The organism is Bradyrhizobium sp. I71, from assembly GCF_022354745.1.
GTDB classification, from domain to species: Bacteria; Pseudomonadota; Alphaproteobacteria; order Rhizobiales; family Xanthobacteraceae; genus Bradyrhizobium; species Bradyrhizobium liaoningense.
The window spans coordinates 949708-1003868 of the sequence record NZ_CP059398.1 but is presented as its reverse complement, the minus strand read 5'-3'; the positions used below and the strand labels follow the sequence as shown (position 1 = coordinate 1003868).

At 65.0% G+C, this 54161-nt stretch carries 59 protein-coding genes and 1 riboswitch (1 of these 60 running past the window's edge); of the genes, 27 read left to right on the top strand and 32 right to left on the bottom strand.

The annotated features are described in order from the left end of the window. From fliE to FJV43_RS05040, 7 genes are all read left to right on the top strand, one after another. Positions 1 to 163, top strand: partial view of a flagellar hook-basal body complex protein FliE gene (fliE, locus tag FJV43_RS05070; RefSeq protein ID WP_028180905.1) — the 3' portion only. The gene continues 146 nt to the left of window position 1, outside the view; 163 of the gene's 309 nt are visible here — the last part of the coding sequence; its start codon lies beyond the left edge, outside the window; it ends in the stop codon at positions 161 to 163. Positions 164 to 337: 174 nt separating this feature from the next. Beyond that, positions 338 to 601 carry a flagellar biosynthesis protein FliQ gene (gene fliQ, locus FJV43_RS05065; RefSeq protein WP_028180904.1) on the top strand — a complete coding sequence of 88 codons (264 nt, stop codon included), beginning with the start codon at positions 338 to 340 and terminating at the stop codon, positions 599 to 601. Between the two features lie 17 nt (positions 602 to 618). Next, entirely contained in the window at positions 619 to 1389 is a 771-nt protein-coding gene (gene fliR, locus FJV43_RS05060) for a flagellar biosynthetic protein FliR (protein WP_194393047.1), read from the top strand. 12 nt (positions 1390 to 1401) lie between these two features. After that, positions 1402 to 2481, top strand: coding sequence for a flagellar biosynthesis protein FlhB (flhB, locus tag FJV43_RS05055; RefSeq protein WP_239625087.1), 1080 nt, complete (start codon positions 1402 to 1404; stop codon positions 2479 to 2481). 154 nt (positions 2482 to 2635) lie between these two features. Continuing rightward, positions 2636 to 5215 (top strand): PAS domain-containing protein, encoded by a 2580-nt coding sequence (locus tag FJV43_RS05050; protein ID WP_239625086.1) that lies wholly within the window; start codon positions 2636 to 2638, stop codon positions 5213 to 5215. A 284-nt stretch (positions 5216 to 5499) separates the two neighbouring features. Further along, complete coding sequence (locus tag FJV43_RS05045; RefSeq protein ID WP_239625084.1) at positions 5500 to 6507, top strand: Tim44 domain-containing protein; 1008 nt, start codon at positions 5500 to 5502, stop codon at positions 6505 to 6507. Positions 6508 to 6757: 250 nt separating this feature from the next. Continuing rightward, positions 6758 to 7465 (top strand): glutathione S-transferase, encoded by a 708-nt coding sequence (locus tag FJV43_RS05040; protein ID WP_239625082.1) that lies wholly within the window; start codon positions 6758 to 6760, stop codon positions 7463 to 7465. A gap of 28 nt (positions 7466 to 7493) precedes the next feature. Here FJV43_RS05040 and FJV43_RS05035 read toward each other — a convergent pair whose 3' ends face one another. From FJV43_RS05035 to FJV43_RS05025, 3 genes are all read right to left on the bottom strand, one after another. After that, positions 7494 to 8168: an isoprenylcysteine carboxylmethyltransferase family protein gene (locus FJV43_RS05035; protein WP_239625080.1), complete on the bottom strand. Its 675-nt coding sequence runs from the start codon at positions 8166 to 8168 to the stop codon at positions 7494 to 7496. 115 nt (positions 8169 to 8283) lie between these two features. Beyond that, entirely contained in the window at positions 8284 to 8457 is a 174-nt protein-coding gene (locus FJV43_RS05030; protein ID WP_194393053.1) for a hypothetical protein, read from the bottom strand. Between the two features lie 340 nt (positions 8458 to 8797). Next, complete coding sequence (locus FJV43_RS05025) at positions 8798 to 9271, bottom strand: hypothetical protein (RefSeq protein ID WP_239625078.1); 474 nt, start codon at positions 9269 to 9271, stop codon at positions 8798 to 8800. Positions 9272 to 9482: 211 nt separating this feature from the next. Here FJV43_RS05025 and FJV43_RS05020 point away from each other — a divergent pair, with 211 nt between their 5' ends. After that, positions 9483 to 11138 (top strand): fumarate hydratase, encoded by a 1656-nt coding sequence (locus FJV43_RS05020; RefSeq protein WP_239625077.1) that lies wholly within the window; start codon positions 9483 to 9485, stop codon positions 11136 to 11138. Positions 11139 to 11296: 158 nt separating this feature from the next. On the opposite strand, the gene FJV43_RS05015 is transcribed toward FJV43_RS05020, so the two are convergent. The 6 genes from FJV43_RS05015 to FJV43_RS04990 all read right to left on the bottom strand — a co-directional run bounded on the left by FJV43_RS05015 (position 11297) and on the right by FJV43_RS04990 (position 15788). After that, on the bottom strand, positions 11297 to 12220 hold the full coding sequence (locus tag FJV43_RS05015) for an SH3 domain-containing protein (protein WP_239625075.1): 924 nt from the start codon (positions 12218 to 12220) through the stop codon (positions 11297 to 11299). Between the two features lie 17 nt (positions 12221 to 12237). Further along, a complete protein-coding gene (locus tag FJV43_RS05010) occupies positions 12238 to 12534 on the bottom strand; it encodes a hypothetical protein (protein WP_028181202.1) in 297 nt (98 codons plus the stop codon). Positions 12535 to 12741: 207 nt separating this feature from the next. Then, positions 12742 to 13296 (bottom strand): septation protein IspZ, encoded by a 555-nt coding sequence (locus FJV43_RS05005; RefSeq protein ID WP_239625073.1) that lies wholly within the window; start codon positions 13294 to 13296, stop codon positions 12742 to 12744. Between the two features lie 12 nt (positions 13297 to 13308). Then, the gene (locus FJV43_RS05000) at positions 13309 to 13884 is read right to left on the bottom strand and encodes a hypothetical protein (RefSeq protein WP_239625071.1); all 576 of its coding nucleotides are present in this window, start codon (positions 13882 to 13884) and stop codon (positions 13309 to 13311) included. A 77-nt stretch (positions 13885 to 13961) separates the two neighbouring features. Beyond that, positions 13962 to 14225, bottom strand: coding sequence for a hypothetical protein (locus tag FJV43_RS04995; RefSeq protein ID WP_239625070.1), 264 nt, complete (start codon positions 14223 to 14225; stop codon positions 13962 to 13964). A 171-nt stretch (positions 14226 to 14396) separates the two neighbouring features. Then, positions 14397 to 15788, bottom strand: coding sequence for a carotenoid oxygenase family protein (locus tag FJV43_RS04990; protein ID WP_239625068.1), 1392 nt, complete (start codon positions 15786 to 15788; stop codon positions 14397 to 14399). Between the two features lie 106 nt (positions 15789 to 15894). On the opposite strand from FJV43_RS04990, the gene FJV43_RS04985 reads away from it, so the two are divergent. Next, a complete protein-coding gene (locus FJV43_RS04985) occupies positions 15895 to 16620 on the top strand; it encodes a TetR-like C-terminal domain-containing protein (protein ID WP_239625066.1) in 726 nt (241 codons plus the stop codon). Positions 16621 to 16675: 55 nt separating this feature from the next. Here FJV43_RS04985 and FJV43_RS04980 read toward each other — a convergent pair whose 3' ends face one another. Next, the gene (locus FJV43_RS04980; RefSeq protein ID WP_239625064.1) at positions 16676 to 17281 is read right to left on the bottom strand and encodes a hypothetical protein; all 606 of its coding nucleotides are present in this window, start codon (positions 17279 to 17281) and stop codon (positions 16676 to 16678) included. Between the two features lie 163 nt (positions 17282 to 17444). On the opposite strand from FJV43_RS04980, the gene FJV43_RS04975 reads away from it, so the two are divergent. Continuing rightward, a complete protein-coding gene (locus FJV43_RS04975; RefSeq protein ID WP_239629317.1) occupies positions 17445 to 18011 on the top strand; it encodes an SET domain-containing protein in 567 nt (188 codons plus the stop codon). A 141-nt stretch (positions 18012 to 18152) separates the two neighbouring features. Here FJV43_RS04975 and FJV43_RS04970 read toward each other — a convergent pair whose 3' ends face one another. Beyond that, complete coding sequence (locus FJV43_RS04970; protein WP_239625062.1) at positions 18153 to 18551, bottom strand: hypothetical protein; 399 nt, start codon at positions 18549 to 18551, stop codon at positions 18153 to 18155. Positions 18552 to 18588: 37 nt separating this feature from the next. Next, the gene (locus tag FJV43_RS04965; protein ID WP_239625060.1) at positions 18589 to 18819 is read right to left on the bottom strand and encodes a hypothetical protein; all 231 of its coding nucleotides are present in this window, start codon (positions 18817 to 18819) and stop codon (positions 18589 to 18591) included. A 101-nt stretch (positions 18820 to 18920) separates the two neighbouring features. Between FJV43_RS04965 and FJV43_RS04960 the strand changes: the two genes are divergently transcribed. Then, the gene (locus tag FJV43_RS04960) at positions 18921 to 19742 is read left to right on the top strand and encodes a helix-turn-helix transcriptional regulator (RefSeq protein ID WP_239625058.1); all 822 of its coding nucleotides are present in this window, start codon (positions 18921 to 18923) and stop codon (positions 19740 to 19742) included. A 299-nt stretch (positions 19743 to 20041) separates the two neighbouring features. Next, a complete protein-coding gene (locus FJV43_RS04955; RefSeq protein WP_239625056.1) occupies positions 20042 to 20707 on the top strand; it encodes a DsbA family oxidoreductase in 666 nt (221 codons plus the stop codon). 5 nt (positions 20708 to 20712) lie between these two features. Here FJV43_RS04955 and FJV43_RS04950 read toward each other — a convergent pair whose 3' ends face one another. Both FJV43_RS04950 and FJV43_RS04945 read right to left on the bottom strand, forming a co-directional pair. Beyond that, positions 20713 to 21882 carry a GNAT family N-acetyltransferase gene (locus tag FJV43_RS04950; RefSeq protein ID WP_239625054.1) on the bottom strand — a complete coding sequence of 390 codons (1170 nt, stop codon included), beginning with the start codon at positions 21880 to 21882 and terminating at the stop codon, positions 20713 to 20715. Positions 21883 to 21989: 107 nt separating this feature from the next. After that, a complete protein-coding gene (locus FJV43_RS04945) occupies positions 21990 to 22928 on the bottom strand; it encodes a transglutaminase family protein (protein WP_239625051.1) in 939 nt (312 codons plus the stop codon). Between the two features lie 179 nt (positions 22929 to 23107). On the opposite strand from FJV43_RS04945, the gene FJV43_RS04940 reads away from it, so the two are divergent. Then, positions 23108 to 23971, top strand: a complete 864-nt coding sequence (locus FJV43_RS04940) for a transglutaminase family protein (protein ID WP_239625049.1) — start codon at positions 23108 to 23110, stop codon at positions 23969 to 23971. An 81-nt stretch (positions 23972 to 24052) separates the two neighbouring features. Here the strand turns inward: FJV43_RS04940 and ccoG are convergent, their stop codons facing one another. From ccoG to FJV43_RS04920, 4 genes are read right to left on the bottom strand one after another with little or no spacing between them, the layout of a single operon-like run. Then, the gene (gene ccoG, locus FJV43_RS04935) at positions 24053 to 25492 is read right to left on the bottom strand and encodes a cytochrome c oxidase accessory protein CcoG (protein ID WP_239625047.1); all 1440 of its coding nucleotides are present in this window, start codon (positions 25490 to 25492) and stop codon (positions 24053 to 24055) included. Positions 25493 to 25528: 36 nt separating this feature from the next. Then, complete coding sequence (locus FJV43_RS04930) at positions 25529 to 25732, bottom strand: DUF2892 domain-containing protein (RefSeq protein ID WP_028181089.1); 204 nt, start codon at positions 25730 to 25732, stop codon at positions 25529 to 25531. Between the two features lie 25 nt (positions 25733 to 25757). Further along, positions 25758 to 26201 carry a thioredoxin TrxC gene (gene trxC / locus FJV43_RS04925; protein WP_239625045.1) on the bottom strand — a complete coding sequence of 148 codons (444 nt, stop codon included), beginning with the start codon at positions 26199 to 26201 and terminating at the stop codon, positions 25758 to 25760. Then, entirely contained in the window at positions 26198 to 27484 is a 1287-nt protein-coding gene (locus FJV43_RS04920; RefSeq protein ID WP_239625043.1) for an FAD/NAD(P)-binding oxidoreductase, read from the bottom strand. The genes trxC and FJV43_RS04920 overlap by 4 nt, the downstream gene beginning before the upstream one ends. Before the next feature lie 94 nt (positions 27485 to 27578). Here FJV43_RS04920 and FJV43_RS04915 point away from each other — a divergent pair, with 94 nt between their 5' ends. The 4 genes from FJV43_RS04915 to FJV43_RS04900 all read left to right on the top strand — a co-directional run bounded on the left by FJV43_RS04915 (position 27579) and on the right by FJV43_RS04900 (position 32611). Beyond that, positions 27579 to 27899: a metalloregulator ArsR/SmtB family transcription factor gene (locus FJV43_RS04915; protein ID WP_239625041.1), complete on the top strand. Its 321-nt coding sequence runs from the start codon at positions 27579 to 27581 to the stop codon at positions 27897 to 27899. 131 nt (positions 27900 to 28030) lie between these two features. Further along, positions 28031 to 29023: an efflux RND transporter periplasmic adaptor subunit gene (locus FJV43_RS04910; protein WP_239629315.1), complete on the top strand. Its 993-nt coding sequence runs from the start codon at positions 28031 to 28033 to the stop codon at positions 29021 to 29023. Continuing rightward, positions 29020 to 32244: an efflux RND transporter permease subunit gene (locus FJV43_RS04905; RefSeq protein WP_239625039.1), complete on the top strand. Its 3225-nt coding sequence runs from the start codon at positions 29020 to 29022 to the stop codon at positions 32242 to 32244. The genes FJV43_RS04910 and FJV43_RS04905 overlap by 4 nt, the downstream gene beginning before the upstream one ends. Positions 32245 to 32254: 10 nt before the next feature. Then, complete coding sequence (locus FJV43_RS04900; RefSeq protein ID WP_239625037.1) at positions 32255 to 32611, top strand: carboxymuconolactone decarboxylase family protein; 357 nt, start codon at positions 32255 to 32257, stop codon at positions 32609 to 32611. A 74-nt stretch (positions 32612 to 32685) separates the two neighbouring features. Here FJV43_RS04900 and FJV43_RS04895 read toward each other — a convergent pair whose 3' ends face one another. Then, positions 32686 to 33027, bottom strand: coding sequence for a hypothetical protein (locus tag FJV43_RS04895; protein ID WP_239625035.1), 342 nt, complete (start codon positions 33025 to 33027; stop codon positions 32686 to 32688). 104 nt (positions 33028 to 33131) lie between these two features. Next, on the bottom strand, positions 33132 to 33536 hold the full coding sequence (locus tag FJV43_RS04890; RefSeq protein WP_239625033.1) for a hypothetical protein: 405 nt from the start codon (positions 33534 to 33536) through the stop codon (positions 33132 to 33134). A 152-nt stretch (positions 33537 to 33688) separates the two neighbouring features. Between FJV43_RS04890 and FJV43_RS04885 the strand changes: the two genes are divergently transcribed. Then, complete coding sequence (locus FJV43_RS04885) at positions 33689 to 33913, top strand: hypothetical protein (RefSeq protein ID WP_239625032.1); 225 nt, start codon at positions 33689 to 33691, stop codon at positions 33911 to 33913. A 229-nt stretch (positions 33914 to 34142) separates the two neighbouring features. Here FJV43_RS04885 and FJV43_RS04880 read toward each other — a convergent pair whose 3' ends face one another. Further along, entirely contained in the window at positions 34143 to 34382 is a 240-nt protein-coding gene (locus tag FJV43_RS04880) for a PilZ domain-containing protein (protein WP_061882991.1), read from the bottom strand. A gap of 122 nt (positions 34383 to 34504) precedes the next feature. Then, complete coding sequence (locus FJV43_RS04875) at positions 34505 to 34969, bottom strand: PaaI family thioesterase (RefSeq protein WP_028181100.1); 465 nt, start codon at positions 34967 to 34969, stop codon at positions 34505 to 34507. 382 nt (positions 34970 to 35351) lie between these two features. Here FJV43_RS04875 and FJV43_RS04870 point away from each other — a divergent pair, with 382 nt between their 5' ends. Then, on the top strand, positions 35352 to 35648 hold the full coding sequence (locus tag FJV43_RS04870) for a hypothetical protein (protein WP_239625030.1): 297 nt from the start codon (positions 35352 to 35354) through the stop codon (positions 35646 to 35648). Positions 35649 to 35755: 107 nt separating this feature from the next. Beyond that, entirely contained in the window at positions 35756 to 36010 is a 255-nt protein-coding gene (locus FJV43_RS04865) for a hypothetical protein (RefSeq protein WP_028181102.1), read from the top strand. Positions 36011 to 36034: 24 nt separating this feature from the next. Here the strand turns inward: FJV43_RS04865 and FJV43_RS04860 are convergent, their stop codons facing one another. Then, entirely contained in the window at positions 36035 to 36268 is a 234-nt protein-coding gene (locus tag FJV43_RS04860; RefSeq protein WP_061882989.1) for a hypothetical protein, read from the bottom strand. A gap of 316 nt (positions 36269 to 36584) precedes the next feature. Here FJV43_RS04860 and FJV43_RS04855 point away from each other — a divergent pair, with 316 nt between their 5' ends. Next, positions 36585 to 36842 (top strand): DUF2798 domain-containing protein, encoded by a 258-nt coding sequence (locus FJV43_RS04855; RefSeq protein WP_239625028.1) that lies wholly within the window; start codon positions 36585 to 36587, stop codon positions 36840 to 36842. Between the two features lie 564 nt (positions 36843 to 37406). On the opposite strand, the gene FJV43_RS04850 is transcribed toward FJV43_RS04855, so the two are convergent. The 3 genes from FJV43_RS04850 to FJV43_RS04840 form a co-directional block, all read right to left on the bottom strand. Beyond that, positions 37407 to 37577, bottom strand: a complete 171-nt coding sequence (locus tag FJV43_RS04850) for a hypothetical protein (RefSeq protein WP_239625026.1) — start codon at positions 37575 to 37577, stop codon at positions 37407 to 37409. 156 nt (positions 37578 to 37733) lie between these two features. Then, complete coding sequence (locus FJV43_RS04845) at positions 37734 to 37934, bottom strand: hypothetical protein (protein ID WP_061882986.1); 201 nt, start codon at positions 37932 to 37934, stop codon at positions 37734 to 37736. 192 nt (positions 37935 to 38126) lie between these two features. Further along, on the bottom strand, positions 38127 to 38465 hold the full coding sequence (locus FJV43_RS04840; RefSeq protein ID WP_239625024.1) for a hypothetical protein: 339 nt from the start codon (positions 38463 to 38465) through the stop codon (positions 38127 to 38129). 861 nt (positions 38466 to 39326) lie between these two features. Between FJV43_RS04840 and FJV43_RS04835 the strand changes: the two genes are divergently transcribed. Then, positions 39327 to 40427 carry a choloylglycine hydrolase family protein gene (locus FJV43_RS04835; protein WP_239625022.1) on the top strand — a complete coding sequence of 367 codons (1101 nt, stop codon included), beginning with the start codon at positions 39327 to 39329 and terminating at the stop codon, positions 40425 to 40427. A gap of 162 nt (positions 40428 to 40589) precedes the next feature. On the opposite strand, the gene FJV43_RS04830 is transcribed toward FJV43_RS04835, so the two are convergent. Next, positions 40590 to 41564 carry a transporter gene (locus FJV43_RS04830; protein WP_239625020.1) on the bottom strand — a complete coding sequence of 325 codons (975 nt, stop codon included), beginning with the start codon at positions 41562 to 41564 and terminating at the stop codon, positions 40590 to 40592. Positions 41565 to 41744: 180 nt separating this feature from the next. On the opposite strand from FJV43_RS04830, the gene FJV43_RS37140 reads away from it, so the two are divergent. The 3 genes from FJV43_RS37140 (at position 41745) to FJV43_RS04820 (ending at position 44402) form a co-directional block, all read left to right on the top strand. Beyond that, positions 41745 to 41876 carry a hypothetical protein gene (locus FJV43_RS37140; protein ID WP_256456923.1) on the top strand — a complete coding sequence of 44 codons (132 nt, stop codon included), beginning with the start codon at positions 41745 to 41747 and terminating at the stop codon, positions 41874 to 41876. A gap of 339 nt (positions 41877 to 42215) precedes the next feature. Then, positions 42216 to 43304 carry a recombinase RecA gene (recA, locus tag FJV43_RS04825; RefSeq protein ID WP_061882979.1) on the top strand — a complete coding sequence of 363 codons (1089 nt, stop codon included), beginning with the start codon at positions 42216 to 42218 and terminating at the stop codon, positions 43302 to 43304. A 105-nt stretch (positions 43305 to 43409) separates the two neighbouring features. After that, entirely contained in the window at positions 43410 to 44402 is a 993-nt protein-coding gene (locus tag FJV43_RS04820) for a hypothetical protein (RefSeq protein ID WP_239625018.1), read from the top strand. Positions 44403 to 44538: 136 nt separating this feature from the next. On the opposite strand, the gene gcvP is transcribed toward FJV43_RS04820, so the two are convergent. From gcvP to gcvT, 3 genes are read right to left on the bottom strand one after another with little or no spacing between them, the layout of a single operon-like run. Further along, on the bottom strand, positions 44539 to 47406 hold the full coding sequence (gene gcvP / locus FJV43_RS04815) for an aminomethyl-transferring glycine dehydrogenase (RefSeq protein WP_239625017.1): 2868 nt from the start codon (positions 47404 to 47406) through the stop codon (positions 44539 to 44541). A gap of 17 nt (positions 47407 to 47423) precedes the next feature. Continuing rightward, on the bottom strand, positions 47424 to 47792 hold the full coding sequence (gcvH, locus tag FJV43_RS04810; protein ID WP_061882977.1) for a glycine cleavage system protein GcvH: 369 nt from the start codon (positions 47790 to 47792) through the stop codon (positions 47424 to 47426). Positions 47793 to 47802: 10 nt separating this feature from the next. Further along, positions 47803 to 48951 carry a glycine cleavage system aminomethyltransferase GcvT gene (gene gcvT / locus FJV43_RS04805; RefSeq protein ID WP_239625016.1) on the bottom strand — a complete coding sequence of 383 codons (1149 nt, stop codon included), beginning with the start codon at positions 48949 to 48951 and terminating at the stop codon, positions 47803 to 47805. 146 nt (positions 48952 to 49097) lie between these two features. After that, positions 49098 to 49186: riboswitch (glycine riboswitch) on the bottom strand. Between the two features lie 223 nt (positions 49187 to 49409). Here gcvT and alaS point away from each other — a divergent pair. Continuing rightward, a complete protein-coding gene (alaS, locus tag FJV43_RS04800; RefSeq protein ID WP_239625015.1) occupies positions 49410 to 52088 on the top strand; it encodes an alanine--tRNA ligase in 2679 nt (892 codons plus the stop codon). A gap of 6 nt (positions 52089 to 52094) precedes the next feature. Then, on the top strand, positions 52095 to 53324 hold the full coding sequence (locus FJV43_RS04795) for a cyclic nucleotide-gated ion channel (protein WP_239625014.1): 1230 nt from the start codon (positions 52095 to 52097) through the stop codon (positions 53322 to 53324). A 3-nt stretch (positions 53325 to 53327) separates the two neighbouring features. Here the strand turns inward: FJV43_RS04795 and FJV43_RS04790 are convergent, their stop codons facing one another. Both FJV43_RS04790 and FJV43_RS04785 read right to left on the bottom strand, forming a co-directional pair. Then, entirely contained in the window at positions 53328 to 53612 is a 285-nt protein-coding gene (locus FJV43_RS04790; protein ID WP_239625013.1) for a DUF3303 family protein, read from the bottom strand. A gap of 5 nt (positions 53613 to 53617) precedes the next feature. Next, positions 53618 to 54118 carry a DUF3455 domain-containing protein gene (locus FJV43_RS04785; RefSeq protein ID WP_239625012.1) on the bottom strand — a complete coding sequence of 167 codons (501 nt, stop codon included), beginning with the start codon at positions 54116 to 54118 and terminating at the stop codon, positions 53618 to 53620. Between the last annotated feature and the right edge of the window lie 43 nt (positions 54119 to 54161).

Below are 54161 nucleotides of genomic sequence, written 5' to 3'. Positions count from 1 at the left end.
CCGCAAGTCCGATGCGCAGACGGTGGCGATGGCCGCCGGCAAGGCCAACGTGATGGACGTGGTGACGGCGGTCGCGGACACCGACGTCGCGGTATCCACGCTGGTCTCGGTCCGCGATCGCGTGATCGCGGCCTATGAAGACATCATGAAGATGCCGATTTGAATTGGGGGCAGGGTGCCCGCCAAGCGTCATTGCGAGCGCAGCGAAGCAATCCAGAATCTTTCCGTTGCACCACTCTGGATTGCTTCGTCGCAAGGGCTCCTCGCAATGACGGGGAGGGGCCGGACAATCCTCTCCGGGATGGTGGGGATGAAACTTGAATAAGGAATTCAGCAAATGACCGGACCCGAGACCCTCGACGTCGCACGCGATGCGATCTGGACCATCGTGATCGTGTCATCGCCGCTGATGGTGGTCGGCCTCGTGGTCGGCGTCATCGTGTCGCTGTTCCAGGCGCTGACGCAGATCCAGGAGCAGACGCTGATCTACGTGCCGAAGATCCTGGCCATCTTCGCCACGATGCTATTGGCGCTGCCGTTCATGGCCGACTCGCTCCACGCCCACATGATGCGTATATCGTCGCGAATCATCGGCGGCTGAGGCAAGATGCGTGAATTATGCGCATCGACGTCTCGCTGTTGCCGGCGCTCGCCGCTTCCTTCATGCTCGCCTTCGCCCGGGTCGGCGCGATGGTGATGCTGCTGCCAGGGCTCGGCGAGACCAACATCCCGACGCGGATAAAGCTGTCGATCGCGCTGATGCTCACGCTGATCATCCTGCCGCTGCATCGAAACGCCTACCAGGTCGACATGGGCTCGCTCGCGCCGCTGCTGGTCCTGATGCTGCATGAGATCGCGATCGGTATCGTGCTGGGCGCGACAGCGCGCGTGACGCTGTCGGCGCTCCAGGTTGCGGGATCCGTGATCGCGCAGCAGATGGGGCTTGGCTTCGTCACCTCGGTCGATCCGACGCAGGGACAGCAGGGCGTGCTGGTCGGCAACTTCCTGACCATTCTCGGCGTGACGCTGCTGTTTGCCACCGACAGCCACCATCTGGTGATCGCCGCGCTGAACGACAGCTATACGATCTTCTCGCCGGGCGAGACCGTATCGAGCGGCGATGTCGCCTCGCTGGCGACGCGCGCCTTCACCGCCGCGTTCCGCCTGGGCTTGCAGCTCTCGGGACCGTTCCTGGTGTTCGGCCTCGTCTTCAACATCGGGCTCGGCGTGCTGGCGCGGTTGATGCCGCAGATGCAGGTCTATTTCGTCGGCGTACCGCTGTCGATCTTCGCAGGCTTCCTGGTGCTCGCCGTGGTGCTGACCGCGATGATGGGCACGTTTCTAGATTATTTCATCGGTGTCATGCACCAGATGATGCCGCTCAAGTGACGGGGGCGATCGATGGCGGAAGACAACGATCCCGAAAGTCAAACAGAAGACCCGACGCAAAAGCGCCTGGACGATGCGCTCGAACGCGGCGACGTCGCCAAGAGCCAGGAGATCAATACCTGGTTCATGATGGCGGGCGGCACGCTGGTGGTCTCGACCTTCTCGGGCTCGGTCGGCAGCGGGCTGCTGACGCCGATGCGCAACCTGCTCGCCAATTCCTGGATGATCAAGACCGACGGCAAGGCTCTGCTCGCGCTGATGCAGCAGATCGAATTCGTCGTGCTCGCGGCCGTCGGCGTGCCGCTCCTGATGCTGATGCTGGCGGCGATTGCCGGCAACATGCTCCAGCACCGCCTGGTGTGGTCGGCCGAATCCCTGAAACCCAAATTCAACAAGATTTCGCCCGGCGCCGGCTTCAAGCGCATCTTCGGCAAGCAGGCGGCCGCCAATTTTCTCAAAGGCATCGGCAAGCTGGTCTTGCTCGGCGCGGTCATGACCATGATCCTGTGGCCGGAGCGGCACCGCATGGAGGCAATGGTCCGGCTCGATCCGGCCGCCATGCTCGGCGCGACCACCAGCATGACCATTCATCTGCTCGGAGCGGTGGTCGCGGCGCTCGCGATCGTCGCCATCGCCGATTATTTCTTCCAGTACCGAAGCTGGTTCCAGCGGCAGAAGATGTCGCTTCAGGAGATCAAGGAAGAATTCAAGCAATCCGAAGGTGACCCGCACATCAAGGGCAAGATCAGGCAGTTGCGGCAGCAGCGCGCCAAGAAGCGCATGATGGCGGCGGTTCCCAAGGCCTCCGTGATCATCACCAACCCGACCCACTATTCGGTGGCGCTGTCCTACGAGCGGGGCATGTCGGCGCCGATCTGCGTCGCCAAGGGCGTCGACAACCTCGCCTTCAAGATCCGGGAGATCGCGCGCGAGCACGACATCCCGATCGTGGAGAACGTTCCGCTGGCCCGGGCGCTCTACGCCACGGTCGACATCGACCAGGAAATCCCGACGGAGCACTATCATGCGGTTGCCGAAGTCATCGGCTACGTCATGCGGCTGAAGCGCGGATTCAGCGCCGGGCGGGGATAAAACACCCGAAAAATACCGGAAATGGCCGTAATCTGGGAATCAGCGTACCTTTCGCCGTTGCTGCCCTTGCACCTTTGGGTCCGATTCAGGCAGGGAGGACCCCACGCGCCCCGTAACGCGTTGATTCTCTGCCGACAGGCTGCGCCAGCTCGATATGACTGCTGAGACCGACCACGACCTCACACGCGAGCCCGTTGCGGCGCACGAGCCGTCGCCGCGCTCGGGCAGCATTGCGCTGGTGCTGCTGGTGGCCGCCGGCCTCGTCGCGGTCGCCGTCGGTCTGATGACGCTCGGGCGCGCGCAGGCGCAGCCCTATATCCTGGGCATCCTCGCCGTGCTGGCGATGGTCGGCCTGTTCAACCTGTTCGCCTTCGCCGCCGGCATCATCCGCTTCGCGGACCGCAATCTCGATGATCCCATCATCGGCCACATCTCCGATCACGCCTTCGACGGGCTCGCAGTCACCGATGCGCGCGGACACGTGGTCTATTCCAATGCCGCCTATCTGACGCTGACCGGCGCCAGCGGCCCCCAGGACGTGCGTCCCGTCGAGCGTGTCTTCATCGGCAACCCTGATGTCTCCGAAGCGGTGTTCCGCCTGCTCAAGGCCGCCCGCGAAGGCAAGCGGCAGCAGGAAGAGGTGCGCATCTCCGGCCATGACGGCAGCCAGGGCCGCTGGCTGCGCATGCGGGTGCGCCCGCTCGGCACCGGAAAGCGCGAGGCGAAATACGCGGTGTGGTCGATCGCCGACATCACCCGGGACCGCGAACGCCAGGAGGACGTGTTCCAGGAGCTCCAGCACGCGATCGAATATCTCGATCACGCGCCGTGCGGCTTCTTCTCGGTCAATCCGGCCGGAGAGCTCGCCTATGTCAATGCGACGCTGGCGAACTGGCTCGACTACGATCTCGCCGAGATCGGTTCGGGCGGCCTCAAGCTCACCGACATCGTCTCCGGCGACGGCGCCTCGCTGCTCACCTCCATCGTGGCGGTGCCGGGCGAGGTGAAGACCGAAGTCTTCGACATCGACCTGCGCATGCGCAGCGGCAAGACCATGCCGGTGCGGCTCTATCACAAGCTCGCCTTCGGCGCCGACGGCGCGCCGGGGCCGTCGCGCACGCTCGTGATCAGCCGCGCCCGCGACGAGCGCAGCGACCCCGACCGCGCCGCCGAAGTGCGCTTCATGCGCTTCTTCGACCACACGCCGATGGCGATCGCGACCGTCGATCGCGCCGGCAACGTCGTGCGGGCCAATGCGCGCTATGCCAAGCTCGGACAGGCGCTCGGGCTCGACAGCGCCGGCAAGTCGATCTTCCGCGCGGTCAGCTCGCGCGACCGGCAGCTTTTGATCGCTGCCATCAACCAGGCCGCCGAAGGCAAGGCCGACATCGCGCCGGTCGAGGTGGCGCTGGAAGGGGCCAAGGAGCGCTGGGGCCAGTTCTTCGTCACGCCGGTCGATTCGGCCGAGAATGACGCGGAAGCCGCCATCGTGCACATGCTCGAGACCACCGAGCGGCGCGCGCTGGAGAACCAGATCAACCAGTCCCAGAAGATGGAGACTGTCGGCCAGCTCGCCGGCGGCATCGCCCACGACTTCAACAACGTGCTGTCCGCCATCATGATGGCGAACGACTTCCTGCTGAACGCGCACAAGCCGACCGACCCGTCGTTCCAGGACATCATGCAGATCAAGCAGAATGCGACGCGCGCCGCGACGCTGGTGCGGCAGCTGCTCGCATTCTCGCGCCGCCAGACGCTGCGGCCGCAGGTGCTCGATCTCGGCGACGCGCTTTCCGATCTCACGATGCTGCTGCGCCGGCTGATCGGCGAGAAGGTCAAGCTCGACCTCGTCCACGGTCGCGACCTCTGGCCGGTGAAGGTCGACGTCTCCCAGTTCGAGCAGGTGATCGTCAACCTGGCGGTGAACGCGCGCGACGCCATGCCGGACGGCGGCAAGCTGATCATCCGGACCGCAAACATCACCACCGAGGACGCAGGCAAGCTCGCCTACAAGGGCATGCCGGCTGCGGACTATGTCCGGATTGAGGTCGCCGACACCGGCACCGGCATTCCCGCCGACATCCGCGACAAGATCTTCGAGCCGTTCTTCTCGACGAAGGAAGTGGGCAAGGGCACCGGCCTCGGGCTCTCCACCGTCTACGGCATCGTCAAGCAGACCGGCGGCTTCATCTATGTCGATTCCGAGCCGGGGCAGGGCACCTCGTTCCATATCTTCCTGCCGCGCCATCACGCCGAGCAGGACGTGCAGGCTGAGCAGCCCGCTGCCGCGGCCAGCGCGACCGGCGGCGCCGCGAAGGAAGCCGCGCCCGCCGAGGCCAAGCCGCGCACCGATCTCACCGGGCAGGGCACCATCCTGCTGGTCGAGGATGAGGAGGGCCTGCGCGCGCTCAACGCCCGCGGCCTGCGCTCGCGCGGCTACACCGTGGTAGAGGCCGAGAACGGCGTCGAAGCCATGGAGATGCTGGAGGAGCAGAGCGGCGCGATCGATCTCGTCGTCTCCGACGTCGTCATGCCCGAGATGGATGGCCCGACGCTGCTGAAGGCGATGCGGGAAAAGAATCCCGACATCAAGTTCATCTTCGTCTCCGGCTATGCCGAGGACGCGTTCGAGAAGAGCCTGCCCGAAGGCCAGCAGTTCGACTTCCTGCCGAAGCCCTTCACGCTCAGCCAGCTCGTGGCGGCGGTGAAGGAGACGATGACCAAGCAGGGGTGAGGAGCCTCTGCCGTCACTGCGAGGAGGCGTTGCGGCGAGGCGATCCAGGCTGCTCTCTCGGAGAGATTCCGGATTGCGTCCGCTGCGCACGCAATGACAAGGACAAAGCGGAATTTTCCTCGAAAGAGCGCCGGTAGCCCGCGGCCGCGGTTCCCTGCCACGCCCCGCCAAGCCCGCGCCAAATATGGGCTTTTGCCACATCCCCGCGACTGAGGGCCGCAGTCACGAGCTCCGAAACCGGCTTCACTTTTCGGGAAGTCTGCCCATCTTAAGCGCACGTCCCCATGCCGGGGATTTGGGAAACGCATATGACTTTCTCGCTACGCTCCCGCAATCTCTTCAAGACGATCGCCGTCGTGCTGGCGCTTGCGCTGCCGACTGCACTGGCGATCTCGTCCGCCGACGCGCGCGTCGGCGGCGGCTCCTCGTCGGGTTCACGCGGCTCGCGCACCTATTCGGCGCCGCCCCCGACCACGACAGCGCCGGGCTCGGCCTCGCAGTTCAACCGAACCTACACCCAGCCGGGCGCAGGCATGAATTCGGCTGCGTCCGCGCCCGCGCGCGGCGGCCTGTTCGGCCGCGGCGGCGGTTTCCTGGGCGGCCTCGCGGCCGGCTTCCTCGGTGCCGGCCTGCTCGGCATGCTGTTCGGCGGCGGCCTGTTCGGCGGCCTCGGCGGCCTGTCCTCGATCCTCGGCCTGATCATCCAGATCGCGCTCGTTGTGCTGGTGGTGCGGCTGGCCATGTCGTGGTGGCAGCGCCGTCACGCCCCGCGGGCGGCTTATGCCAATGCAAATGCTGATGCAGGCGCAGCGCCTGGACCGCAGACGAGCCATCGCAGCGGTCTTGGCGGTGGTCTTGGCGGCTTCGGCTTCGGTGCCAACAACGCGCCGCTCGAGATCAAGCCGGACGACTATGAGGCGTTCGAGCGCCTGCTCGGCGAAGTCCAGACCGCCTGGTCGAACGAGGACGTGGCCAAGCTGCACACGCTCGCGACGCCGGAAATGGTTTCCTATTTCGAGCAGGACCTTGCCCAGAACCGTGCGCGCAACGTCGTCAACAAGGTGACCGACGTCAAGCTCCTGCAGGGCGACCTCGCGGAAGCCTGGCGGGAAGGCGAGACCGAATACGCCACGGTGGCGCTGCGCTTCGCGCTCACCGACAAGACGGTGGACCGCAACACCGGCGCCGTGGTTGCCGGCAGCGAGCAGCCGGGCGAGGCCACCGAGATCTGGACGTTCGCCCGCAGGCCGGGCAGCGGCTGGGAATTGTCGGCGATCCAGCAGACCAACTGATCGCAAGCGATTTGCGAGGAAGGGCGTCGTGCCTCGGGCACGGCGCCCTTTTCGTTGGGCCCACCGCTCTCTCCGCGCGGCTTGCGAGCGTAGCATAGCAATCCGGAATGCCTTCCGCGGAACGACTCCGGATGGCTTCGCTACGCTCGCAATGACGGAGTGTTTAGCGGCAGCCATCGCTCCGGCGCTGACGGAACCTTGTGGCGAGTGATACATTGGTTCCGTCGCCCCACCTGCACGGATCCCTCCCATGAAATACGAGCTCTATTACTGGCCCGAGATCCAGGGCCGCGGCGAATATATGCGGCTGGCGCTGGAGGAGGCGGGTGCCGCTTACGTCGATGTCGCGCGCGGTCCGCGCGGGACTGCTGCGATGATGAAGATGATGGATGCGCACGAGGGCACGCCGCCCTTTGCGCCGCCGTTCCTGAAGGCAGGCAAGCTCGTCATCGGCCAGACCGCCAACATCCTGCTCTATCTCGGCGCCCGCCATGGGCTTGCGCCGAAGACGGAAGCCGGCAGGCTCTGGGTGCACCAGCTTCAGCTCACGATCACGGACTTCGTCGTCGAGATCCACGACACCCATCATCCGCTCGGACCCTCGCTCTATTATGAGGACCAGAAGGCACCGGCGAAAAAGCGCACGGCCGACTTCTGGGACGAGCGCGTGCCGAAATATCTCGGCTATTTCGAGCGGCTACTCGACGGGAGCGGCGGCACCTATGTCACCGGTCGCCGCCTGACCTACGTCGATCTCTCGCTATTCCAGATCGTCGACGGGCTGCGTTATGCCTTCCCCAGGCGCATGAAGGCGTTCGAAGCGGATGTCCCGGGCCTTGTCGGTCTGCACGACCGCATCGCCGCGCGGCCGAACATCAAGGCCTATCTCGAAAGCGAGCGCCGCATTCCCTTCAACGAGCAGGGTATCTTCCGCCGCTACCGCGAGCTGGACGGTTAGCCGGTTCGGACGGGAAAAGGATCAGCCCTCACCAGACGCCGGGCATGAGGCGATAGCGCACCCGCGCCGCATAGTCGGTATAGCCCGGCAGGCCCTCGCGCAGCGTGCGCTCCTCGATGGAGATGCGGACCGCGAACAAGGCGACGAAGAGCGGCAGCATCGCAAGTCCCCACCACGACCCCAGCAGCAACGGCAGGCCGGCGAAGAACAGCACCATGCTGCTGTACATGGGATGCCGGACATGGGCATAGGGACCGGTCGAGATCACGTGCTGCGCACGCTCGGTCTGCAGCTTCACCACGGGGGCGGCGAATGAGTTCTCGCTGAAGACCCACATGGTGAACAGTGTCGAGGCCAGGAACAGCACGAGGCCGAGCGCCTGCAACGCAGTCGGCATGTCGGAGGATGGAAAGCGCCGGTCAAGCCCCATCACGGCCAGCCAGGCCAGCATCACGAAGACGAAGACCGTCATGAACATCTTGTCGGCGGCGGGCTGATCCTTTTGCAGCACCGGCCGCAGACGTTCGGCCAGCAGCGCCGGATCGATCCGGTAGAGCCACCAGCCGCAGAGCGGGCCGAGGAACGCGGAGGTGGCGAGGAACGTCCAGGCCGATGGCCACTGTAGTGTTCCGGCGGATGCGAACAGCACCGCGCCCATGGCGACGACGAAGACCGTGTTCTGCAACAGCAGGCGTGCGATCATGCGCAGGTCCCGGGTGAGCGCGCACGATATTGGTGCAGCTATCCGGCAAAGATGCGGCCGGACGCGCGAAAGGCCCGATCGACCGGATCGGGCGCCTCAGCCGTGGCAAGTCTGCTCAGGCGAGCTGATCGATCCGCGTGCCCTGACCCGGCGGCAGGGGCGCGGGCGGTTGCGGCTTGAAGGTCGGATCCTCGTCCTTGACCTTGGTCTGGTCGTCCTGCTGCTTGGTCGTGTCGTAGTTAGGGACCACGATCGCGATCGGCGGGGGCGCCACGGTGGAAACCTTCATCCACAAATCCTCACATATGGAAACAATTCAGCCTGCCCTGCGAGGAGCGAAATTTCCTTCAAGGCAATCGCTAAAATGCGAGGGAATTGGTGCGGTGAATGCCGTGTATACGTCTCATCTGCGCGGTGCAAACAGGAGACGACGAGGCCTCTCCCCGTCATTGCGAGGAGCTCGCGACAAAATTGCGTAGCAATTTTGCGCTGATGCGACGAAGCAATCCAGACTGTCTCCGCGGACAGATTTCTGGATTGCTTCGCTGCGCTCGCAATGACGGAGTACGTGGCCAGCTATTGCGCGCCAGCTGCGCCGCGCCCGCAGCAAGAGCGAGGAGTATGCCGCCCTATTCGTCCTTGCCGCGCGTGATCGCGATCGACGCCTCTGTCTTGGTGCGGGTGCATTCCATGTTGAGCCGGCGATAGCGCATGCTGACCTTGTCGCCGCGGAGCAGGCCCATCCGCTTCAGGCAGCGTGTCGCGCCTGTCGTCGTGTCGTCCTTCGTCACGGTGAAGACGATCGCGGCCATCGATCCCACCAGCGCATAGAACTCCGGCTTGGGCTTGCGATCGCCTTTGGCATAGAGCTCGATCGAATATTTGTCGCCGCGGCAACTCACGGAGAGCTCCTTGGCCGCCGGATGCGTCATGTAGACGACATTGGCGGCGCGGAAGTTCACCTTGAGGCGATCGACCTGGTTCGCCAGCTCCTTGGCGCTGTCGTCGCAGCGGTCGGCGCGGGCGGGAGAGACGAGGGCCACAAGGCCGGCAATGGCGGCGGCGACCAGGATCGCGCCGCGGACGTTCAAGTTCAATGTCATGATGAAAAGCCCCTTAGCGCGCGCATTCAAGCGTCGGCGGGCCCGAAGCGCAAGGGCGGGCAGAGGCATTTCCACGAGGTGTGCCAATGCTTTCCCGAGCCCGGCCTGCCTCTCCCATGCGCACCGCTCCCTTTCTTTTCTGGCCAAAATGCGCTTAGAACCCTTCTATGCCTGGAGGCCCGCGAGGCCCCGAAACCCCGAGATCCGCCCCATGAACGCTCCCACCGCCTTTCCCGATCAGTCCAAGCCCGTTCCGCCCTACAAGCACACCCCGCTATTCCCGCTGGGCAAGGACGAGACGCCCTACAAGAAGATTTCGTCCGAGGGCGTCAGGGTCGAGAAGGTCCTCGGCAAGGACATGCTGGTGGTGTCGCGCGAGGCGTTGCGGGCGCTGTCGGAGGCGGCTTTTGGCGACATCAACCATTACCTGCGGCCCGGTCATCTGAAGCAGCTCCGCGCGATCCTGGAGGACGGCGAGGCGAGCCCGAACGACAAGTTCGTGGCGCTCGACTTCCTGAAGAACGCCAACATCGCAGCCGGCGGCGTGCTGCCGATGTGCCAGGACACCGGCACCGCGATCATCATGGGCAAGAAGGGCTGCAACGTCATCACCGACGGTGACGACGAGGCCGCGCTGTCGGAAGGCGCGCGCGACGCGTATCTCCGCCGCAACCTGCGTTACTCGCAGGTCGCGCCGCTCTCGATGTACGAGGAGAAGAACACCGCCAACAACATGCCGGCGCAGTGCGAGATCTACGCCGAGGGCGACGACGCCTACAAGTTCATGTTCATGGCGAAGGGCGGCGGCTCCGCCAACAAGAGCTTTCTGTTCCAGGCGACGCCATCGGTGCTGACCAAGGACCGGCTGCTCGCTTTCCTCAAGGAGAAGATCCTCACGCTCGGCACCGCGGCGTGCCCGCCCTATCACCTCGCCATCGTGATCGGCGGCACCTCGGCCGAGCTGTGCATGAAGACGGTGAAGCTCGCCTCGGCGCGCTATCTCGATGCGCTGCCGACGCACGGCTCGCCCGACGGCAACGCCTTCCGCGACGTCGAGATGGAGAAGGAAATCCACAAGATGACGCAATCGCTCGGCGTCGGCGCGCAGTTCGGCGGGAAATATTTCTGCCACGACGTGCGCGTGATCCGCATGCCGCGCCACGGCGCATCGCTCCCCATCGGGCTTGGCGTGTCCTGCTCGGCCGACCGCCAGGTGCTCGGCAAGATCACCAGGGACGGCGTCTATCTCGAGGAGCTCGAGCACAACCCGGCGCAGTACCTGCCTGAGGTCGAGCAGTCGCTCGGCGGCGAGGTCGTCAAGATCGACCTCAACCAGCCGATGAAGGACATTCTGGCGACATTCTCGAAATATCCGATCAAGACCCGCGTCTCGATGACCGGCACCATGATCGTCGCGCGCGATAGCGCGCATGCCAAGCTGCGCGAGCGGCTGGAGAAGGGCGAGCCGCTGCCGGACTATTTCAAGAACCACCCGGTCTACTATGCCGGCCCCGCCAAGACGCCCGAAGGCTACGCCTCCGGCGCGTTCGGGCCGACCACGGCAGGCCGCATGGACTCCTTCGTCGACCAGTTCCAGGCCGCCGGCGGCTCGATGGTGATGGTGGCCAAGGGCAACCGCGCGCCGGCCGTGCGCGAGGCCTGCAAGAAGTACGGCGGCTTCTACCTCGGCTCGATCGGTGGCGCCGCCGCGAATCTCGCCGAGCACTGCATCAAGAAGGTCGAGGTGCTCGAATATCCCGAGCTCGGCATGGAAGCGATCTGGCGCATCGAGGTCGTCGACTTCCCGGCGTTCATCATCATCGACGACAAGGGCAACGACTTCTTCAAGGAATTGAACCTGGGCTAGCTTTACATCACCGCGCACGCGCGCGGTGATGTTGCAGGAGACCGTCGTGCCCGGGCTTGTCCCGGGCATCCACATTCTTCGTGCCGCGAGCAGGGCGTGGATGGCCGGGACAAGCCAAGGTCAAACCCGGTCACGACGATGCGGAAGCTTCCGCGGCCCTAACTGCAATTCGTGACCTGGTTCGAGCACAGCGCGCGCCACCAGCCGCGGACGCCGTCGTGGCTCTCGACGAGACCCCACAAGCCGCTGCAGGCCAAGAGGCGCCTCGGGCCGCCGTCGGTGTCGAGCGCTCCGCCGAGCTCGCGCTGCGCCGGCATCCATTTGGCATCGACGAAGGGTGCCTGGAACAGCCCGCCCATGCGCGTGGCGCCATTGGCATAGGCCGCACCCACCTTGTTGGATGCGACCCAGCCGCGCCCGCCATAGGGCTTCGGCGCACTGCGCGGATATCTCTTCTCGTCCTCGTAGTCCTTCCCGGGCGGCTTCGCGCCTTCGATCAGGAACCAGCCGTCCCTGAAGCCGATGATGCGGAATTCGGTGAGCCAGCCGCCGTCGGGCGTGTTCTCGCTGCCTCCGAGCCTGAGCCGGTAGGGCGGCGGCAACGTGCCGAGCACACGCGCCTTTACCGACGGCTCGGCGCGCACGTTGAGGCCGCCCGGGTCCTTGTCGATGGACCAGGCGCCGAGATCGCAGGGCTCGGTGCCTGCAGGCAAGCTGGCGCGCTTGGCCGCGAGATCGGCGTGCAGCTTTGCGAAATCGGTGTGGTCATTGTCAGAATCGGGCTCGGGGCGCGGCTTCAACTCCGCCGAGACTGCGCGTGCCGCATCCGCCGTCAGCGTGACCACGAGCGCCTGGCGTGCGGCGAACACGCTTGCGGGCGTCTTCGGATCATTCGATGTCGCGGGATCAACGGCGAGATAACCGGTCGAGCCATCGGTCCGATAGGCGGTGCCGGCCACAAAGCCTGGCGGCACCATGGCGAGCGCGCTTGCGCGCCACGCCGGTTCGGTGTCTTCCGCGTGCGCCGCCACCGATGCTGCGACACACAGCAACGTCGCCGCGACGAGGCGGATGTTGGGCATGTGCCGAAGCCGCGGCGTTACGCCCGTACGCCCGTAAACGGAAAGCTGCCCATCGGGCCGATGCCCATCTCGCCGCTCATGCTGTCGCCGGAGACCTTTCCGATGAACTCGAGTGTCAACGGCATCGGATTGGTGATGGAAACCTTCCAGTTGACGGCGTCGCCACTGATGGTGCCGTCGAAGATCTCTGCGGTGTTGCCCTCTGCGCCCTGCGTGCCCGTCAGCGTGCCGCCGGAACTCAGCAGGGTCAGCGTCGCCTGGCGCTCGCCCATCGGCGTCGTCATCGTCAGATTCCAGTTGCCGTCTACGGCCATTCCCGTCTCCCGAACAGATTTCGGCGGTCCGCGACGATCCGCGGCCCGTCCTGAGCGAGGCTATAGCCCAACTCGCAGCTCCTGCCTAACCCTGCGCCAAAGCATGATCCGGAAAAGTGCGCAGCGGCTTTCCGAAAAGATCATGCTCAAACAACGACCTAAAGCGCGATGACGATTCATCCTGGTCGTATCGTGCCTTTGGGACATTTAGGCGCGGGCGGCGGCACGCCGGCGGCTGGTGACGATGAGGCGCAGAACGACATATTGAAGGGCAAAGGCCAGAATCTTGCCGCCGCCTGCGACCACCGTGAGGTAGAACGCCCACAGCTTCAAATCGCCGGTCGATGCGACAGCGATCATGCCGGCGCCGATGACGAACATCAGCGCGGCCCAGGCATAGCCCGCAGCCGTCACATATTCCGGAACGGTCTCGGTGACGATCGGCGGCATATAGCGCAGCATCCAGCCGCGCTTGAGCATGATGAGGCCGATCGCGAAATGCGCGATCGCGGGCTTCGCCAGCATGAAGCGGGGATCATTGGTCAGCAATGTGACGGCGCCCAATCCGACGACGAGCGCGAGGCTCGCATATGTCATGTAGTTGAGCTGCTGTCCCTTGATGCGGGCGTAGATCACTTGTGCGAACGCGCCGGCGATCGCCACCGACGTCGCCAGGATGACGTTATCGGTGATGAGATAGACGACCAGGAAGACGATGGCGGAGAAGAGGTCGGAGGCGAGGCGGGCGAATACGTCCTTCATCGTCAATCCTGTTCAGCGTGCGCTGAGCAATGCGCGGGCAGGCGTACCGTACTTGATCCGGCAATACTCGGGATACCACTTTGTGAAGTAAATCGCACTGTTCCGGGCGGCAAAGGCAACCGCAAGGCTCGACCAGAGCGGCAAGCCGGGGGCGTAGAGCAGCACGAGATTGGCGGCCGTCATCAACAGGGCGGCTGCCGTCCACGCGGCGGTGATGATGTAATTGGCGCGGAGAAAGCCGGGCATCGCCGCGGTCTCGGTCGGCACGGATTCGAGCGCATATTGCAGCGTGAACGGACGGCGGATCAGCATCGAGCCCAGCGAAATGACGAAGATGCCGACATCGACCGACAGCTTGACGCCGAGCGTGCCGAGCGCGGGGTCGATCAGCGCGAGGTAAAGGCCGATCGTTGCGAATAACACCGCCGAGCCGGCGGCCAGGATCTTCACGGAGCGGCCGCGCGCGACATCGATCGCGACCGTGCCGAGGCAGATCGCGGAAGCTGCGAACACGCTTGAAGTGGCCGAGGTCACCAGCATCAGAAAAGTGAAGGCGCCATAGGGCGCAAGGATCACGAAAATCGCCATTGGCCGCCTCGGTCAAACCGATCTTTACGGTGTAAAGATAAGTAGTTCAAGAGCGAGGTCGGGGTCAAGCAGAATCTTTACAGTGTCAAAATGACGTAGGCGACCTCCAAAAAATGAAGTGCTGCAACGAGTTGGTCGGACACCTCGTCAACCAGCCCCGCCCAGAGCAGGCGCGGCAGGATCGGCAGCGCAGAGACGATGAGAAGGCCGGCGGCGAGCAGGATGCCGCCGTTGAAAATGGCATGGCTGCTCCGCCGCAGCCGGATCATTCGGAGGGCGAGCGTGATGCAGGCGAGGGCGAGGAGGGCGAAGCAGCCCGTGGTGATCGAGGGCATGTGCATGGGGAACTCCTCTTTCCGTCATTCCGGGGCGACGCCAAGCGTGAACCGGGTGGCGTAATTGCGCAGCTGAGAATCCGTGGGGCGGCAGAATGTGCGGTGAAATGGATCCTCGGATGCGCAATTGCGCATCATGGTTCGCGACTTCGTCGCGCCCCGGAATGACGATGATGGTTATGCCGCGCCCACCCAATTGCCGTGAAAGCCGTCGGGCACACGGTGCGCGAGCTGGACGAGCGCGACCGGGCCGGCTTCGACATCGGTGGCATTGAACACGGCGAGGTCGCTGCGGTTGTCACGCGCCCGCCAGATCACCGCCAGCAGCCAGCCGTCGCCCTCGGCCGCATCTTTCGATCGCTCGACGAACACCGGTTCGGAGATGGTGTCGCCGGCCGGCAGCAGGTAATGGCCGAGCCTTCGGCCGTTGCCGTCGACATGCACGATGCCCGACAGCGCGCCGAACATCGGTAGCTTTGGATTGGCGCAGGCGTACCAGCCGTGTCGGTTTTTCAGCCCGGCGCGGCGGTCGTCGATGCGGGGGAATTCGCCGGTGAGATCGTCGAGGTAGGTCTGCTGGAAGCGGTCGGTATTACCTGCGAGATCGAACGTCCAGCGGCAGTGGCGGGCCCGCGACTTTTCCGGATCGGTGGGTCGGCCATCGGGATGTGGAAACAGCGGTGCTTCCTCAAACTGCATGACGTCGGCGACGATGCGGTCACCGTCTTCCCACGCATTCATGACGTGGAAGACGTAACAGGCCTCGCTGCGAAACCAGACGATGTCCTTGGCGGTGCCGCTGCGCTTCATCACGCCGACATAGGCGCCCTTGTCCTGCTCCCAGGCATAGGGCGGCCGTCCGCTCATCGCGCGCTCCATGCTGCCCGTGATCGGCAGGATCGGAAACAGCACATGGTTTTCGGTGACGATGAAATCGTGCACCATGCTGGCATAGGGCGCCTCGAAGCGCTCGAAGCGCGTCGCCTTGCCGGATGCGTCGATCGATCCGTAGGAGAGGGCGGGCGTCAACGGTCCCGCGGCATTGTAGCCGAAGAACACCAGTTCGCCGGTGACGGGATCGATCTTCGGATGCGCGGTAAAACTGCCGGCGACGTGGCCTTGATAGTTGTGATAGCCGCGCGTCGCCAGCGTGCCCGGCTCGATCTCCGTGGGCAGGTGCGCTTCTTCCAGCGCGAGCAGCTTGCCGGCATGGAAGATGATGTTGGTGTTGGCGACGCCACCATCGGTGAGGTTGGCCGGTGCATCCGGCAGCTTGCGGCCGAAGCCGCCGAACAGGGCCCGGCCGGCATCGTGCTCGGCGAGCCATTTCGGCGTGCGGACCCACCGGTTGCGATAGCTTGCGCGGCCGCTTTCGAGATGAAAGGCGTGCAGCATGCCGTCGCCCACGAACCAGTGCGCGCCGGGCGATTCGAACTGCGGATTGGGACCGTTGCGGTAGAGCGTGCCGTTCAGCTCGCGCGGCAATTCGCCGATGATCTTGAGGAAGGGCGCGTCGGCCTCGAACGGGATCGGTGCGATATTGTTGCGGCGCTCGGCGACCTGCTGCACGGCGTTGCTCCCTATCTTTACATCGTAAAGATCAGATAATACCGATTTGTCGTTCCGGTCAAGCGAAATCTTTACACTGTCAATATTGCGTCATATAGCTTCTCCCATGGGCAAGAGAGAAACCGCGCGTAACCCGCGCACTCCGAAAAAGACATCGTCGGCAGCGAAGGCGCAGGCGCGTCCCGCGCGGCGCCCGGCGGCTGCGAGGACCGAGACACCCTATCATCACGGGGCGCTGCGCGAGGCGCTGCTCAGGGCCGCCGAACGGGTGCTCGAGCGCGACGGGCTCGCCGGCCTGACATTGCGCGCGGTGGCGCGCGAGGCGGGCGTCTCGCATGCCGCGCCCACTCATCATTTCGGCGATCTCACGGGGCTTCTCAGCGAGCTCGCCGCCGTCGGCTTCCGCCAGTTCAACGCCGCGATGGCGTCGGCCTGCGATGCCGCCACAACGCCGCTCGAACGCGCGCTGGCGAGGCCGAAAGCCTATGTCGCCTATGCGCAGGCGCATCCCGGCATGTACGGCATCATGTTCCGCACCGAGCGGCTGGACTATTCGAGACCCTCGCTACACGAGGCCGCCGAGGCCTCCTTCGCGGGGCTTGCAAATGCGATCGGCATGATGCGGCAGGAGCAGATCAGCGAAGACGCGCTGACGCTGACCCAGGGCGCGGCGATCGCGCGCGCCTGGTCGATGGTGCACGGCTTCACGATGCTGCTGCTCGATGGGCGGCTCGAGGACATCCTCGGTCGCTTGCCCGAGGGGACGACCGCCGAACGCCTGCTCGAGGCGATGCTGACGGCGCCGATCACGGGCAAGCCGACGGGCCCCTGATCCCAACGCAACTCTCGCCATGGTGAGGCGTCTATCGCCGCGCCAAGGCGAGAGGCTAGCGCATCGTGGCCAGCTCGACGGCGCGCCCGCTTGTGCCGATGATCTTCACCTTGTCCTTTCCGCACGTGAAGCCCCGGGCGAAATCGTCCGCGGCCTTGCGGGCGAGTTCGTTGGCCGTCGGGTTGGCGATCGCGTCGACATAGGCGACGTGGCAGACCGGGCCCGGCGGCAGCCGGGTCACCACGAGCATGGCCTTGGTCTTCGGCCGTCCCTGCTTGTCGGGATCGGCGTTGTCCGCGATGTGCCAGCGCTGGATGATCGCAAACGGCTTTTCGCCGGCAGTGCGCCATTCGACGGTGCTTTCCGATGAGTTGAATGGCGCGAACCAGACGTCGGCTGCCGGTTCCTCCGCCGCTTGCTTGCGATTTCGGCCGACGGAGACGATCTCGCGCAGATCATCCTCGGCGATCAGCACCACGAGCCCGTCCTTGCCCGGACACACCCGCGTGGTGCTGCCGTCGAGGTCGCTGGGCTTGCCGATCTGGCGGCAGTCCTTCGGCGCCGTCGAGGTGTAGCTGCTGCCCACGGATTGGGCGTTGGCGCAGCCGAGGCCGGCGCAGATCAGCAGCGCGGTGAGCGATGGGGCGGTCATGCGGATCATGATGACACTTCGAGGCAGCTGGAACTTCGTACCATCAGACGCCTTGATTGTGGGCAAGGTTCAAACAGCACCGCCAGGCACCTGACAGCGGCACGGAATCGTTCTAGAAGAGCGGCTTCGCTTGGGCTCCTCCAGCCTCGTTCGCGCCTTCGTACTCCTGATCATGCCAGCCACATCCTCGAACAAACCCTATCGCGTCGGCCGCTCCAAGACCGGGCTCGGCCTCTTCGCCACCAAGCCGATCAAGAAGGGCACCCGGATCATCCGCTATTTCGGACCGATCCTGGATTCCAGGATTCCCGAGCAGGACGAGATCGAGAACAAATATCTGTTCGAGCTCAACGGCCGCTGGACCATCGACGGGTCGGTGCGCAAGAACCTCGCCCGCTACATCAACCATTCCTGCCGGCCCAACGCCGAATCCGACGTCCGGCCGCGCGAGCGCAAGGTCTTCATCCGCGCCATCAGGAACATCGAGCCGGGCGACGAGATCAACTACGATTACGGCACCGACTATTTCAAAGCCTATCTGAAGCCGATCGGCTGCAAGTGCGATTCCTGCGAGAAGAAGCGCAAGAAGCTGCGTGCCGAGGTGCGGGCCGAACGCGCCAAGGTAAAGGCGCGGACCGAGCGCAAGGCCAAGAAAGCGAATGCGAAGGTCGGGTCGGCGAAAAAGAAGAAGCTGAACGGCAAGCACTTTACCGGCAAGGTCGGTCGCGCAAGGGCATAACAAGCCCACGTTGCCTGCTCAGGTGTCACGGAGCCGGGACCGAACCATCCTGCACGCCGCAGCTTGTCCGCATGGGTTGATTGTCTCTGGAATGTTGTCGTCGCCCGGCCGAGCCGGGCGCCGATGGCACGTGGTGCGGCCTCACGCTGCCACCACGCTCGCGCTCTTCCGCAATCCCACATATTGCAGCTCGGCGAACACGCCGGTCGCGATCGCCTGCGCCACAACCATGAGCTCGCCGGCGAGATTCGGTGACACCGCGCCCGAGAGCAGCAGGGCGATGCTGCCGACCGTCCAGGCCGCATTGCCGACGACGACCAGCAGGACGAGCAGTCTCGGCACGGAGGCGCGCGAGGCGAGCCAGCCGACCAGCGCGGTGTAGGCGATCAGGAACAGGCCGGCTTCGAGCAGTAATGCTTCGGGCAGATTGAACAGTGTCGCGAACGCGCCTGCTCCGAAGGTGAAGCCGAGCGCGGCGATGCCGCTGAAGACGGCGTCGGCGAGAAGTGCGCGGCGCAGGAAGGTGGAGGCTTCGATCATCTTGGGTCTCCTGGGTTGGGGTGGGCTCGGGTGGAACTCAACGCCGACCGCGCCACCAGGCGCGGAGCAGGCGGCCGAGACGGAACGGGCAGAGGCTTCTGCCGACGCCGTACTCGAAGGCGATGACCCGGGCGACGACATAGTCGCCGGTCGAATGCACCAGCGGCTCCGGCATGTTGAGGCTGCGTGCCAGCATCCGGGTTGCGAATGCCATGGCCCAGGGCAGGACGTGGTCTGCAACGGTGCGATAGAGCAGCAGTGCGATCATGGTCATCTCCTGTTGCGACCAAAGATGCGCGCGGCCGCGCCCCAATTCGATTACCTCGCGGGTAATGGAAGGGCCGAAATCCGCATGCTAGTTTTTCGACCATGAACGCACATGCTTCCACGGCACGTACCGAACGCAGCCAGCCGGTCCATATCGGCGACCATCTGCGCGAATGGCGGCAGCGCCGCCGCATGAGCCAGCTCGATCTCGCGGGCGAAGCCGAGATCTCGGCGCGGCATCTGAGCTTCGTCGAGACCGGCCGCGCCGCGCCCTCGCGCGACATGGTGCTGAGGCTCGCCGAGCGCCTCGACGTGCCCTTGCGCGAACGCAACGTGCTGCTGGTCGCCGCCGGTTACGCGCCGGCGTTCCCGCAGCGCACGCTGGAGGATCCCGCCTTGAAATCAGCCCGCCGGGCGATCGACCTGGTGCTCAAAGCACATGAGCCCAACCCCGCGCTTGCGGTGGACAGGCACTGGAACCTGGTCTCCGCCAATCGCATGGTGGCACCGCTGCTCGCAGGCGTCCCGCCGTATCTGCTCGGCCAGCCCCTCAACGTGCTGCGGCTCGCCTTCCATCCCGAGGCGCTGGCGCCTCGCACGGTCAATCTCGCGGAATGGTGCGGCCATCTGCTGGAGCGGCTGCACCGCCAATGCGAGGCCACGGCCGATCCCGAGCTGATCAAGCTCTACAATGATCTGAAGAGCTATCCCATTCCGGCGCGTTCGGCGCCGCTGTCGAGCGACAATGTCGCCATCCCCTTCAAGCTGCGGCACGAGGGCGAGATACTTAGTTTCTTCTCCACCACCATGGTGTTCGGCACGCCCGTGGACATCACCCTGTCGGAGCTGGCGCTGGAGACGTTCTTTCCGGCGGACGAGCGCACGGCCGAACGGCTGAAGCAGATCGCATCAGCCATGACCTAGCGTACTTGCCTCGGGCCTGAGCGCGCGCCTCGTCCTTCGAGACGACCGCGGAGCCTGTGATCGGGCCGCGCTATGCGCGGACCCGGTGGCGGTCTCCTCGGGATGAGGCCAAGTGTCATCTGTGCCCGCTGAAACTGCTGCCGCGCACTCGGTCCATCATCCTGAGGGCCCGCCAAAGGCGGGCATCTCGAAGGATGGCCGCAGGGAAAAGCTCTCATATGCAATAGCCCTGCTTGCCTCGGGGAGGGTTCTGCTTATCTTTGGGCGAACCCGTGACTTGCCCGAAGGAGGCGCCTGACATGAGCACGCTGAAACCGCTCCAGATCGACGTCGTCTCCGACGTGGTGTGCCCCTGGTGCTATATCGGCAAGCACCGGATCGAGAGCGCGCTGGCGCTCGTGCCCGACGTTCCCGTCAAGCTCAATTTCCGGCCCTTCTTCCTCAATCCCTGGGTGCCGCGCGAGGGCATCAGCCGCGAGGCCTATCTCACCCAGAAGTTCGGCTCGGTCGAGGCCTATAAGGGCATTGCGGGGCGCGTCGTCGCGGCGGCGGGCGAGGAGGGCCTCGTCTACAAGCCCGAGCTGGTGGCGCGCCAGCCCAACACGACCGACTGCCATCGCCTCATCCTGTGGGCGGACGCGATCGGCAAGGCGCCCGAGATGAAACAGCGCCTGATGGAGCTGTACTTCCGCGACGGCGGCGATCTCACCGACGTGAACGTGCTGGTGCAGGCGGCGGCCGATGTCGGCCTCGATGCCGACGACGTGCGCAAGCGCCTCGCAACCGACGAGGACGTGGCGCGCGTCTCGGCCGATGCGCAGGAAGCCGCCGAGAAGGGTATCTCCGGCGTTCCGACTTATGTCTTCGCGCAGAAATACGCCGTCTCCGGCGCGCAGGATCCGAACCTGCTCGCGCGCGCCATCCGCCAGGTCTCGGCGGAGATCAACGCGCAGGCAGCGGAGTAGCTGTTCTATTTGCGAAGTAGGCGAACTGCGCGGCGCGCCGCTGCATACGCGATGCCGTGCGCCGCGACCGCCGCGTGAACCAGCGTCACGATCGGATCGTACCGGCGCAGCGGGATCAGCACATCGCCGATCGCGAAGCGTCCGCGCCAGATCGGATTGATCATGGGGTGATCGGCGCTCGCCGTCGAGTCCGCGCTGGCGATGGCGGGATCGGCGCAGAGGTGGCGGGTGAGCTCGAGGGTGAGCTGCACGCCCGGCGAATATTTCGCGAAGCGTTCGTCGACGCCGAGCTTGAAGAAGAAGGCGCGATCCTGATGGCGCAGCACGATGCCGGCGGCGACCGCCGTGGTGCCGGCGCGCAACGTGACGATCTCGCATTGCGCGGTCTCTGCCAGCGCGGGGACGGCGCGGCGGATGAAGGTCGCATCGCCTGCATGCTGGACCAGCGCGGTGCCGCGCTTGCCCTTCCAGCCGCCGGCTTCGAGCTGCAGGAATGTCTCGAGCGCCGGCCCGATCTCGTCGGACTTGCGCGCGACCTCGAACACGACGGGCCCGTGCTCCTCCAGGCGATGGCGCTGGCGCCGCAGCTCCTTGAGCTTCTTGGCGCCGAGCGCCTCGCGCAGCAGCGTCTCGCCATCCTGTGTCGCATCGAGGCTGGCGCGGATGTAGGAGGAGAGGACACGCGGCCGCAGGCCGGCGCGATCCAGGACCTGTTTCAGCGAATTCATCGCCGCGCCGTCGAGCGCGACGTCGGTCAGCACGAGCGCATGCGCGCCGGCCTCGCGCGCCTGCTGCAACAGCCGCGTGGCGGCCTCGATCGGCGCATCGCCGTCGATCAGCGGGCTGCACAGCGTGCCGTAGGGATGCGCGCTCGCCAGCGCGGGCAGGGGGATCTTCCAGGCGCGCCAGAGCGATATGACCGGCATCAGTCCGATCAGCCGCGTCGAAGATCCATCGAATGCCGGCAGTGCCGAGGCATTGCTGCGGCCGCGCGCGGTCGCACTGACAGCCAGCTCCCAGGCGGGCAGGTAATATCCGTTCGGCTCGACCGCGCGCTGCGCGAGTGCGCGCCACTGGCCGGGGTCGATCGCCGTGAGCGGAACGAGCGCGCGCGCGGCGCCGGCATCCCTTGCCGATGCCGGATTGATCGCTGTCTGATGCGCGATGTCGACCACGTCCGTCGTCCCCGTCTACGCGGGCAAAGCCCGTCCCAGCAGGATCATCCTTAGCGCAAAGACTGGAAAAATAGCGTTGGGCCGCAGAATCAATTCGAGCGGTCCTGTTAACGTCCCCTTGAGGATACCGCAGCCAGATCGGGTGCCGCCGTGCCCGTCTCCTCGGGCTCCGGCCCGGTCTCCGTCTTCACGTTGACCGCGACCTCCATTCCGAGTTCGTCGTCCGCCTCCCCCCAGTAGGACCCCGAGAGCGGAATCGCCTGCGCCGGCGTGCGGGCAACTCCGACCCTGATCAGATCGCGGTTTCCGACAATCCCGTTGGTCGGATCGAACTCGACCCAGCCCGAGCCCGGCACATAGATCGAGCACCATGCGTGGGTCGAGCCTCCGCCCAGCCGTGCCGGCCCGTCGCGGTCCGGCACGTAGACGTAACCGGTGATGAAGCGGGCCGCAAAACCGAGCGATCGGGCGGCCTCCATCATCAGCAGGGCAAAATCGCGACAAGTTCCCTGCTGCAGGTCGAGCGTTTCGGCGGGCGTTTGCGTGCCATGCGAGGTTCTCCTCCGATAGGAGAAACCTTCGGCGATCGCTTCGTTGAGCGTCATCAGCAGTTGCCCCGTCGGCCGGCTCGCCGAGGGCGCAATGAATTTCGACAACCAGTCGTCGACGGCGACGTCGCCGGGATGATGCCGGAGCATGTACGGTGCAAGATCCGGCAACTCGGTCTCGTCGTAGGCGAACGGATGCTCGCGGGCGTATGGCTCGATCCGGAAATCCGGCGCGTTCTCGGGGGTATGCTCCAGCCGGATCGTGGTCTCGAATTCCAGCACGTCGGTCCGGGCCGCAAAATCGACGAGGGTGACGCAATTGCCGAACACATCGTGGATCCAGCGGACTTCCGACGGCTCGGGGCGCACTGCGATTCGGCACGCGAGCAGACGCTGATCGAAGCTGTCGCGCGGACGAAACAGCAACTGGTGCTGTCCAAGTCTGACGGGCTGCCGGTAGCGGTAGGTCGTGCTGTGGTGGACGGAATAGAGGGGCATCTGTTGTACTCAGGCTCGCACCATATGAGCCTGCTTCTGCATCGGTTCCAAGAGCCCAATTGTGTGTGCACACCGCACAAGTGCCTTGCATTTCAGCAGATTCGCGATAGCGCACGCGGAACCAATGATCCCAGCGGAGCTTGTCGATCGACACAATGGCGATGCGAGAGGACACGATCTTGAGGATTCGGGCAGGCTACGACATTGCGTTCAACTGTTTTCAGGACGTGCCGATGGTGCTGTTGCTGACCGTTCATCCGTCGAGGCAAGGCGACCTTCTGACCGACCATGCCATCCGGGTGTCGCCGAACGTTGCGTTCAGGGACTACGAGGATGGGTTCGGCAACGTCTGCACGCGGCTCGTCGCCCCTGTCGGTCAGATCAACATTCGAAACGAGTTCATCATCGAGGATAGTGGGTTGCCCGATGAGGTTGCGCCTCATGCCGAACAGATCCCGTTGGACCGGCTGCCCGACGAAGCGTTGGTGTATCTGCTGGGCAGTCGCTATTGCGATACCCAGCGCCTGACGGATCTGGCCTGGTCGACGTTCGGTCACATCAGCGGCGGCTGGCGCCGCGTCCAGGCGATCTGCGACTATGTTCACGGCCATATCAAGTTTGGCTATCAATTCGCGCGAAGCGACCGGACGGCTTCCGAAGGCCACGAGGAGCGTATCGGAGTTTGCAGAGACTTCGCGCACCTTGCCGTCACCTTGTGCCGCTGCATCAACATCCCGGCCCGTTACTGCACCGGCTACCTTGGCGATATCGGTGTGCCGCCGGATCCCGCGCCGATGGATTTCAGCGCCTGGTTCGAAGCCTATATCGGCGGACGTTGGTATACGTTCGATGCGCGGCACAATCATCCCCGCATCGGCCGCGTCGTGATCGCACGCGGCAGGGATGCAGCCGACGTCGCCATTTCGACCGCCTTTGGCCAGGCGGAACTCGTGCACTTCAAGGTGATCACGAACGAGATGCGGGACTGTGATGCCATTCCGACCCGACCTGCGATGGCACGGGAGCAGCGGCTGTTCGCTTGAGTTGGCGGACGCCTGGCGTCTCCAGTTCCGGTCGTGAGCGGCTTCCATTCCTCCCCTGTGCCGGCGATATCCAACCGGCGGCTATTTGTCACCCGGGACGAAATGGTCACGGGCAGCCGCGCGCTCGCCGCTGACCGTGTCGGTGATGGCGATATCGATGTCGCGAGAGGACTTCGGCAGATCGGCCGGGCCGACCTGCACCGATAGCCGGACTTCGCTGGTCTGATCCTGCCCGACCTCGACCACGGGCTTGCCGTCGGAACTCGGCGCGATGCCCGCAACGCGAAGGGTCACGCCGGGCAGGCCCGAGACTTCGATCGCGAACGATCGTTGCGGACCCTTGTTGAGGATGCGGACGGTGTAGTCGTTGCGCACACCGCCATCCGAGAGCTGGACGAACAGCGGATTGCGCTCGTGCAGCACGTTGACGTCCATCGTCGCGCGCGTGGCGAGCGTGTACAGCATGATGCCGCCGACGATGGCGATGGCTGCGGCATAGACCAGGGTGCGCGGACGGATGATGCGGTAGATCGGCGGCTTGCCTTCGCGCCGGCGCTGCATGTTGATGTCGGTGTCGTAGCCGATCAGGCCTTTGGGCCGTCCGATCTCGCTCATGACGTTGTCGCAGGCATCGATGCACAGGCCGCACTGGATGCAGCCGAGCTGGATGCCATGGCGGATGTCGACGCCGGTCGGGCAGACGTTGATGCACTGATGGCAGTCGACGCAATCGCCGACGGGATTGCCCTGCGCGCGGGCAGCATCCGCCTTCTTCACCGACATGCGCGGCTCGCCGCGGTCGCGGCGATAGGTGACGTTGAGCGCCCATTCGTCGGTCAGCGCCGCCTGGATCCGCGGCCACGGACACATATAGATGCACATCTGCTCGCGGGCGTGGCCGGCGAAGACGTAGGTGGTGGCGGTGAGAATGCCGATCCAGAGATACGCGATGAAGGGCGCCTGGAAGGTCGCAAGCTCCTTCACCAGCGTCGGCGCATCTGCGAAATAGAGCACCCAGGCGCCGCCGGTCCACCATGCGATCATGATCCAGAGGAAGTGCTTGAGTGCGACCTTCCGGATGTGATCGAACGTCCAGTAACGCTTGTCGCCCTGCATGCGCTCGCGCCGGTCGCCTTCGACCCAGCGCTCGACCGCATAGAACAGGTCGGTCCAGACGGTCTGCGGACACAGGTAGCCGCACCACAGCCGGCCGGCGACCGCGTTCATCAGGAACAGCGTCATGGCAGCGATGATCAGCAGGCCGGTGAAGTAGTAGACTTCCTGCGGCCACAGCTCGATGAAGAAGAAGTAGAAGCGCCGATGCGGGAAGTCGATCAGAACGGCCTGGTCGGGCAGACCGGGTCCGCGATCCCAGCGTACGAACGGCAACAGATAGTAGGTTCCGAGCGTGACGCAGAGGATCGCCCATTTGATGCGGCGGAAAGGGCCATGGACCGACTGCGGATAGACCTTCCTCCGCTTCTCGTAGAGAGGTCCCTCGATGAAGGTGTCGTCGGTCATGGCAAATTCCCCCGCATCACAGGCTGTATTGCGCGTTCAGGAGAACGCGCAACCGCTGCTCAGGCCCAGCTTTCTGAACACGATCGCCGCCGGGCAGAAGCCGGTGAACGAGGCCTGCAACATGTTCAGCCCGGCAAATGCCGTCAGCAGGTACCAATACGCATTCACATAGGTGCCCAGTGCGAGACCGAGCAGGACGACGAATCCCGCAAAGGCGAGGACGGCTTTATCGACATTCATGGCAGACTCCTTTTTATCTGGCGACTTACGAACGGGTCAGGTTGGATTCAGTCCAGGCGACGATGCTGCGCGAATCCATCGCGCCGGAATGGCGGGCGATCTCGCGGCCGCCGCGCATCAACAGCAGGGTCGGGATGCCGCTGATGTTGAGGCGCGACGACAGTGCAGGTGCGTTGTCCGAGTTGAGCTTCAACAGCCGGACGTTCGGCTCCAGCTGCTGCGCGGCGCGCTCGAACATCGGTGCCATGGCGCGGCACGGGCCGCACCACGGTGCCCAGACGTCGACCAGCACGGGAATGTCGCCGCTCGCGACATGGCGGCTGAAGGCCTCCTCGTCCACCTCGGTCGGATGACCGGTGAACATCGGCTGGTGACAGGCGCCGCAACGCGCATCTTGCGCTGCGCGTTCGGCAGGCAGGCGGTTGATGCGTCCGCAACTGCCGCAGACGATCTGGCGTGTCGTGCTCATGTGCCGGTTCGGACCTCCTTGAGCTTGGCGATATTCAGCTTGTCGAGAACGAAGCGTTCGTAGAACGGCTCGCTCTCGCCGCGCCGCATCTTGCGCAGGAAGTATTTTTCGAAGGCCACCTTGGCGAGGTGCACCCATTCGCCCTTGGAGGACCAATTCACGTTTCGCGGCGGGATCTGCGGCTGCGCCAGGAAGGCGACGCCGGAGTCGCCGAAGTCGGCGAGGCAGATCGCGTTCCAGGTCGGCTCTGCCGTGGGCGCCTTGCCGCGAAGCAGGGCGCCGATGTTCATCGCCGTCGCCGTCACCATGGATTCGATCATGAAGCCCGTCTTGGGGACGCCGACCGGCACCGGGGTGGCGCCGACCGGCGCGATCGCGACGCAGACGCCGACCGCGAAAACGTTGGGAAAGGCGGGATTCTGCTGGTGCTTGTCGACGACGACGAAGCCACGTGGGTTGGTCAGTTTCTCGATGCCGCGCACCGCCTCGACGCCGCGGAAGGCGGGCAACATCATCGAATAGGCGAATGGCAGCTCGTGGGCCTTGCGAGATGTACCGTCGTCGACGAACTCCTCCACCGACATCAGGCCGGGGGCGACGTTGTCGACGCGGGCGTTGGTGATCCACTTGATGTGCTTCTCCCGCATCTCGCTTTCCAGGAGACCCTTGGTGTCCCCGACGCCGTCGAGACCGAGATGACCGATATACGGCTCCGAGGTGACGAACGTCATCGGGACCCGGTCGCGCAGCTTTCGGCGGCGCAGCTCCGTCTCCAGGATGAAGAGGAATTCGTAGGCCGGCCCGAAACAGGACGCGCCCTGCACGGCGCCGATGACGACCGGGCCAGGGTTCGCCGCGAGCTTCTCGAAAGCCTCGCGCGCATGCGTGGCATGATCGACGTGGCAGATCGACTGGGTATGGCCTTGTGGGCCGAGACCCGGAATCTCGTCGAACGCCAGTTCGGGACCGGTCGCGACGACCAAGTAGTCGTAGTCGATCGACGTGCCGTCGCCGAGCTCGACACGGTTCTCGGTCGGGTGGACGCGCCTTGCGCCCTGCGTCAGCAGGCGTACGCCCTTGCGCTTCATGATGTCCGCCAGATCAATCTCGATCTCTTCGCGCTTGCGCCAGCCGACTGCGACCCAAGGATTGGATGGGACGAAATGATAGACGGCGCCTTGCGAGACGACGCTGAGGCGATCCTCCTTTCTCAACTGCGGCAGCAATTCATAGGCCATCAGCGTTCCGCTCAGACCAGCTCCGATTACGACAACTTCCGCCATGGGTACCTCCGTTGGACCAAGCCGCTCCGCCGATTTAGCTCCAGCTGTCGTGCGGCGCTTGACTATATATTCGTAATTCCGTATATACGCAAGTATGAAGATGAATGCTGAAATCATGGAGCGGGCGGCGGATCAGGCGAGCGAGCTGCTGAAGGCGCTCGCCAACCGGCATCGTCTGCTGATCATCTGCCAGTTGATCGATGGCGAGCGGTCGGTCGGCGAACTCGCCGAGTTCCTGAACCTCCGGGACTCCACGGTGTCCCAACATCTTGCGCTCCTTCGCAAGGACGGACTGGTGTCTGCCCGGCGCGAGGCGCAGACGATCTTCTATTCGATCGCGAGCGAGCCGGCGCGCGAGGTGCTGAAGACGCTCTATCAGGCGTTCTGCGCGCCGAGGTCCGCAAGGACAAAATGAAACTTAGGATAGCTCGGGTGAGGGCGCCTTGAGCAGGATCAACACGCCCCATTCCGATGCGGATGAAATGAGCTGCGCAGCGGCGTGGTGATGCTTTGATCATGACACGGATAAGTTCCATGCGATGTATGATGAGATATTTGGGCCTGCTGGCCGCCTTTGCGGCGATCGGCTCGTCTGGAACACCGGCGACGGCGGCCGAAACGCTCGTGGTCGCGCGGCAATCGATCGCCGATGAAAAGGCCGTCTTCGCCACGGTCGAGAGCACCAGCGTGGTGCCGGCGCGCGGACGCATCGGCGGCACGGTGGTTCAGCTCAAGGTCAGGGAAGGGGATCGCGTCGCCGCCGGCCAGGCAATCGCGACCATCGGCGACGAAAAGCTCGTGTTGCAGATGAAATCGCTCGACGCGCAGATCGAGGCGCTGCAGGCGCAGGCGAACCAGGCGCAGCTCGACTTCAGCCGGACCGAAGGGCTGGTCGAACGCGGTATCCTGCCCCGGATCAAGCTCGACGAGCAGCGCACCGCGCTGAACGTCGCCGAGAACGGCCTGCGTGCCAAGACTGCCGAACGTGCGGTGATCAACGAGCAGCTCAACCAGGGTCAGGTGCTCGCGCCGGCGGATGGTCGCGTGCTGAAGCGGTTGATCACAATAGGATCCGTCGTGCTCGCGGGCGATCCGATCGTCACCGTCGCCCAACAGAACTTCAAGCTGCGGCTTCGCGTGCCGGAGCGGCATGCGCGCTTGCTCAAGGCGGGCGACAGGATTCGCATCGACGGCGCGGAGTTCGTCGGAGAAGCCGCCAAGTCGGGCGTCATCGACCTCGTCTATCCTCAAATCGAGGAGGGGCGCGTCATTGCGGATGCGACCGTCGAGGGCCTCGGCGAATATTTCGTCGGCGACCGCTTGCGGGTCTGGATCTCCGGCGGCATGCGACCGGCCTTCGTCATCCCCTCGAGCTATGTGACGAGCCGGTTCGGCATCGACTACGTTCGGCTGCAGAAGGACAGCGGCACGATAGACGTACCGGTGCAGCGTGGCCGCGAATTGCCGACGCCGGCGCACCCCGACGGGCTCGAGATCCTGTCCGGCATTTCAGCCGGCGACCAATTGGTGCGGCCGTGAATCTCGGGCTCTCAGGACGGTTGACCAAGTCGACCATCGCATCGCCGCTGACGCCGCTGTTCCTGCTCGCGGCGCTCGTCGTCGGGCTGATCGCCGTCGTGGTGATCCCGCGCGAGGAGGAGCCGCAGATCAGCGTTCCCATGGTGGACATCCGTGTCAATGCCGACGGCCTGCGCGGGCCGGACGCGGTGGAGCTGGTGAGCAAGCCGCTGGAATCGATCGTCAAGGGCATCGACGGCGTCGAGCACGTCTACAGCCAGACCGAGGACGACCGCGTGATGGTCACCGCGCGTTTCCTGGTCGGCACCAAGTCCGAGGATGCCATCCTGCGGGTGCACGAGAAGATCCGCGCCAATCTCGACCGCATTCCCGTCGGCATTCCCGAGCCGCTAATCGTCGGCCGGGGCATCAATGACGTCGCGGTCACGGTATTGACGCTGTCGCCGAAGCCGGAAGCTGCCAGCCGCTGGACCGACAAGGACCTCTACGAGCTCGCAGACAAGCTGCGCGCGGAACTAATGAAGGTCGACGATATCGGCCTGACCTACATATCCGGCGGCGCGGCGCAACAGATCCGGGTCGAGGCCGATCCGGAGAGACTGTCGCTGTTCGGCATCACGCTGCAGCAGCTCGTGGCCAAGGTCAAGGACGCCAACCGGTCGTTCCTGGCGGGGCAGGTCCGCGATGCCGGCATCGTGCGGAGCGTCGCTGCGGGGCAGACGCTGTCCGGCATTCCCGATATCGGACTATTGCTCATCACGAGCCGCGACGGCCGGCCGGTCTACGTCAAGGACGTCGCCTCCGTCATCGTCGGCCCGAGCACCGTCGAGCACCGGGTCTGGACCGAATCGCGTGACGGCGCCGGACAGTGGACGCGCACGCCCGCCGTCAGCCTGGCGCTGGCCAAGCGGGCCGGCGCCAATGCGGTCATCGTGTCCGAGAGCATCGCCGAACGCCTCGAAGGACTGAAGTCGCGCCTGATTCCCGAAGACGTCCAGGTGACGGTGACGCGCGACTACGGCGAGACCGCCAACGAGAAGGCCAACGAGTTGCTGTTCCATCTCGGGCTTGCAACGCTCTCGATCGTCGTCCTGATCGCGATCGCGATCGGCTGGCGCGAGGCGCTGGTGACCTTCGTCGTGATTCCCACGACGATCCTGCTCACGATGTTCGCCGCCAATCTGATGGGCTACACCATCAACCGCGTCAGCCTGTTCGCGCTGATCTTCTCGATCGGCATTCTCGTCGACGACGCCATCGTCGTGGTCGAGAACATCGCGCGGCACTGGGCCATGCGCGACGGCCGGCCGCGCCTGCAGGCGACCATCGAGGCGGTGGCGGAGGTCGGCAACCCCACCATCGTCGCGACGCTGACTGTGGTCGCGGCGCTGTTGCCGATGCTGTTCGTGTCGGGCCTGATGGGCCCCTATATGGCGCCGATCCCGGCCAATGCGTCGGCTGCCATGCTGTTCTCGTTCTTCGTGGCGATGGTGGTGGCGCCCTGGCTGATGCTCAAGCTCGCGCCGAAGGGCGACATTGCTCCCACGCATGCGGCCCACGATGAAGGCCGGCTCGGCCGGCTCTACCGGCGCTTCGCCACGCCGATCGTGCGGAGCAAGCGGTCGGCCTGGATATTCCTGGTCGGCGTCGGCGTCGCGACACTGCTGTCGATGACGCTGTTTGCGACCAAGTCGGTGACTGTCAAGCTTCTGCCGTTCGACAACAAGTCCGAGATCGCCGTTCTCGTCGACCTGCCGGAAGGGGCGAGCCTGGAGGCGACCGAGCGCACGCTGTTCGGCGCGGCCGAGATTGCGCGGCAATTGCCGGAGGTCACCTCGCTGCAATCCTATGCCGGCACGCCGGCTCCCTTCAACTTCAACGGCCTGGTACGGCACTATTACTTGCGGGAGAGGCCCGAGTTCGGCGAGGTGCAGATCAACCTGACTGCGCGCGGCGAGCGCAAGCGCGCGAGCCACGATATCGCGCTCGAGCTGCGCGAGAAGCTGAAGGCGCTCGGTCCGCCCGCGGGCACCAGCATCAAGGTGGTCGAAGTGCCGCCCGGCCCGCCGGTGCTGTCGACGTTGCTCGCCGAGGTCTACGGTCCCGATGCGACCACGCGCCGGGCGGTCACGGCCGAGCTCAAGAAGATCTTCGCGGACGTGCCGTTCATCGTCGACATCGACGATTCCATCGGCGAGAAGCGGCCACGGCTGCGGCTTTCGATCGACCAGGACCGGCTCGAATTCTTCGGCGTCGAGCAGCGCGACGTCTACGACACCATTCAGACGCTGTTCGGCGGCACCTCGATCGGCTATTCGCATCGCGGCGAGGATCGCAACCCGATCGAGATCGCGGTGCATCTCGGAAAGCGCGACCTGGTCTGGGACGAGGCCTTGGCCTCTACGCCGGTGCCGGCCAATACACTGCCCGGCAGCAAGACGGTGGTCGAACTCGGCCAGGTCGTGAAGGCGACCGTGGAGGAGGGCTCGCCGACGATCTTCCGCCGCGACGGCCGTTTCGCCGACATGGTGATGGCCGAGCTTGCCGGGCGCTTCGAGGCGCCGCTCTACGGCATGCTCGCCGTCGCCGATCGCGTCGATGCCCATGACTGGGGCAAGCTGCCGAAGCCTGCGATCAGCCTGCACGGCCAGCCGTCGGACGAGTCGCGTCCGACGCTGTTGTGGGACGGCGAATGGGAAATCACCTGGGTGACCTTCCGCGACATGGGTGCGGCCTTCGGCGCAGCCATCCTCGGCATCTACGTGCTGGTCGTCGCCCAGTTCAGGAGCTTCCGTCTGCCGCTCGTGATCCTGACGCCGATCCCGCTGACGCTGATCGGAATCCTGATCGGCCACTGGCTGCTGGGTGCGCCGTTCACCGCGACCTCGATGATCGGCTTCATCGCGCTGGCCGGCATCATCGTGCGCAATTCGATCCTGCTGGTCGACTTCATCCGGCACAGCGGCGCCGAGGGCAAGTCGCTGCGCGACGTGGTGCTGGAGGCCGGCGCCGTCCGCTTCAAGCCGATCCTGCTCACCGCGCTCGCGGCCATGATCGGGGCCGCAACCATCCTGCTCGATCCGATTTTCCAGGGATTGGCGATCTCGCTCCTGTTCGGGCTCGCCTCGTCAACGCTGCTCACCGTGCTGGTGATTCCCGCGATCTACATCGCCTTGCGCGCGCCGCGCGAGGCGGCTCCGACCACAGCCAGATCCAGCTAGCGAGGAACCGATGGACAAGAACTACGTCGACATCACGAGGAACATCTCGGCCAACCTGAAGAAGCTGCGGAGCGACATTCCCGACACCATGAAGGGATTTGCCTTACTCGCTCAGGCCGCCACGCGCGACGGCGCGCTGGACAAGAAGACCAAGGAATTGATCGCGCTGGCGCTCGGCGTCGCCGCGCATTGCGACGGCTGCATCGGCTTTCACACCGAGGCGCTGGTCAAGCTCGGTGCGACGCGCCAGGAGATCGAGGAGACGCTCGGCATGGCCGTCTACATGGGAGGCGGGCCGTCGCTGATGTACGCCGCGGATGCGATCGCGGCCTTCGAGCAGTTCCAGCAGCAATCGGCCGCCGTATAGCGGCGTCACCCCATACGATTACAGGAACGGGACCGGGCGACTAGTCTCGTCCGGTCCCGCCCATCGTTGATCGATTACCAGCGGTCGTCGACACCGACCCCGACGCTCACGCCGGGCGCACGAATGCCGACTCCGGCGCGCGGGCCGTCGTCCCAATGGCGATGATAGGTCCGGCGCTCGTAATAGCGGTCGCGCGGCATGTAGTTGTAGGAATCGTAGGAATCGCGAACGATCACGCGTGAACCGCCGCGCGTGCGATAGCAGCGGCCGGCGTCGTCGCAGACGAGCCGCACCTGCTGGACGAGATCCGGATTGGTGTATTCGCTGGTCGTGTAGATATCGGAAGCCTTCGCACCCGACGCGGCTGCCAAAGCACCGACGCCGGCCAAGAGCGAAATCGTAAACGTCCTCATCATGTCCTCCTCCGAGCTGCCCTCGGCGGTAACAAGAAGGGGAGGCCTCGATCGTTCCCCGCCGCGGTGCTGGTTTTTCCCGGAACCGCATCGTCATGAGCGGGTTCCTAGATCGGTTCGTAAGCCTCGGTCCGGCAGATGTCGTCTTCTTCCGCGCGTCGGCGGTCGACAACGCGTGCGCCTGATATCGTCACGATGTAGGTCTGGGCACCGAGCGGCGTGCCGGTCGCGGAGGTGAGCTGCGCGCGGACGCACGCCGTCCAGCCCGGTCCTCGCACCTCGCGACGGGGCGGGGCGACGTGCACCTCGCGCGGATAGGACGTTGCGAGAAAGACGACGTCGATCTGCTCGCGCACCAAGCGCTTGACGTCGGGAGGCGCTTCGGGCGGCGGCTGCTCCGCCTCCTTCATGCGCATGAATTCCGGCACCGGTGCACGGCTGTCGGCAAAGCCGCAAGCACCGAGACCAAGCGCGCCACCGAGCAGCGCTGCATGAGAAATAATCCGCAACATCCGTGAAGGTCCCCTGCGGACCGACAAATAGGCACGAATGCGATCCGACGAAGTCCGCGCCAATCAAAACTTGCTGAAGGCGCCGAACCGTGGGCGTTTGCTATTCCCCGATAGCCGGCTAGTTTGTACCCCACACGAGGGGGATTGCACCGATGAGGATTTTGGTCATAGCGGCGGCGGTCTTGGCACTGACGGCTGCCTCGGCGCTGGCGCAGGGCCGTCGCCAGCCCAACGATGGAGCCAAGCCGGCGGACAACACGCCCAAGGTCGACGAGAAGGCCTACAAGGCCGCGCTCGAGCGCATTCCCGAGCCCAAGGACAAGTACGACCCGTGGGGCGGCGCCCGCCCGAGCGAACCTGCCAAGAAGCCGAAATGAAGTGACGCTGATCCTGCGGACCTGCCGGTTTGATTTCGGCCGGGCTCGCACTCGCATTGTTTGTGGTGCAGCCAAGCCGCGATGCGCCGTCGTTGTGGTCGCGCATGATCGATCGCCCCGGCGGACGACGTCTTGCTGCATCGCCTGCGATGGCGTGGTCGTCGTATCGGGCGAACATGGATCGGCGTCGCGCGTACGATGCGAACGGTCATTCACGCCGTGTGCACGACTACACGAAGGCGAGGCCGACGCGCTTGTCGCTGCGCCAGACCGTGCGACAATGCCGTGCGAAACGGTCGCGCGCGATCGAGAGCTCGAACGATTGCGGCAGCATGACGGGGGCGTCCAGATCGATCGCCGCGCCGCCAGCCGACATGTTTCGCACCGTGCAAGCGATGCCGCCGTTTTCGAAGGTGATCGTTCCACCTTTGAAAACACGGTGACGTTGCGATGCGCGCTTCTCGATCATCCGCGTCAGGTCCTGCTGATGATTGTGAATTAGTGCATGGAAATTACATTGAACTAAACTCAATACTGGCGCTACTTGCACAGCGTTTCAGATTTTGTTTACGACGTTGAAGCGGAGAGCGTTCACCCCGGCAGCATCGCGAACGCGCTCGACACCATCGCGACCGGCTTGCTATCGGCGGCGGAGAGCAGCGTGACGCGGCCGAAGCTCATGGTGCGCCCGAGCCGCACCACGCGCGCATCCGCCAGCACGTCCATTGAGGAGACCGCGCGCATGAAATGCGTGGTCTGGTCGACCGTTGTCATGGGGCGGTAGCCGCGGTTGGCCGCGAGGATCGCGATCACCATGGCGGTGTCGGCAAGCGCCATCAGGGCCTGGCCGCAGACCACGCCGCCGTTCCGGCACAGCCGCTCCGAAAACGGCATGCGCAGCAGCGCGCCCGGCTGCCAGTCCGGGACGTCTGCCGGCTGCGCGTGCTCGATGCGCTCGACCGCGAGGTTGAGATCCTGGACCCAGGGCGCAAAAACCTCGCCCAGGATGCGGCGGGCGTCGGCGAGGCCGAACTCGGCTTCTGGCTGCATTTGCATTGCTGTCGCACTCTCCTGTGTTGCCGGATGTTTCGCCTCATTGTGCGCGCATCGGCGCGGCAAAGTCACCCGGTCTCGCGCCGGTCCCGTCGGCTTGAAATTGCCTGACTTGGACCGGTATGATGCCCTGCTTGGGTACGGGTGGATGATGTTGCGTCGGTGTGTCCTCGTCTTTGGCATGGTCGCGCTCGGTCTTGCGCTGAGCGGGTGCACCAAATGCGGTCCGATCTGGGACGACTGGCTGCATGCCCCCAAATCGTGCAGATCGGATCGGCTCTAGCGGGCCCACGCGGCCTTGAGCGGCCTCAGGTTGCGACCGGGCTGAGACAAGGATGACACGGCGCGGGCGATCCGCGCGCCATGGATGATCAAGGAGTCGATGATGAAGCTTTTCCGTTTGGCCGCGGTGCTGGCCGTGCTGGCGGGACCTGCCTACGCGCAAATGCCCAATCTCAATTTGCTGCAGGATGCCCCGAGCAAGACCCCGGAGGAGAAGGCCGCCGAAGCCGAGCGCGACAAGGCCTACAAGGAAACGCTGAAGAAGATCCCGGATTCCAAGGCGTCCAACGATCCCTGGGGCGGCATGCGCGCCGATCCGCCGAAGCAGCCGGCGGGATCGAAGGCATCGGCCGTAACCGGTACTCCGAAGAAGACCAAGAGCGGCACCGCCGCCAACTGACCGCAGCCCCGTTCGGGGGCGACACGACGCCTTCGGACAGGACTCCTCTTGATCCGGGCCGCGCCCTACATTTGGCTGAGAGCGGAGCGCGTAGAGGAGGGCAGGACATGGCCGATCGTCCGCGGGATCTCGCCGAGCGGATGGCGCGCCGGCGCAAGATGGCCGGCAAGCCGGGCCAGGCGGCCGGCGACGGCTATCTGCGCGAGACCTTCACGCTGCCGCGCGCGGCGGCGCGGGAAAGGGCGCAGGCCTTCTTCGCCCGCTACCCCAAGGCGGGCTACATGAGTGCAGTCGAGACCTGGCGCGAGCTGCCCGGCGGCGACATCGAGTTCACCATGCGGCGGCTGCCCAGCGCGGACTGACGCGGCCTGATCCCAAAGGCCTTGCTAGTCGAGGGTTTCGGCAACGATGCGGATCCGGAACACCGGCTCCTTGGCCTCGTCCAGCAGCTCCATCTGCCATTCGGAATTTTCCTGGAGCTTGCGGGCAATGCCGGCGGTCATGTCGGCGCAGACGCTGGTCATCTCCTTCCACGCCGCATCGCGATTGGCAAATTCCGTCGCCTGGTCGGCGCAGCCGGAATAGCGGCCGTTGCGGATTCGAAAGAAATAGAGCGGCATGGCAGGCACCGATCGCGCGCATGGAGCCTCGCCCCCAAGGCCCCGGGCGCGCGCAGTCCAATCCCAAACCACCGTCGGATCAATCCCGGGCGGCTACGGACTACACGGAACCGTCGGCGGGCTGCGGCGCGTGAAAGGGCGCTCGCGCACTCCGTGGTTCTCCGACCATGAACAGAGTTCCTGAACTCCGTTCAGGTTGCACCGGGCGCCGGTCAAGGCGTGGCTGCACGCTGGTTCCCGCCGAGGCTTCCAGATTCCGGCCGGGTGACGGCATGTGCCTTGCTTGCCTGATGAGGCAAGCACCCAGGAATACCTCATGCTCGGCATTCCCCGCCGCTATTCCCATTTCGTCTTCGGGATCATCCAGTCCGGACTGACCTCGCTGGTCGCGGCGGGAATCGCCAGCTTGCCCGCGGGCAGCCCGATGATCTTCGTTCGGCACTGGATGGTGTCGTGGCTGATCGCATGGGCTGCGATGCTGCCCATCGTGCTGCTGGCGGCGCCTGCGATCCGCGCCTTCTCGCTTCGCCTGACCCGGGAGGAGAGGGACCCGCGCGCCAGCCGGCAGGCTTAAGAAAGCCTGTAGGGTCAGCACGTGAAAGTCGCGCGAACGGCCGCAGACTGACCGCGCACCCGTCCCAATTTCGACATCCGTTCGCACCACTGCCGACACACCCGTCGGCAAGATTTTATCCGTTCGGCGCGGCCATGGGGGAAACGTGGCCCGCCGACAACGGGGTGGCATCATGGATAACGTAGAGCGGTCATTTGCCGCCGCGACGGCGGCTGGCTTCGTAGTGCTGGTGATTGGCCTGGTGCTGCTGGCGGTGCTGTAGGCGGGTTTGCGTGCCGGGTGACGGCGGCCGTGCCCATCCGGTGGATGGCACCAGGCACGCCTCGACTTTCAAAAGCTGGAAAACAACCCCATGCACAGTAGGGTGCCTGGAAATTTCATCGACACGCCAATAGCTTAGCGACAGTATTTAGATACCTTTAGCCGGCGCGTAGTGCCTGCACAGGCCACGCATCCGCGACGCGCGATGCCGGAGCGGGATCGGCAGGCGGTCGCCGGCCGACGGACCGGCGCCTGCTGCCCGCATGGAGTACGGTCCTCGGCCCATGCCCGTTCCGGCGGGCCTTAGTGGATCCTGATCTCGTTCAAGGGCAGGCGGAGCTCGGCGGCGCGCTCTTCACGGTCCTTCCTGCGGAACTCGTTTTCCTTGCGCTCGAACTTCACCATCTCCTTCTGCGCTGCCTCCAGCAGGGGATTGCGTCTGATCGCATCGTGCTGCGTGTCGTTGTCCGTCATGACTGAGGTCCCCGGAGTTGCGGTCCCATCCCCAAAGAAGGCCTGAGACCGCGAAAAGGTTCGGTGCGCCAAGATTGCGGAAACATGACGGCGCACCGGCCGCGCGCCGTGGATGCGCGGCAGCCTTCGCTCCCGAAGGGCAACACCGATTGCCGGCTATTTCGGTGGCTGAAGCCCGGGCGATTTGACCCAGTCGTGCAGATGATTGGCGACGTCGGCCTGGCGGGCCTTCTTGAGGAGGGCGTCTCGCTCGGCACCCGGTGGGAGCCTGGAGGCCTGCTGCTGGACCTGCTTCACCCATGCGGAAAGCCGGTCCTGGAGGGTCAGTTGTTGCTTGAAACGTCGCCGCTTGAACATGGCGTTCTCATATCCATGCGAGGAAGGCGGGAGCGCGATCGGCGTCCTCGTCACCGATAGTGCCCGGGATCCGCGCGGTGATGATCCATTTTGGATCCATAAACGGATCCGCGTCTGTTCAGTTGTGCGCACAAGGCGAATTGGGATGCCGAAATGAATCTCGGAACTCCGTCAATGCAATCCCGGGTGTTCTCAAAGGAGATGATCATTCACTCTGCGGCGCATCTGATGACAGAAGCTCTCGACGAACTGGGCAAGCGATTCGAAATTGACGAGAAGCCTTTCGGCCTGCACCCAATCGTCCGAACCAGGGGCGAATGAATCCATCAATCGCCTTTGCCGGTCGGCGCGCGCACGGCATGTTGCAGCCTTGCTTTCGACGAACTCGAGTTGAGCGCAGTCCCGGCCAAGCTTGTCTTCTTCCTCGATCAGCAGCTTTGTGATCGTTGACCGCGCATGCGTCGAGATGTCCGGGATCTTCAGCAGGTCCAGGTAGTGGTCCACGTTTGCAGAGGCGATGAATCTTTCCATGGAGCCACTCCCTTACCGCACCTTGCAGGTACCATGCTGCTACGCGAGCGCTGGATTGGCGAGTCGATTCTGGAATGTGGTGTCCCCGTATGAACCCGGAAAAAAATACGGGGTCCGATTCACATTTGTTGTGGCAAGGATTTGTCAACCGGGAAAAAATGGAAGTCCGGGGCTGGCTAAGCCATTTCATTTCGGAATCATTGAAACCCGGACGCATGAGGGGCCGTTGTCCCAGAGCAGCGGCCCTTCGCGTTTGACGCCCGCTGCAGGTGAATGAGTCGCAGGTGCGCCACCGTACGGAACTGGAATATCTGACGTCGATCCTGTGAGTCGAAAAAGGCCGCCAACTGAGGCGGCCTCTTTTTTTTCAGCGTCTGCCGTTTGATCTTAGCGGCGCATCGGAGCCTGATGTTCCCGCTATCCAGCTGCCTAGCGTGGCTCAAGCGAGCCGCAGTCGCGCTCGCACTTGGCGCCTTTGGCGTGAGCGAGCGGCTCGCATGCTTTCGAACGAAGCCTCTGAACCCCTCGCGCTTGGCGCGAGCCTGATCTGCAACCTTGTCCAGTTCACCAGGCATCGCTCGCTTCGTCGACGCATCCAGCGCATCTGCGGGAACGAGCTTCGCCTGAGCCAGCCGGTCCAGGCCGATATGGAGCAGGATCGGCGAGGTCGCGACGACTGGCGCCAGCGCGAGCGGCACCGGGATGATTCCGAACCAGGAGAGCTGCCGAGTCGGGCAATTAAGCTCCGATTCACCGCAGCGCTCCTTTTCGGCGCAGAACGCGATGAGAGGCCGCGCATGTTCACGATTGTTGCGGCTCCGTCCACCTATCAAGACCCGCTTCAACAAAGGAGACAGAGGCATGATCAAGTGGGGCCGGGGATTTGTCAGGCGGGGCATTGCCGCTGTCTTGGCGGGCACGATGGCGGCGGCAGCGCCGGCGCAGGCCTGCACCAACATTCTGCTGCTGGCGGCCGACGGCACGCCCGTTTATGGCCGCACCCTGGAGTACGCGCTGGAGACCCAGTCCGACGTCGTCGTCGTACCGCGCAACCATGAATTCATCGGCACGCGTCCGGCCAAGATGGCGGCCCCGAAATGGAGCAGCCGCTACGGCTTCGTCGGCGTCATGAGCTTCGGCCAGCCCTTCGTCTCGGACGGCATGAATGAGAAAGGCCTCGCTGGCGGCGCACTCTATTTCCCCGGCTTTGCCGGCTACACACCTGTCGACAAGGCCGATCCGAGCACGGCGCTCGCGCCCTGGGAGTTCCTGACCTGGGTCCTCTCGAACTTCGCGACAGTCGCGGAGGTCGAGGCGGCGCTCGACAAGGCGGTGATCGTCGACCTGCCCGCGCCGATGGTGAATTTCACCCTGCCTTTCCATTTCCCGATCCATGACGCCACCGGCGCCTCGATCGTGATCGAGCCGATCGACGGCAAGTTCAAGGTCTATGACAACCCGCTCGGTGTCCTCACCAACTCGCCGACCTTCGACTGGCATCTCACCAATGTCCGCAACTACGTCAGGATCTCGCCGGTCGGCGCTGCCGCGCTCAAGATCGGAAGCAAGAGCTTCGAACCCTTCGGCCAGGGCTCGGGCCTGCTTGGCATTCCCGGCGATCCAACGCCGCCCTCGCGCTTCATCCGGGCGCTGGGCTACGCCGCTTCGGCCAAGCAGGTTGCCGACGGCCCGCAGACGGTGCGCCTCGTCGAGCACATCATGAACAATTTCGACATTCCGATCGGCTTCATCGACTCCGCGGCGAAGGGCGGCGAGCTCGAATACACGCAATGGACCTCGATCGCCGATCTGCGTGCGAAGAAGTACTACATCAAGGGCTACAGGGATCAGGTGCTCCGGACCGTCGATCTGATGAGCTTCGACCTCGACGCCAAGGGTCTGCAGGTCGCACCCTTCAAGCTCAACCTGACGCCGCCGCCGCTCGAGTTCAACAAGTCCTGAGGACGACGGCCGTTCGTCCCGAACAGCGAGGGCCGCGCGATGGCGCGGCCCCTTTTCATGGCTAAAGCGCGATGAGATTTGGATGAAACGTCATCGCGCTTTAGGTTGTTGCTTACGCATGATCTTTCCGGAAAACCGCTTCGCACTTTTCCGGATCATGCTTTAGCGTGCCGCAGTGAGGGGCAGCGCCACGGTGAGCAAACCCACGGTCCCGCAGGCGCGATTCTCGGCCTCGAACTCGCGCAGCACCTTGATCCGCGCCGAGACAGGCGTCGTCCCCGCCTCGAAATTATAAGCGATCGTGCCGCCGAGCGCCGTCACGCGCCCCTTGAAGGCGCCAAGCGTGGCGCCGGCGCCGCTGTCGCCCGTGAGCTGCTGGTAGTGATAGCCGATGACGCCGGCCGAGAGCGCGCTGGTCAGCGCCTTCGAGGCCGCCCACTCGACGTGGAATTCGGTGCCGGTCCGGTAGTCGGTCGCGTTGTTGGTGCCGTTGAAGGTCATGCCGACCGCGGTGGACAGATCGATCCCGGTGTCGGGATCAAACCAGGTCAGGGCGCCGGACAGATCGCTCGCCCAGCGGTGGAAGGCCAGATTGGCGAGCTCCCCGTCGCGATAGTCCCCGACCGGCATGTTGACCATGACGCCCGTGGTCCAGTGGAATTTGCCCGAATGCCAGCCGAGCATCGCAGAGACCACGGGGTCGCCGACGACCGTCGCACTGTCGCGCAGCGCCTGGTTGATGACCTGTTTCGTCGCGGGCGCGTCGTATTCGACGCCTGCCGAGACGCGGACATAGCCGACAGGCATGGTGGCGCCGACGGCGAGATTGCCGCCGAGAAACTGCCAGGGCGTCACCCAGGTCCCACTCAGGAAATCGGCCCGCACCTGACTGCGGACATCCGCGACGATCCGCCCGCCCGCCGGCAGCAATTTCTTCGCATCGAGTGACGCGTCGTAGACATAGGTGTCGCTCTCGAAATAGACCCCGGGCGAGGCCAGATAGCCCGCCATCGGCCCGCGTCCGCCGAGCAGATAGAAACCCGCCCCGTTCTCGGCCGCGACCGCCTCCTGTCCAGCCAGGCCGCACGACACCATCGCGCCGAGCACAAAGCCCGCACGCACCGCCCGTGACATCATGCGATGCCACCGGGCTCGCCCCTTAAGCATAAACCCCCACCCCTCTTCACGCGCGGATCAGCCATCCGAATCATCGCCACGATAGCGTGTTCCCGACCGCGTGAAGCAGGAGAGTGTGAGACTGTGCACTCATAGATGCGAGGGGCTGGCCTCTCCGGCGAGCATAACGACCGCAGCTCCATGACTGCGAAGCTCCATGACTGCGACCGGGCGATGACAGGTCTCATCGATGAAGACGAGGCGCTCGGGACAGTAAACGCGATGGAGGTCCCTTTTGAACAAAGACGAAAAAACGAAGAGGCCGCCAACTGAGGTGGCCTTACTCTGCCAGTTTGAACTTCGATCCAGCTGGCACTAGAACGCGGGCGGCCTTAGCCAAGCCGGGAGAGTTTGACTTGGCGAGGCGATCAGCTGGGGCGCCGTAAAATGCGCAGACGGGTTTCTCCCGCCCTCCCAGCACCAAAAGTCCAAACTGGGCCACTCCCAAAATCAAACCAGGCCACTGCGGTCGGAAACAGGCCAGCACCCGCATCTTCCGCAAAAGAACATATTGCGAACCTGGAACAAATAGGGTACATTGCTTTTATCGCCGAGCTGCCTCGCCAATTGTTTGTCCCTCACGCGAATCCTCGCCATAAGGAGCACGACCCAATGTCCGCAACTGCCTTGCGTATCGTCGAAGGATCTTCCATGGACAAGAGTAAAGCTCTGGCCGCCGCGCTCTCGCAGATCGAGCGCCAGTTCGGCAAGGGCTCGGTGATGAAGCTCGGCAAGAACGACCGGTCCATGGACATCGAGGCGGTGTCCTCCGGCTCGCTCGGGCTCGACATCGCGCTCGGTATCGGCGGCCTGCCCAAGGGACGTATCGTCGAGATCTACGGGCCGGAATCCTCGGGCAAAACCACGCTGGCGCTGCATACGGTGGCGGAAGCGCAGAAGAAGGGCGGCATCTGCGCCTTCATCGACGCCGAGCACGCGCTCGACCCGGTCTATGCCCGCAAGCTCGGGGTCAACATCGACGAGCTCCTGATTTCGCAGCCGGACACCGGCGAGCAGGCGCTGGAAATCTGCGACACGCTGGTGCGCTCGGGCGCGGTCGACGTGATGGTGATCGATTCGGTCGCGGCGCTGGTGCCGAAGGCCGAGCTCGAGGGCGAGATGGGCGATGCGCTGCCGGGTCTGCAGGCCCGCCTGATGAGCCAGGCGCTGCGCAAGCTCACGGCCTCCATCAACAAGTCCAACACCATGGTGATCTTCATCAACCAGATCCGCATGAAGATCGGTGTGATGTACGGCTCGCCGGAAACGACGACCGGCGGCAATGCGTTGAAATTCTACGCCTCCGTCCGCCTCGACATCCGCCGCATCGGCGCGATCAAGGAGCGCGACGAGGTGGTCGGCAACACCACCCGCGTCAAGGTGGTGAAGAACAAGCTGGCGCCGCCGTTCAAGCAGGTCGAGTTCGACATCATGTACGGCGAGGGCGTCTCCAAGATGGGCGAGATCCTCGATCTCGGCGTCAAGGCCGGCATCGTCGAGAAGTCCGGCGCCTGGTTCTCCTATGACAGCCAGCGCCTCGGTCAGGGCCGCGAGAACTCGAAGGCGTTCTTGAAGGCCAACCCCGACATCACCGCCAAGATCGAGACCGCGATCCGCCAGAACTCCGGCCTGATCGCCGAGCAGATTCTGGCCGGCACGCCGGAGCGCGACGCCGACGGCGAGGAGCCGGCGGACGAGTAAGCTTCGACCAACGAAAAGTTTTTCGCGAGGAGCGGGCACTGAGGACGTTGAGTTGCCGACGTCTTCGGTGCCCGTTTCGTTTGGCGTGAGGAAGGACGCGTCGAGATGAAGCGTGTGATCTTGACCAGCTCGTCCGGCGTCGGTCTTGCCCACGCCGATCGCGCCGACATGGTCGTCCCCTTCATCTATCGCTTCGCTTCCGGGCCACTTCCCACGGCTGACCACCTCAACAGCTATCTCGCCTCCAGGTGGTGGTCTAACGGGATGCACTGGTCGGATTGCGTCGGCGTCCGTCAATCGCCCCTTCTCAGGCGCCAGGATCGGGCGGGTGCGTTGCTCTGGGTCTGCGAAACCTACGGGGTCGATCTCATCGAACTGTGGTTCGATCCTGAACCCAATAGTCAATTGCAGTTGATCTGGCTCCTCGATTACTTGCGTTCCGAACCATCCATCACGGAGAAGCTGAGATTGCGACGCGTCGATTTCGATCTGCGCGGAGCAGATCCCTCAGAGCTTCGTCACCGTGACGTGCGGCAGGTCGATATCACGGAAAGCGATCTTGGGATCGCCAGCATGGCCTGGGAAGCTTACCGCGCGCCGACGCCCGAGCTTTGCGCCGGGCTGCTCGGCAGGCCGCTCGGCAAGCTGTCTTTCCTGAAGCCGGCCATGGAAGACCTGCTCGCAGAACTGCCGTCGCCGGCGACGGGACTGGGCGCGACCGAGACTCGGCTGCTCGAGCGGATTGCAGGTGGACACAATCGCACCGATGAGCTGTTTCGGCTGGGCGCGCTGGCAACACGCGTGTTCGATCCGTGGGAATTGGGCGCGCTGCTCGAAGGGCTCGCATTTGGTCCGGCGCCAGCGATCGCGGGTCTGGACGGCAAGCTGGCGACACTCGATCCGGACAACGCGAGAAGTCGCAATGCTGCCTTTCGCCGGAGCCGGCTGTCGCTGACGGAGTTTGGCGAAGCGGTCCTGGCCGGCCGGGAAGATTTTCGCGGTCCCAACCCGATCAAACGCTGGTGGGGCGGCACGCGTCTCACCAGTGAACGGCTTTGGCGCTGGGATGGCGAGCGCCGGTCGTTGATCTCGCCCTAGCGGCGCATTTCGGTGTAGTAGGGTGGATTAGCCGAAGGCGTAATCCACCACTGTTTATCTCCGCGAAAGCTGAAGTGGTGGGTTACGCCGGCGGCCTGCGCTTCGCGCGACCGCCCGCTGACCCACCCTACAAATCCTACTCCGCGGCTTGCGCGTAATCGCTCACCGGCGGGCACGAGCACACCAGATTGCGGTCGCCGTAGACGTTGTCGACGCGGCCCACGGGGCACCAATACTTGTCGGTGCGCGAGACGCCGTCGGGGAAGCAGCCTTCGCTGCGGGTGTAGGCGCGATTCCAATCGTCATCGGCGATGTCGTGCACGGTATGCGGAGCGTGACGCAAGGGCGAGGCTTCGATCTTGAAGCGGCCGGCCTCGACCTCGGCGATCTCCTTGCGGATCGCAATCATGGCGTCGCAAAAACGATCCAGCTCCGCCTTCGATTCCGACTCGGTCGGCTCGATCATCAGCGTGCCCGGCACCGGGAAGCTCATGGTGGGCGCGTGGAAGCCGTAGTCGATCAGCCGTTTGGCGATGTCGTCGACGGTGACGCCTGAGGTCGTCTTCAGCGGCCGCGGGTCGACGATGCATTCATGCGCGACGCGGCCCTTCTCGTTCCTGTAGAGCACCGGGAAGTGCGCATCGAGACGCGCTGCGATGTAGTTGGCGTTGAGGATCGCGATCTCGGTCGCGCGCTTCAATCCTTCGCCGCCCATCATCAGGATGTAGATGTAGGAGATGGTCAGGATCGAGGCCGAGCCGAACGGCGCGGCCGAGACCGGGCCGACCGGTGCTTCGGCATTCGTTGCCGGATGACCCGGCAGGAACGACGCAAGATGCGCCTTGACGCCGATCGGGCCCATGCCGGGACCGCCGCCGCCATGCGGGATGCAGAAGGTCTTGTGCAGGTTGAGATGGCTGACATCGGCGCCGTAATCGCCCGGTCTGCTCAGGCCGACCTGGGCGTTGAGATTGGCGCCGTCGAGATACACCTGGCCGCCATGGGCGTGGACGATGTCGCAGATCTCGCGGATGTGCTCCTCGAACACGCCATGCGTCGAGGGATAGGTGATCATGACTGCGGCGAGGTCGTTCGAATGCTTCTCTGCCTTGGCGCGGAGATCATTGACGTCGACGTCGCCGTTCTTCTCGCAGGCGACCACCACCACGTCCATGCCGGCCATCGCGGCCGAAGCCGGGTTGGTGCCGTGGGCGGAGGAGGGGATCAGGCAGATCTTGCGGTGGCTCTGTCCGCGCGCGGCGTGATAGCCGCGGATCGCGAGCAGCCCGGCATATTCGCCCTGCGCGCCCGAATTCGGCTGCAGCGAGATCGCGTCATAGCCGGTGATGTCGCACAGCCACTTTTCCAGCCGCGCGAACAGCGCGTGGTAGCCGGCGGCCTGCTCGCGCGGCACGAACGGGTGCAGCGTCGCAAACTCCGGCCAGGTCAGCGGCATCATCTCGGTGGTCGCGTTCAGCTTCATGGTGCAGGAGCCGAGCGGGATCATGGCGCGGTCGAGCGCGAGATCGCGATCGCTGAGCTTGCGCATGTAGCGCAGCATCTCGGTCTCCGAGCGATGCGCGTGGAAGACCGGATGAGTGAGGAACGGGGTGGTGCGCTTCAGCGTCTCCGGCAGCGCCTCGCGCGTCCCGGCGTCGATCTCGGCATAAGCGAAGGTGCCGCCGAAGGCGCGCCAGACCGCTTCCACCGTCGCAGGCGTCGTGGTCTCGTCGAGCGCGATGCGCAGTGCGGTGTCACCGATGCCGAGATTGATCTGTTCGGCCGCGGCACGCGCGACGATCTCGGCGCGCCTGGCGCCGGCATCGACGCTGAGCGTGTCGAAGAAGTTCTCGGACTGCGGCGCAAAGCCGAGCTTGCGCAGGCCGCTCGCGAGCACGGCGGTGCGGCGGTGGACGTTGCGCGCGATCTGCGAGAGCCCCTCGGGGCCGTGATAGACCGCATACATCGAGGCGATCACGGCGAGCAGCACCTGCGCGGTGCAGATGTTGGAGGTCGCCTTCTCGCGGCGGATGTGCTGCTCGCGCGTCTGCAGCGCGAGGCGGTAGGCCGGCATGCCGCGGGAATCCACGGAGAGGCCGACGATGCGGCCGGGCAGCGAGCGCTTCAGCGCATCGCGCACCGCCATATAGGCCGCATGCGGTCCGCCATAGCCCATCGGCACGCCAAAACGCTGCGCCGAGCCGATGGCGATATCGGCCCCGAGCTCGCCGGGCGAGGCGATCAGCGTCAGCGCCAAGAGATCGGCGGCGAGAATCGCGAGCGCGCCCTTGGCCTTCAGCGCTGATATCGCGGGCCTGAGGTCGCGCAATGCGCCCGAGGAGCCCGGATATTGCAGCAGCGCGCCAAGCACGTCCGCCTTGTCGAGATCGGTGAGGGGATCGCCGACGATCAGGGTCCAGCCCAGCGGCTCGGCGCGGGTCCGCATCACGGCCAGCGTCTGCGGATGCACGTCCTTGTCGACGAAGAAAGCCTTCGCCTTGACCTGCGAGTGCCGCTCCGCGAGCGCCATGGCTTCGGCGGCGGCGGTGGCCTCGTCGAGCAGCGAGGCGTTGGCGACGTCGAGCCCGGTGAGGTCGCAGATCATGGTCTGGAAGTTGAACAGCGCCTCCAGTCGGCCCTGGCTGATCTCGGGCTGGTAGGGCGTATAGGCCGTGTACCAGGCCGGATTCTCCAGGATGTTGCGCTGGATGACGGCGGGCAGGATCGTGCCGGAATAGCCTTGGCCGATCAGCGAGGTGAAGACCTGGTTCTGGGCTGCGAGCTCGCCCATATGCGCGATCGCCTCGGTTTCGCTGAGCGGCTTGCCGAGATCGAGCGGGGCGGCCTGCCGGATCGACGCCGGCAGCGTCTCCGCCATCAGCGCGTCGACGCTTTTCGCGCCGACGGCCTCGAGCATTGCGGTGACGTCGCGCGCCGAGGGGCCGATGTGGCGGCGGACGAAAGAGGCGGCGGTGTCGCCGTTGGATTTGCGGTGCGCGGTCATCGCTTGCTCCATCCTCGTTAAGCCGTATGGGCCTTGTAGGCGGCTTCATCCATGAGGCTGCCGAGCTCGCTCTTGTCTGCCATCTTGATCTTGAAGAACCAGGCCGCGCCCTGCGCATCCGAGTTCACCAGCGCCGGCTCGGCGGCGAGCGCCTCGTTGGCCTCGAGCACTTCGCCCGTAACAGGCGCGTAGACGTCGGAGGCGGCCTTCACCGATTCCACGACGGCGGCGGCCTCGGCCTTCTTCAAGCTCCGGCCGACCTTGGGCAATTCGACGAACACGACGTCGCCGAGCTGCTGCTGAGCGTAATCGGTGATGCCGACGGTGGCGACGTCGCCGTCGATCGCGAGCCATTCATGGTCGGAGGTGTACAGCGTCGTGGTCATTGTCTTGTCCTCAGCGTTTGTAGGTGTTTTTCACGAAGGGCATGGCGGCGACTGCGAGCGGCAGGCGCTGGCCGCGCACCTCGGCGAAGAGTTTCGTGCCGAGCGCGCTCAGATTCGTGGGCACATAGCCCATCGCGACCGGCGCATTCAGGCTCGGGCCGAAACCGCCCGAGGTGACCTTGCCGATCGGCTCGCCTGCGGCCGGATCCGCAAACAGCGGCGCGCCCTCGCGCACCGGCGCGCGGCCCTCGGCACGCAGGCCGACGCGGCGGCGGGACGCGCCGTTGTCGAAATGGGCGAGGATTTTCTCGGCGCCGGGAAAGCCGCCAGCGCGAATCCCGCCGCTGCGGCGGCTCTTCTGCACCGACCATTCCAGCGCGGCCTCGACCGGCGTTGTCGCGGTGTCGATGTCGTGGCCGTACAGGCAAAGCCCGGCTTCGAGCCGCAGGCTGTCGCGGGCGCCGAGGCCGATTGGCAGCACGTCCGGGTTTTCGAGCAGCGTCCTGGTCAGGCGCTCGGCGTCCGCAGCGGGAACGGAGATTTCGAAGCCGTCCTCGCCGGTATAGCCGGAGCGCGAGACGAAGCATTTGATGCCGGCGACCTCATGCGGGCCGGCATCCATGAATGTCATGGACGGCGCCTCTGCACACAATTTCGCCAGCGCCGCTTCCGCCTTCGGGCCCTGCAGCGCGATCAGCGCGCGGTCGGCAAGAGAATCGATGACGCAGTCGTCCGCGAGGTGCGCGCGAAGATGCGCCTCGTCCGCGTCCTTGCAGGCGGCGTTGACGACCAGGAACAGGTGATCGCCGAAATTGGCGACCATGAGATCGTCGAGGATGCCGCCGTCCGCATTGGTGAACTGGGCGTAGCGCTGCCGGTTGGGCGCGATCGCCGCGATGTCCTGCGGCACCAGCCGTTCCAGCGCACGGGCGGCGTCCTCGACCTTGCCCGACTTCGGCCGGAGCGCGAGCTGGCCCATATGGGAGACGTCGAACAGCCCGGCCGCGGCGCGCGTATGGAGGTGCTCCTTCAGCACGCCCGCAGGGTACTGCACGGGCATGTCATAGCCGGCGAACGGCACCATCTTGCCGCCGAGGGACACATGCAGGGCGTGGAGGGGCGTATGTCGGAGAGATTTCTGGTCGTCGGGTACTGGCATCACAGGGGTCCTCGGCGGTTCCCCGGGGACAATTCCCCGGGCCAACCTGTCGAAGCCCCATCTGTCGCTGTGCCTGAGAGTATTATCCCGTCGGCGGACGCCACCCGGGTTCTTAGGCCCGTCGGCGCCTCTTTCCAGATGCTGTCAAAGCCACGCGGTCCTTTTGCCTGAGAGTTTCCGGGGCGGTTGCTCCTTCGGCGCCGGCAGTAAAGCCGGTCTCTCCCGACGTGGCCGTACGATATAGATGGTTACAGACCACAGGCCGGCCAAGCCTGTCAACGCGGCGGTTTCGCCTTTTCAACCGGGATTGCGCGCCTGCGGCAACCCTCTGATCTCCTTGCACAGTTTCTGGACACTGAAGCAGGCCTTGTCTAAAAGCGCTTTGGCCCGCAGATATCAGCCCTAACCTCTGGTTTGGATGGCAGGAAGCGGGTCCAAGCACACCCGATTGGATGAACATGAGCGGCGTCAACGAGATCAGGTCGACCTTTCTGAACTTCTTTGCCGAGAACGGCCACGAGATCGTGCCGTCCTCGCCATTGGTGCCGCGCAACGACCCCACGTTGATGTTCACCAATGCCGGCATGGTGCAGTTCAAGAACGTCTTCACCGGCGTGGAGAAGCGGCCCTATCAGCGCGCCACCACCTCGCAGAAATGCGTGCGCGCCGGCGGCAAGCACAACGACCTCGACAATGTCGGCTACACCGCGCGCCATCTCACCTTCTTCGAGATGCTCGGCAATTTCTCGTTCGGCGACTATTTCAAGGAGCGCGCGATCGAGCTTGCCTGGAAGCTGATCACCACCGAGTTCGGGCTGAAGAAGGACAAGCTGCTCGTCACGGTCTATCACACCGACGACGAGGCGGCGGGCCTGTGGAAGAAGATCGCCGGCTTCTCCGAAGACCGCATCATCCGCATCCCGACCTCGGACAATTTCTGGGCGATGGGCGACACCGGCCCGTGCGGCCCGTGCTCGGAGATCTTCATCGACCGCGGCGAGCACATCTGGGGCGGGCCTCCGGGCTCGCCGGAGGAGGACGGCGACCGCTTCCTCGAATTCTGGAATCTCGTGTTCATGCAGTTCGAGCAGGTGACGAAGGAGGAGCGCCAGCCGCTGCCGCGTCCCTCGATCGACACCGGCATGGGCCTGGAGCGGATGGCCTGCATCCTCCAGGGCGTCGAGAGCGTGTTCGAGACCGACCTGTTCAAGAACCTGATCGATGCGACGGCGTCCGCGCTCGGCACCGGGCCGAGCGAGCAGACCGTGGCCTCGTTCCGCGTCATCGCCGACCATCTGCGCTCCTCCGCGTTCCTCGTCGCCGACGGCGTGCTGCCCTCGAACGAGGGCCGCGGCTACGTGCTGCGCCGGATCATGCGCCGTGCCATGCGCCATGCGCAGCTGCTGGGCGCCAAGGAGCCGCTGATGCACCGGCTGGTCTGGGCGCTGGTGCGCGAGATGGGCCAGGCCTATCCCGACCTGATGCGCGCGGAGAATCTGATCGAGGAAACGCTGCGGCTGGAAGAGACCCGCTTCCGCAAGACGCTGTCGCGCGGCCTTGCCATCCTCGACGAGAAGTCGGCCGGCCTGAAGAAGGGCGACATGTTCGACGGCGACGTCGCCTTCACGCTCTACGACACCTACGGCTTCCCGCTGGACCTGACGCAGGACGCGTTGAAGTCGCGCGGCATCGGCGTCGACCAGGCGGCGTTCACGGATGCGATGGAGCGCCAGAAGGTGAAGGCGCGCGAGTCCTGGAAGGGCTCGGGCGAGGCGGCTTCCGAGGCGATCTGGTTCCCGCTGCGCGAGAAGCTGGGTGCGACCGAATTCCTGGGCTACGAGACCGAGAGCGCCGAAGGCGTAGTGTCCGCGCTGGTCAAGGACGGCCACGAAGTTGCCAGCCTCAAGGCCGGCGAGACGGGCGCGATCGTGCTCAACCAGACGCCGTTCTATGCGGAGTCCGGCGGCCAGGTCGGCGACACCGGCGTGCTGACGGGTGAGGGCGGCGTCAAGTTCCGCGTCACCGACACGCAGAAGAAGCTCGGCGATTTCTTCGTTCACATCGGCACGGTCGAGAGCGGCGAAATCAGGCTCGGCACCGCGCTGCAGCTCGAGGTCGATCATTCGCGGCGCTCCTCGATCCGCGCCCATCACTCGGCGACGCATCTCATCCACGAGGCGCTGCGCCAGGTGCTCGGCGACCACATCGCCCAGCGCGGCTCGATGGTCGCACCCGACCGCCTGCGTTTCGACTTCGTGCATCCGAAGCCAATCACGGCGGAGGAGCTCGCCCGCGTCGAGGACATCGCCAACGACGTGGTGCTGGAGAACGACGAGGTCACCACGCGGATCATGGGCGTGGACGAGGCCCGCGAGGCCGGTGCACGCGCGCTGTTCGGCGAGAAATACGGTGACGAGGTCCGCGTCGTCTCGATGGGCAGGACCGCGCGCGAGCGCGGCGCCAACGCGCTCGGCTGGTCGGTCGAGCTCTGCGGCGGCACCCACGTCAAGCGCACCGGCGATATCGGCCTGATCACGCTGACGGGCGAGAGCGCGGTCGCATCCGGCGTGCGCCGCATCGAGGCGCTGACCGGCAATTACGCGCGCAGGCACGCCAACGACACCATGGCGCTGGCGAAGACCGCGGCGAACGAGCTGCGCACCTCCCTCGACGACGTGCCGGCCCGCATTGCCGCGCTGATGGAGGAGCGCAAGAAGCTCGAGCGCGAGCTCTCCGACGCCCGCAAGAAGCTCGCGATGGGCGGCGGCGCCTCCGCCGGCAACGGCGCAGCCTCAAGCGTGCGCGAGGTCGGCGACGTCAAGCTGATGGCGCGCGCGGTGGAAGGCATCGAGATGAAGGATCTCAAGAGCCTCGCCGACGACGGCAAGAAGCAGATCGGCTCCGGCGTCGTCGCCATCGTCGGCGTCACCGAGGACGGCAAGGCCGGTGTGGTCGTCGGCGTCACGCAGGACCTCACCGCGCGCTTCAACGCCGTGAACCTCGTGCGCATCGCCTCCGAGGCGCTCGGCGGCAAGGGCGGCGGCGGCCGGCCCGACATGGCCCAGGCCGGCGGCCCCGACGGCGCCAAGGCGGCGGCCGCGCTCACCGCGATCGAAAAAGCGATGGCGGGCGCTTAAGTCGCCATGGCCCCCGTTCCGCGCGGACGTGGGCTTCGCGATCCCGAATTTCGGGATCGCCTGTACGATTTGCTGGAGCACGATCCGCTGGCCTATTCGGTCGGGTCGCGCTTCATCCAGCTGATCATTGGGGTCATCGTGCTCAATGTGGCCGCGATGATCCTCGCCTCGGTGCCGGAGTTCGATGCGCAGTTCGGCACGCTGTTCGCAGGCATCACCGTCCTGTCCGTGATCGTGTTCGCGCTGGAATATGCGGCGCGGCTGTGGACGGTGGCGGGGCACACCCAGCGCAAGGGCTCCGCGCTGGCCGACCGGCTCGGCTACGCATTCTCCGCGCTCGGCATCATCGATCTCATGGCGTTCCTGCCGGCGGCAATCGTGCTCGCCACCGGCGGGCATGCGACGCTGGCCGCGCTCGGCGTGCTGCCGTTCTTCAAGCTGATCCGCTATTCGCCGGCGATGCGCTCGCTGCTCGCGGCCGTGCATGCCGAGCGGCGGGCGCTGGTCGGCTGCATCGTCATCCTGATCGGCGCGGTGCTGACCTTCGCCTCGCTGCTCTACGCCATCGAGCGCGACGTGCAGCCGGACAAGCTCGGCACCATTCCGCAGGCGATGTGGTGGGCGATCGTCACGCTCGGCACGGTCGGCTATGGCGACGTCGTGCCGGTGACGCCGCTCGGCAAGTTCGTCTCCACCTTCGCCATCATCGCCGGCTTCGCCATGATCGCGCTGCCGGTCGCGATCATCTCGACCGCGTTCGCGGAAGAGGTGAAGCGGCGCGATTTCGTCGTCACCTGGGGCATGCTGGCGCGGGTGCCGCTGTTCTCGCATCTGTCGGCCGCGGAGATCGCCGACATCATGCGGCTGCTGCGCGCGCGCACCATCGAGCAGGGCGAGATCCTGGTGCGGCGGGGCGATGTCGCCTCGTCGATGTATTTCATCACCGCCGGCGAGGTCGAGATCGCGCTGCCGAGCCAGCATGTGCGGCTCGCCGACGGTACCTTCTTCGGCGAGATCGCGCTGCTGCACAAAACAAAGCGCAGCGGCACGGTGACGGCGACCCGCAAGTCCCGGCTGCTCGTGCTCGACGCCCAGGATTTTCACGCACTGATCGAGCGCATGCCGACGCTCGCCGACCACGTCCATACCACCGCCAAGGCAAGGCTCGCCGACACCGGCGATCTCGCGCTCGCCGAGCTGGCGCAGGCGGAAAAGGAAGCGGGCCCTGCTGGGTAGCCGTCACGTCCCGTCGAGGAATGGCGCGACGACCTCTCGCGTCTCCTTGCTGGGTACCACGGGCACGATCTCGAAGGTCATGCCGAAGCCCTGGCAGTTCAAAACCCATTCCTGCAGCAGGCGGGCATCGTCGCATTCCATCAGCTGGAAGCAGCGATCGAAATTCGGCTCGATCCAGCTGCCGACATATTTGAGGCCTTCCGGAAACTTGACGCCCTCGTCGCGCACGCGCCGGTAGACCGGAATCGGGTCGCGATCCCTGAAGCGTTCGATCACCATGAAGAGCATTGGTCTCAGCCCTTCTTCAGAAAGACGTAGTCGGCCGAGTAGGGCGCGCTCTTGAACTCGCCGGCCTTCTGGCATGCGCCGTCGAGCTTGCCGCCATGGGTGTTGATGCGCTGGACCGTGGTGACCGGCGTCAGGACACCGTTGCCGCGGCGGGAGGCGACCTCCAGCTTCAGCCAGGCGATATCGGCGGCGGTTGCGCCCGGCGCGTTGGCAACGGCCTTGCCGACCACGGCGCTGCCGTCGGCGTGCTCCCAGTTCGGCCCGGCATAGTGTCGGCCGATCGTCTTGCCCTCCGACAGGAGAGTCGCGATCGGCTCGCGGAAGGCCCAGGTCAGCTTGCCGTCCGTGCCCGCCTTGCACTCATAGACCTGCGCGCCCTCGGCGTGGACGCTGAGCACCACGCTCTCGCCAGGTGCGGCGATGGCCTCGGGCATCGGCTCCGCGGCCCCCGCCGGTGCGAGCAGGGCCGCGAGCAGTGTTGTGGGGGCAGCAAGCTTGATGAACATGGTGGTCTCCGCAAGAGCCAAAAAGAAACGGGCCGCGCTTGAC

What these genes read in the sequence shown, in the direction of transcription:
- fliQ (WP_028180904.1), top strand. Translation starts at nt 338, where the DNA reads ATGACCGGACCCGAGACCCTCGACGTCGCACGCGATGCGATCTGGACC.
- fliR (WP_194393047.1), top strand. Translation starts at nt 619, where the DNA reads ATGCGCATCGACGTCTCGCTGTTGCCGGCGCTCGCCGCTTCCTTCATG.
- flhB (WP_239625087.1), top strand. Translation starts at nt 1,402, where the DNA reads ATGGCGGAAGACAACGATCCCGAAAGTCAAACAGAAGACCCGACGCAA.
- FJV43_RS05050 (WP_239625086.1), top strand. Translation starts at nt 2,636, where the DNA reads ATGACTGCTGAGACCGACCACGACCTCACACGCGAGCCCGTTGCGGCG.
- FJV43_RS05045 (WP_239625084.1), top strand. Translation starts at nt 5,500, where the DNA reads ATGCCGGGGATTTGGGAAACGCATATGACTTTCTCGCTACGCTCCCGC.
- FJV43_RS05040 (WP_239625082.1), top strand. Translation starts at nt 6,758, where the DNA reads ATGAAATACGAGCTCTATTACTGGCCCGAGATCCAGGGCCGCGGCGAA.
- FJV43_RS05035 (WP_239625080.1), bottom strand. Translation starts at nt 8,168, where the DNA reads ATGATCGCACGCCTGCTGTTGCAGAACACGGTCTTCGTCGTCGCCATG.
- FJV43_RS05030 (WP_194393053.1), bottom strand. Translation starts at nt 8,457, where the DNA reads ATGAAGGTTTCCACCGTGGCGCCCCCGCCGATCGCGATCGTGGTCCCT.
- FJV43_RS05025 (WP_239625078.1), bottom strand. Translation starts at nt 9,271, where the DNA reads ATGACATTGAACTTGAACGTCCGCGGCGCGATCCTGGTCGCCGCCGCC.
- FJV43_RS05020 (WP_239625077.1), top strand. Translation starts at nt 9,483, where the DNA reads ATGAACGCTCCCACCGCCTTTCCCGATCAGTCCAAGCCCGTTCCGCCC.
- FJV43_RS05015 (WP_239625075.1), bottom strand. Translation starts at nt 12,220, where the DNA reads ATGCCCAACATCCGCCTCGTCGCGGCGACGTTGCTGTGTGTCGCAGCA.
- FJV43_RS05010 (WP_028181202.1), bottom strand. Translation starts at nt 12,534, where the DNA reads ATGGCCGTAGACGGCAACTGGAATCTGACGATGACGACGCCGATGGGC.
- FJV43_RS05005 (WP_239625073.1), bottom strand. Translation starts at nt 13,296, where the DNA reads ATGAAGGACGTATTCGCCCGCCTCGCCTCCGACCTCTTCTCCGCCATC.
- FJV43_RS05000 (WP_239625071.1), bottom strand. Translation starts at nt 13,884, where the DNA reads ATGGCGATTTTCGTGATCCTTGCGCCCTATGGCGCCTTCACTTTTCTG.
- FJV43_RS04995 (WP_239625070.1), bottom strand. Translation starts at nt 14,225, where the DNA reads ATGCACATGCCCTCGATCACCACGGGCTGCTTCGCCCTCCTCGCCCTC.
- FJV43_RS04985 (WP_239625066.1), top strand. Translation starts at nt 15,895, where the DNA reads ATGGGCAAGAGAGAAACCGCGCGTAACCCGCGCACTCCGAAAAAGACA.
- FJV43_RS04980 (WP_239625064.1), bottom strand. Translation starts at nt 17,281, where the DNA reads ATGATCCGCATGACCGCCCCATCGCTCACCGCGCTGCTGATCTGCGCC.
- FJV43_RS04975 (WP_239629317.1), top strand. Translation starts at nt 17,445, where the DNA reads ATGCCAGCCACATCCTCGAACAAACCCTATCGCGTCGGCCGCTCCAAG.
- FJV43_RS04970 (WP_239625062.1), bottom strand. Translation starts at nt 18,551, where the DNA reads ATGATCGAAGCCTCCACCTTCCTGCGCCGCGCACTTCTCGCCGACGCC.
- FJV43_RS04965 (WP_239625060.1), bottom strand. Translation starts at nt 18,819, where the DNA reads ATGATCGCACTGCTGCTCTATCGCACCGTTGCAGACCACGTCCTGCCC.
- FJV43_RS04960 (WP_239625058.1), top strand. Translation starts at nt 18,921, where the DNA reads ATGAACGCACATGCTTCCACGGCACGTACCGAACGCAGCCAGCCGGTC.
- FJV43_RS04955 (WP_239625056.1), top strand. Translation starts at nt 20,042, where the DNA reads ATGAGCACGCTGAAACCGCTCCAGATCGACGTCGTCTCCGACGTGGTG.
- FJV43_RS04945 (WP_239625051.1), bottom strand. Translation starts at nt 22,928, where the DNA reads ATGCCCCTCTATTCCGTCCACCACAGCACGACCTACCGCTACCGGCAG.
- ccoG (WP_239625047.1), bottom strand. Translation starts at nt 25,492, where the DNA reads ATGACCGACGACACCTTCATCGAGGGACCTCTCTACGAGAAGCGGAGG.
- FJV43_RS04930 (WP_028181089.1), bottom strand. Translation starts at nt 25,732, where the DNA reads ATGAATGTCGATAAAGCCGTCCTCGCCTTTGCGGGATTCGTCGTCCTG.
- trxC (WP_239625045.1), bottom strand. Translation starts at nt 26,201, where the DNA reads ATGAGCACGACACGCCAGATCGTCTGCGGCAGTTGCGGACGCATCAAC.
- FJV43_RS04920 (WP_239625043.1), bottom strand. Translation starts at nt 27,484, where the DNA reads ATGGCGGAAGTTGTCGTAATCGGAGCTGGTCTGAGCGGAACGCTGATG.
- FJV43_RS04915 (WP_239625041.1), top strand. Translation starts at nt 27,579, where the DNA reads ATGAAGATGAATGCTGAAATCATGGAGCGGGCGGCGGATCAGGCGAGC.
- FJV43_RS04910 (WP_239629315.1), top strand. Translation starts at nt 28,031, where the DNA reads ATGAGATATTTGGGCCTGCTGGCCGCCTTTGCGGCGATCGGCTCGTCT.
- FJV43_RS04900 (WP_239625037.1), top strand. Translation starts at nt 32,255, where the DNA reads ATGGACAAGAACTACGTCGACATCACGAGGAACATCTCGGCCAACCTG.
- FJV43_RS04895 (WP_239625035.1), bottom strand. Translation starts at nt 33,027, where the DNA reads ATGATGAGGACGTTTACGATTTCGCTCTTGGCCGGCGTCGGTGCTTTG.
- FJV43_RS04890 (WP_239625033.1), bottom strand. Translation starts at nt 33,536, where the DNA reads ATGTTGCGGATTATTTCTCATGCAGCGCTGCTCGGTGGCGCGCTTGGT.
- FJV43_RS04885 (WP_239625032.1), top strand. Translation starts at nt 33,689, where the DNA reads ATGAGGATTTTGGTCATAGCGGCGGCGGTCTTGGCACTGACGGCTGCC.
- FJV43_RS04880 (WP_061882991.1), bottom strand. Translation starts at nt 34,382, where the DNA reads ATGATCGAGAAGCGCGCATCGCAACGTCACCGTGTTTTCAAAGGTGGA.
- FJV43_RS04875 (WP_028181100.1), bottom strand. Translation starts at nt 34,969, where the DNA reads ATGCAAATGCAGCCAGAAGCCGAGTTCGGCCTCGCCGACGCCCGCCGC.
- FJV43_RS04870 (WP_239625030.1), top strand. Translation starts at nt 35,352, where the DNA reads ATGAAGCTTTTCCGTTTGGCCGCGGTGCTGGCCGTGCTGGCGGGACCT.
- FJV43_RS04865 (WP_028181102.1), top strand. Translation starts at nt 35,756, where the DNA reads ATGGCCGATCGTCCGCGGGATCTCGCCGAGCGGATGGCGCGCCGGCGC.
- FJV43_RS04860 (WP_061882989.1), bottom strand. Translation starts at nt 36,268, where the DNA reads ATGCCGCTCTATTTCTTTCGAATCCGCAACGGCCGCTATTCCGGCTGC.
- FJV43_RS04855 (WP_239625028.1), top strand. Translation starts at nt 36,585, where the DNA reads ATGCTCGGCATTCCCCGCCGCTATTCCCATTTCGTCTTCGGGATCATC.
- FJV43_RS04850 (WP_239625026.1), bottom strand. Translation starts at nt 37,577, where the DNA reads ATGACGGACAACGACACGCAGCACGATGCGATCAGACGCAATCCCCTG.
- FJV43_RS04845 (WP_061882986.1), bottom strand. Translation starts at nt 37,934, where the DNA reads ATGTTCAAGCGGCGACGTTTCAAGCAACAACTGACCCTCCAGGACCGG.
- FJV43_RS04840 (WP_239625024.1), bottom strand. Translation starts at nt 38,465, where the DNA reads ATGGAAAGATTCATCGCCTCTGCAAACGTGGACCACTACCTGGACCTG.
- FJV43_RS04835 (WP_239625022.1), top strand. Translation starts at nt 39,327, where the DNA reads ATGATCAAGTGGGGCCGGGGATTTGTCAGGCGGGGCATTGCCGCTGTC.
- FJV43_RS04830 (WP_239625020.1), bottom strand. Translation starts at nt 41,564, where the DNA reads ATGATGTCACGGGCGGTGCGTGCGGGCTTTGTGCTCGGCGCGATGGTG.
- FJV43_RS37140 (WP_256456923.1), top strand. Translation starts at nt 41,745, where the DNA reads ATGACTGCGAAGCTCCATGACTGCGACCGGGCGATGACAGGTCTCATC.
- recA (WP_061882979.1), top strand. Translation starts at nt 42,216, where the DNA reads ATGTCCGCAACTGCCTTGCGTATCGTCGAAGGATCTTCCATGGACAAG.
- FJV43_RS04820 (WP_239625018.1), top strand. Translation starts at nt 43,410, where the DNA reads ATGAAGCGTGTGATCTTGACCAGCTCGTCCGGCGTCGGTCTTGCCCAC.
- gcvP (WP_239625017.1), bottom strand. Translation starts at nt 47,406, where the DNA reads ATGACCGCGCACCGCAAATCCAACGGCGACACCGCCGCCTCTTTCGTC.
- gcvH (WP_061882977.1), bottom strand. Translation starts at nt 47,792, where the DNA reads ATGACCACGACGCTGTACACCTCCGACCATGAATGGCTCGCGATCGAC.
- gcvT (WP_239625016.1), bottom strand. Translation starts at nt 48,951, where the DNA reads ATGCCAGTACCCGACGACCAGAAATCTCTCCGACATACGCCCCTCCAC.
- alaS (WP_239625015.1), top strand. Translation starts at nt 49,410, where the DNA reads ATGAGCGGCGTCAACGAGATCAGGTCGACCTTTCTGAACTTCTTTGCC.
- FJV43_RS04795 (WP_239625014.1), top strand. Translation starts at nt 52,095, where the DNA reads ATGGCCCCCGTTCCGCGCGGACGTGGGCTTCGCGATCCCGAATTTCGG.
- FJV43_RS04790 (WP_239625013.1), bottom strand. Translation starts at nt 53,612, where the DNA reads ATGCTCTTCATGGTGATCGAACGCTTCAGGGATCGCGACCCGATTCCG.
- FJV43_RS04785 (WP_239625012.1), bottom strand. Translation starts at nt 54,118, where the DNA reads ATGTTCATCAAGCTTGCTGCCCCCACAACACTGCTCGCGGCCCTGCTC.